At 61.4% G+C, this 57,671-nt stretch carries 43 protein-coding genes and 1 pseudogene; 25 read left to right on the forward strand and 19 right to left on the reverse strand.

Annotation, left to right across the window (positions count from 1 at the left end; translation table 11 throughout):
- Positions 1-182: 182 nt before the first annotated feature.
- Positions 183-1,826: an acetolactate synthase large subunit gene (locus K9857_RS05040; protein WP_224533759.1), complete on the reverse strand. Its 1,644-nt coding sequence runs from the start codon at positions 1,824-1,826 to the stop codon at positions 183-185.
- Between the two features lie 85 nt (positions 1,827-1,911).
- Between K9857_RS05040 and K9857_RS05045 the strand changes: the two genes are divergently transcribed.
- From K9857_RS05045 to K9857_RS05060, 4 genes are all read left to right on the forward strand, one after another.
- Positions 1,912-2,058: a hypothetical protein gene (locus K9857_RS05045; RefSeq protein ID WP_224533760.1), complete on the forward strand. Its 147-nt coding sequence runs from the start codon at positions 1,912-1,914 to the stop codon at positions 2,056-2,058.
- A 19-nt stretch (positions 2,059-2,077) separates the two neighbouring features.
- Positions 2,078-3,523 carry a mechanosensitive ion channel family protein gene (locus K9857_RS05050; RefSeq protein WP_224533761.1) on the forward strand — a complete coding sequence of 482 codons (1,446 nt, stop codon included), beginning with the start codon at positions 2,078-2,080 and terminating at the stop codon, positions 3,521-3,523.
- Positions 3,524-3,672: 149 nt separating this feature from the next.
- Positions 3,673-4,521: an SDR family NAD(P)-dependent oxidoreductase gene (locus K9857_RS05055; protein WP_224533762.1), complete on the forward strand. Its 849-nt coding sequence runs from the start codon at positions 3,673-3,675 to the stop codon at positions 4,519-4,521.
- A 433-nt stretch (positions 4,522-4,954) separates the two neighbouring features.
- Positions 4,955-7,843 carry an EAL domain-containing protein gene (locus K9857_RS05060; RefSeq protein ID WP_224533763.1) on the forward strand — a complete coding sequence of 963 codons (2,889 nt, stop codon included), beginning with the start codon at positions 4,955-4,957 and terminating at the stop codon, positions 7,841-7,843.
- 160 nt (positions 7,844-8,003) lie between these two features.
- On the opposite strand, the gene K9857_RS05065 is transcribed toward K9857_RS05060, so the two are convergent.
- The 9 genes from K9857_RS05065 to arcD (K9857_RS05105) form a co-directional block, all read right to left on the reverse strand.
- Complete coding sequence (locus tag K9857_RS05065) at positions 8,004-8,897, reverse strand: DUF2950 domain-containing protein (RefSeq protein ID WP_224533819.1); 894 nt, start codon at positions 8,895-8,897, stop codon at positions 8,004-8,006.
- A gap of 26 nt (positions 8,898-8,923) precedes the next feature.
- A complete protein-coding gene (locus K9857_RS05070; RefSeq protein WP_224533764.1) occupies positions 8,924-10,534 on the reverse strand; it encodes a DUF3300 domain-containing protein in 1,611 nt (536 codons plus the stop codon).
- A 119-nt stretch (positions 10,535-10,653) separates the two neighbouring features.
- Positions 10,654-11,328, reverse strand: a complete 675-nt coding sequence (locus tag K9857_RS05075) for a MarC family NAAT transporter (protein WP_224533765.1) — start codon at positions 11,326-11,328, stop codon at positions 10,654-10,656.
- Between the two features lie 36 nt (positions 11,329-11,364).
- Positions 11,365-11,943, reverse strand: a complete 579-nt coding sequence (locus K9857_RS05080; RefSeq protein ID WP_224533766.1) for a hypothetical protein — start codon at positions 11,941-11,943, stop codon at positions 11,365-11,367.
- 58 nt (positions 11,944-12,001) lie between these two features.
- Positions 12,002-12,364 (reverse strand): DUF5064 family protein, encoded by a 363-nt coding sequence (locus K9857_RS05085; RefSeq protein ID WP_224533767.1) that lies wholly within the window; start codon positions 12,362-12,364, stop codon positions 12,002-12,004.
- Positions 12,365-12,427: 63 nt separating this feature from the next.
- Complete coding sequence (gene arcC / locus K9857_RS05090) at positions 12,428-13,357, reverse strand: carbamate kinase (protein ID WP_224533768.1); 930 nt, start codon at positions 13,355-13,357, stop codon at positions 12,428-12,430.
- A gap of 172 nt (positions 13,358-13,529) precedes the next feature.
- Complete coding sequence (locus tag K9857_RS05095; RefSeq protein ID WP_224533769.1) at positions 13,530-14,540, reverse strand: ornithine carbamoyltransferase; 1,011 nt, start codon at positions 14,538-14,540, stop codon at positions 13,530-13,532.
- Between the two features lie 17 nt (positions 14,541-14,557).
- Positions 14,558-15,814: an arginine deiminase gene (arcA, locus tag K9857_RS05100; protein WP_224533770.1), complete on the reverse strand. Its 1,257-nt coding sequence runs from the start codon at positions 15,812-15,814 to the stop codon at positions 14,558-14,560.
- 31 nt (positions 15,815-15,845) lie between these two features.
- The gene (gene arcD, locus K9857_RS05105) at positions 15,846-17,273 is read right to left on the reverse strand and encodes an arginine-ornithine antiporter (RefSeq protein WP_224533771.1); all 1,428 of its coding nucleotides are present in this window, start codon (positions 17,271-17,273) and stop codon (positions 15,846-15,848) included.
- 416 nt (positions 17,274-17,689) lie between these two features.
- Between arcD (K9857_RS05105) and arcD (K9857_RS05110) the strand changes: the two genes are divergently transcribed.
- Positions 17,690-19,117 (forward strand): arginine-ornithine antiporter, encoded by a 1,428-nt coding sequence (gene arcD / locus K9857_RS05110; RefSeq protein ID WP_224533772.1) that lies wholly within the window; start codon positions 17,690-17,692, stop codon positions 19,115-19,117.
- A 55-nt stretch (positions 19,118-19,172) separates the two neighbouring features.
- Entirely contained in the window at positions 19,173-19,994 is an 822-nt protein-coding gene (ppk2, locus tag K9857_RS05115; protein WP_224533773.1) for a polyphosphate kinase 2, read from the forward strand.
- A 269-nt stretch (positions 19,995-20,263) separates the two neighbouring features.
- Here the strand turns inward: ppk2 and K9857_RS05120 are convergent, their stop codons facing one another.
- Genes K9857_RS05120 through K9857_RS05130 form a run of 3 tightly spaced genes read right to left on the reverse strand, consistent with a single transcriptional unit; the run spans position 20,264 to position 25,984 of the window.
- Positions 20,264-21,691, reverse strand: a complete 1,428-nt coding sequence (locus K9857_RS05120) for an efflux transporter outer membrane subunit (RefSeq protein ID WP_224533774.1) — start codon at positions 21,689-21,691, stop codon at positions 20,264-20,266.
- A 1-nt stretch (position 21,692) separates the two neighbouring features.
- Entirely contained in the window at positions 21,693-24,893 is a 3,201-nt protein-coding gene (locus K9857_RS05125) for an efflux RND transporter permease subunit (RefSeq protein ID WP_224533775.1), read from the reverse strand.
- Positions 24,890-25,984 (reverse strand): efflux RND transporter periplasmic adaptor subunit, encoded by a 1,095-nt coding sequence (locus tag K9857_RS05130; protein ID WP_318011745.1) that lies wholly within the window; start codon positions 25,982-25,984, stop codon positions 24,890-24,892. The genes K9857_RS05125 and K9857_RS05130 overlap by 4 nt, the downstream gene beginning before the upstream one ends.
- 626 nt (positions 25,985-26,610) lie before the next feature.
- On the opposite strand from K9857_RS05130, the gene K9857_RS05135 reads away from it, so the two are divergent.
- From K9857_RS05135 to K9857_RS05165, 7 genes are all read left to right on the forward strand, one after another.
- Positions 26,611-27,591: a quinone oxidoreductase family protein gene (locus tag K9857_RS05135; RefSeq protein WP_224533777.1), complete on the forward strand. Its 981-nt coding sequence runs from the start codon at positions 26,611-26,613 to the stop codon at positions 27,589-27,591.
- 15 nt (positions 27,592-27,606) lie between these two features.
- Positions 27,607-28,455, forward strand: a complete 849-nt coding sequence (locus tag K9857_RS05140) for a TauD/TfdA dioxygenase family protein (protein WP_224533778.1) — start codon at positions 27,607-27,609, stop codon at positions 28,453-28,455.
- Positions 28,456-28,542: 87 nt separating this feature from the next.
- Complete coding sequence (locus tag K9857_RS05145; protein WP_224533779.1) at positions 28,543-29,595, forward strand: 3-keto-5-aminohexanoate cleavage protein; 1,053 nt, start codon at positions 28,543-28,545, stop codon at positions 29,593-29,595.
- Between the two features lie 93 nt (positions 29,596-29,688).
- Positions 29,689-31,008: an MFS transporter gene (locus K9857_RS05150; RefSeq protein WP_224533780.1), complete on the forward strand. Its 1,320-nt coding sequence runs from the start codon at positions 29,689-29,691 to the stop codon at positions 31,006-31,008.
- Positions 31,005-31,667: a DsbA family oxidoreductase gene (locus K9857_RS05155; RefSeq protein ID WP_224533781.1), complete on the forward strand. Its 663-nt coding sequence runs from the start codon at positions 31,005-31,007 to the stop codon at positions 31,665-31,667. The genes K9857_RS05150 and K9857_RS05155 overlap by 4 nt, the downstream gene beginning before the upstream one ends.
- Positions 31,664-31,990 carry a Rieske (2Fe-2S) protein gene (locus K9857_RS05160; RefSeq protein WP_224533782.1) on the forward strand — a complete coding sequence of 109 codons (327 nt, stop codon included), beginning with the start codon at positions 31,664-31,666 and terminating at the stop codon, positions 31,988-31,990. Before K9857_RS05155 ends, K9857_RS05160 begins: the two co-directional genes overlap by 4 nt.
- Positions 31,987-32,997 carry a YeiH family protein gene (locus K9857_RS05165; RefSeq protein WP_224533783.1) on the forward strand — a complete coding sequence of 337 codons (1,011 nt, stop codon included), beginning with the start codon at positions 31,987-31,989 and terminating at the stop codon, positions 32,995-32,997. The genes K9857_RS05160 and K9857_RS05165 overlap by 4 nt, the downstream gene beginning before the upstream one ends.
- A 1,565-nt stretch (positions 32,998-34,562) precedes the next feature.
- Here the strand turns inward: K9857_RS05165 and K9857_RS05170 are convergent.
- On the reverse strand, positions 34,563-35,591 hold the full coding sequence (locus K9857_RS05170) for an AraC family transcriptional regulator (protein WP_224533784.1): 1,029 nt from the start codon (positions 35,589-35,591) through the stop codon (positions 34,563-34,565).
- 354 nt (positions 35,592-35,945) lie between these two features.
- Between K9857_RS05170 and K9857_RS05175 the strand changes: the two genes are divergently transcribed.
- The 8 genes from K9857_RS05175 (at position 35,946) to K9857_RS05210 (ending at position 47,818) form a co-directional block, all read left to right on the forward strand.
- Positions 35,946-36,512 carry an RBBP9/YdeN family alpha/beta hydrolase gene (locus tag K9857_RS05175; RefSeq protein WP_224533785.1) on the forward strand — a complete coding sequence of 189 codons (567 nt, stop codon included), beginning with the start codon at positions 35,946-35,948 and terminating at the stop codon, positions 36,510-36,512.
- 124 nt (positions 36,513-36,636) lie between these two features.
- Positions 36,637-38,655, forward strand: a complete 2,019-nt coding sequence (locus tag K9857_RS05180; RefSeq protein ID WP_224533786.1) for a DUF1302 domain-containing protein — start codon at positions 36,637-36,639, stop codon at positions 38,653-38,655.
- Positions 38,656-38,696: 41 nt separating this feature from the next.
- Positions 38,697-40,055, forward strand: a complete 1,359-nt coding sequence (locus K9857_RS05185; RefSeq protein ID WP_224533787.1) for a DUF1329 domain-containing protein — start codon at positions 38,697-38,699, stop codon at positions 40,053-40,055.
- 134 nt (positions 40,056-40,189) lie between these two features.
- Complete coding sequence (locus K9857_RS05190) at positions 40,190-41,281, forward strand: WD40/YVTN/BNR-like repeat-containing protein (protein ID WP_224533788.1); 1,092 nt, start codon at positions 40,190-40,192, stop codon at positions 41,279-41,281.
- A gap of 16 nt (positions 41,282-41,297) precedes the next feature.
- Positions 41,298-43,817 (forward strand): efflux RND transporter permease subunit, encoded by a 2,520-nt coding sequence (locus K9857_RS05195; protein ID WP_224533789.1) that lies wholly within the window; start codon positions 41,298-41,300, stop codon positions 43,815-43,817.
- A 7-nt stretch (positions 43,818-43,824) separates the two neighbouring features.
- Complete coding sequence (locus K9857_RS05200) at positions 43,825-45,603, forward strand: acyl-CoA dehydrogenase C-terminal domain-containing protein (RefSeq protein ID WP_224533790.1); 1,779 nt, start codon at positions 43,825-43,827, stop codon at positions 45,601-45,603.
- A gap of 18 nt (positions 45,604-45,621) precedes the next feature.
- Positions 45,622-47,265, forward strand: coding sequence for a fatty acid--CoA ligase (locus K9857_RS05205; protein ID WP_224533791.1), 1,644 nt, complete (start codon positions 45,622-45,624; stop codon positions 47,263-47,265).
- 337 nt (positions 47,266-47,602) lie between these two features.
- On the forward strand, positions 47,603-47,818 hold the full coding sequence (locus K9857_RS05210) for a hypothetical protein (protein ID WP_224533792.1): 216 nt from the start codon (positions 47,603-47,605) through the stop codon (positions 47,816-47,818).
- A 6-nt stretch (positions 47,819-47,824) separates the two neighbouring features.
- On the opposite strand, the gene K9857_RS05215 is transcribed toward K9857_RS05210, so the two are convergent.
- Positions 47,825-49,132, reverse strand: coding sequence for an OprD family porin (locus K9857_RS05215; RefSeq protein ID WP_224533793.1), 1,308 nt, complete (start codon positions 49,130-49,132; stop codon positions 47,825-47,827).
- Between the two features lie 254 nt (positions 49,133-49,386).
- Between K9857_RS05215 and K9857_RS05220 the strand changes: the two genes are divergently transcribed.
- The 3 genes from K9857_RS05220 to K9857_RS05230 all read left to right on the forward strand — a co-directional run bounded on the left by K9857_RS05220 (position 49,387) and on the right by K9857_RS05230 (position 53,121).
- Positions 49,387-49,812 (forward strand): DoxX family protein, encoded by a 426-nt coding sequence (locus K9857_RS05220; RefSeq protein WP_224533794.1) that lies wholly within the window; start codon positions 49,387-49,389, stop codon positions 49,810-49,812.
- A gap of 10 nt (positions 49,813-49,822) precedes the next feature.
- A complete protein-coding gene (locus K9857_RS05225) occupies positions 49,823-51,424 on the forward strand; it encodes an MFS transporter (RefSeq protein ID WP_224533795.1) in 1,602 nt (533 codons plus the stop codon).
- Between the two features lie 533 nt (positions 51,425-51,957).
- Positions 51,958-53,121: a carboxylate-amine ligase gene (locus K9857_RS05230; RefSeq protein WP_224533796.1), complete on the forward strand. Its 1,164-nt coding sequence runs from the start codon at positions 51,958-51,960 to the stop codon at positions 53,119-53,121.
- 135 nt (positions 53,122-53,256) lie between these two features.
- Here K9857_RS05230 and K9857_RS05235 read toward each other — a convergent pair whose 3' ends face one another.
- Positions 53,257-54,210 carry a methyltransferase gene (locus tag K9857_RS05235; RefSeq protein WP_411961545.1) on the reverse strand — a complete coding sequence of 318 codons (954 nt, stop codon included), beginning with the start codon at positions 54,208-54,210 and terminating at the stop codon, positions 53,257-53,259.
- A 5-nt stretch (positions 54,211-54,215) separates the two neighbouring features.
- The gene (locus tag K9857_RS05240) at positions 54,216-55,559 is read right to left on the reverse strand and encodes an iron-containing redox enzyme family protein (RefSeq protein ID WP_224533798.1); all 1,344 of its coding nucleotides are present in this window, start codon (positions 55,557-55,559) and stop codon (positions 54,216-54,218) included.
- Positions 55,560-55,815: 256 nt separating this feature from the next.
- Here K9857_RS05240 and K9857_RS05245 point away from each other — a divergent pair, with 256 nt between their 5' ends.
- Complete coding sequence (locus tag K9857_RS05245; RefSeq protein WP_224533799.1) at positions 55,816-56,106, forward strand: hypothetical protein; 291 nt, start codon at positions 55,816-55,818, stop codon at positions 56,104-56,106.
- Between the two features lie 23 nt (positions 56,107-56,129).
- Here K9857_RS05245 and K9857_RS05250 read toward each other — a convergent pair.
- Positions 56,130-56,614, reverse strand: a pseudogene (locus K9857_RS05250) (cupin).
- A gap of 132 nt (positions 56,615-56,746) precedes the next feature.
- Complete coding sequence (locus K9857_RS05255) at positions 56,747-57,223, reverse strand: hemerythrin domain-containing protein (RefSeq protein WP_224533800.1); 477 nt, start codon at positions 57,221-57,223, stop codon at positions 56,747-56,749.
- Positions 57,224-57,671: the final 448 nt, after the last annotated feature.

Here is a 57,671-nt window from a genome sequence, read left to right on the forward strand (position 1 = left end):
TTTGAAAAACAAAATCAAAAGATCGCAGCCTTCGGCAGCTCCTACAGGTTCACAAAACCAACGAACACCGCAAAACCCTGTAGGAGCGAGGCTTGCCCGCGAAAGCGCCAGATCAGCCAACATCAATGTTGAATGTACCGGCCCTTTCGCGGGCAAGCCTCGCTCCTACGGGTTTTGTGTGATCAGACCAACGCACTCCTGCGCTTGAGTTCGCTGTTGAGAATGAAGTCATTCTCCGAATAGTCCACCGGACAATCGATCACATGCACCCCAGGCTCGCCGATGCAGCGTTCCAGCAGCGGCAGGAAGCCTTCGGCGCTGTCGACCCGATGGCCTTTGGCGCCGTAGGCTTCGGCGTATTTGACGAAGTCGGGGTTGCCGTAGTCCAGGCCGTAATCGGTGAACCCCATGTTGGCCTGTTTCCAGCGGATCATGCCGTAGCCGTCGTCGCGCAGGATGATGACCGTGAGGTTCATCTTCAGGCGCACGGCGGTTTCCAGTTCCTGGCTGTTCATCATGAAACCGCCGTCACCGCACACCGCGACCACCGGGCGGTCGGGGTAGACCAAATGGGAAGCCATCGCTGACGGCAGGCCGGCGCCCATGGTTGCCAGGGCGTTGTCCAGCAGCACGGTGTTCGGCCGGTGGGCCTTGTAGTTACGGGCGAACCAGATTTTGTAGATGCCGTTGTCCAGCGCGACGATGCCTTCGGAGGGCAGGGCGCGACGTACATCGGCGACGAAACGCTGCGGGTAGATCGGGAAGCGGTTGTCGTCGGCGCCTTCGATGATCTGCGCTTCGTTGGCTTCACGGATCGCCATCAGGCGGCTGAAATCCCAGTGCGGCTGGACTTGCAGCGCCTCGCCGATCTGCCACACGGCGTTGGCGATATCGCCCACCACTTCGATCTGCGGGAAATACACCGGGTCGACTTCCGCCGAGCGGAAGTTGATGTGGATCACCTCGGTACCGCCACGGACCATGAAGAACGGCGGTTTCTCGATCACGTCGTGGCCGATGTTGACGATCAGGTCGGCGGCCTCGACGGCGCGATGCACAAAGTCACCGGCGGAGAGGGCAGCGTTACCGAGAAAGCGCGGGTTACGCTCGTCCACCACACCTTTGCCCATCTGCGTGGTGACGAATGGAATGCCGGTGTTATCGATCAGTTGCTTGAGTACCTTGCAGGTCATCTTGCGGTTGGCCCCGGCGCCGATCACCAGGATCGGGCTGCGAGCGGCCTTGAGCTTTTCCACGGCGCCTTCGATGGACTTGGTTTCGGCCAGCGGACGACGCACCAGACTTGGCGGAATCGGCATGCTTTCAGTCTGTTCAGCGGCGATGTCTTCAGGCAGCTCCAGGTGCACGGCACCGGGCTTTTCTTCTTCGGACAGGCGGAACGCCTCGCGCACCCGGGAGGGGATGTTGTCGGCGGACGCCAGCTGGTGGGTGTATTTGGTCAGCGGCTGCATCATGCCGACCACATCGAGGATCTGGAAGCGGCCCTGCTTGGACTTCTTGATCGGCTTTTGGCCGGTGATCATCAGCATCGGCATGCCGCCCAAATAGGCATAAGCGCCGGCGGTCACCAGGTTGGTCGCGCCAGGGCCGAGGGTCGAGAGGCTGACGCCAGTCTTGCCGGTGAGGCGGCCGTAAGTCGCGGCCATGAAGCCTGCCGATTGCTCGTGGCGGGTCAATATGAGCTTGATCGGCGACTTGCGCAGGGACTCCAGCAGGTCAAGGTTCTCTTCGCCGGGAATTCCGAACACGAACTCCACGCCCTCGTTTTCCAGACATTGCACTACGACATCGGCAGCCTTGGCCATTTTGTTCAGTACCTCGGGTTGGGGAGTCGGGGAGTGATGAGGACACCGTCTTCAATACTGCATCGCGCAGTATCGCCTCATTGCCATGGCGCGGATTACCGTTGGTCTGGCCGAGGCGTTTGCCGATGCGCTTGAATCGGGCTCCAAGGAGGCGCTGACTATCCTAGAAAGGCAGAACCTGCGAGAAATTCACTGGCCTGATTTTGGCCGTCATCTGGCGGCTGGTTATTGAGCGGCGCTGGAGGTGCTCGATGCTGTCCATGTTCACTGAAAGCCCGTTGCTCGGCGCCTTGGCTCTGATCCTGATCGACACGGTGATGTGGCGAATGATCGGCTCCCGGCGGCACAACTGGAAAGTGCTGATAAGGCTGGTCATTTTCCTGCTGTACAGCCTGCTGCTGTTCAATGAAGGCCTGAGCCCTCTGGAACCGGCGCCCGCTGGCGACAGCGTACCGTTGCAGATGGCGGCCACGGCGCTGCAGATCGGCTGGTGGCTGTTCGGTGCTCGGACCCTGACGGTGATGATCGGTGCGGTGATGATGCAGCGGGTCGGGCATACCGGCCGGCTGATCCAGGACCTGCTCGGCGCGGTGATCTTTCTGGTGGCGGTGATTGCCGCGCTGGCCTACGTGCTCAATCTGCCGGTCAAGGGTGTGCTGGCGACCTCCGGCGCCCTGGCGATCATCGTCGGCCTGGCGTTGCAAAGTACCCTCAGCGACGTGTTTTCCGGGATCGTCCTTAACACCACCAAGCCGTATCAGATCGATGACTGGATCGCCATCGACGGCACCGAAGGCCGGGTCACTGACATTGATTGGCGCGCCACTTTCCTGCAAACCTCCCAGGGCAGCATGATCGTGATTCCCAACTCGATGGCGGCCAAGGCCAAGATCACCAACTTCAGTCGGCCCAGCGACATGTTCGGGGTTTCGATCAGTCTGCTGATCAGCCCCCATGTGCGGCCGAACCGGGTGTTCGACGCGCTGGAACGGGCAGCACAAGGATGCCGCGCGCTGCTGACCAAACCCGCACCCAAGGTCACGATCAAAAGCACCGGCAGCGGTGGCGTGGAATATGAGGTCAGCGGTTTCGTGATTTCCATGGATCAGAAGCGGCTGGTGCGCAATCAGCTGTTCGACCTGGCGTATCGGCATTTGCTGGCGGCGGGGATCAATTGGTTGTCGACGGTGGAAACCAACGAACCGGTAAGGCATACCCGGGCGCGGGCGTTACTGGATCACTCGGCCATTTTCGCCAACACCTTGAGTGATGAAGAGAAGGACAGCGTCAGCAAGAACATGACCCGCCAGGCGTTCCAGCCGGGGGACATGATTCTGCCGGGCGGGGAGATCAGCGAGCACCTGTACATCATCGAATCAGGCGTGGTGACGGTGGCCCTGGCCCGCGCGGGCGTGAAGTTCGAAGCCGGACGCATGGGGCCGGGGGAGGTGATCGGCGAGGCCGGGATCGTCTCGGGCAAGGCCTTGCCTGCGGATTTCGCCGCGCTGACGTTCTGCTATCTGTACCGGATCGACAAGGAATACTTCCGGCCCTGCGTGGAAGCGCGGCATGACATCAGCGAAGCGATGCGGGCGCTGGTGGATTTTCGTTTGCAGATTTCCCAGACATTGTTGCAGGAAGAGCCCAAGGCCATCGAGAAGAAGGGGTTCCTGCAGTGGCTGCGTAGCCGGGTCTGAATCCATTCCCCTGTAGGAGCGAGCATGCTCGCGATGGACTCAAATACACCGCGGGGCATCAGGTTGCCCGCGTTAACGTTGACCACCATCGCGAGCATGCTCGCTCCTACAGGGGGTGTGTTTTTCCTTAAAAATCGAGGAGTCCCACCATGTCCCATCCCGTTCTCAAACCCGGCGCCGTGGCCGTGATCACCGGAGGCGCCGCCGGCATCGGGCTGGCCGCCGCCAAGCGTTTCGCCGCCCTGGGCATGCGCGTGTGCATCGCCGATCTGGGGGCGCAGAAGTTGCTCGACGCCGCCGAGGAGCTTGCTGGTCACGCCTTGGCGGGGGCCGAAGATGTGCTGGCGCTCGAAGCCGATGTGAGTCGCGAAGGCGACCTGACTAACCTGCGCGACCGGGTGCTGGAGCGTTTCGGCGCGGTCGATGTGCTGATGAGCAACGCCGGGATTCAGCCGGCGACCACAGCGCTCGACAGTGCCAATTGGCAGCAGATGATCGAGGTCAATCTGTGGGGCGTCATCCGCAGTACGCAGGCATTCGTGCCGGGCATGATCGAGCGCGGGCAACCGGGCCTGGTGATCGTCTCCGGCTCCAAGCAGGGCATCACCACGCCGCCGGGCAATCCGGCCTACAACGTGTCGAAGGCTGGGGTGAAGGTGTTCAGCGAGTCGCTGCAACATCAATTGCGCAACACCCCCGGTTGCGCCATCAACGCCCATTTGCTGATCCCGGGTTTCGTCTTCACCGAACTCGCCGCCCAAGGCCGCAAGGACAAACCCGCCGGCGCCTGGACCGCAGAGCAGACGGTCGACTTCATGCTGGAGCGCCTGGAAGCCGGCGATTTCTACATCCTCTGCCCGGACAACGACGTCCCCCGTGCCCTCGACGAACGCCGAATCCTCTGGGCCGCCGGCGACATCGCCGAAAACCGCCCACCGCTGTCCCGCTGGCACCCCGATTACGGCAGCGCCTTCGAAACCTTCGCAAAAACCAAATAACAACCCATCCCCCTGTAGGAGCCGAGCTTGCTCGCGATGGTCGCCAACGATAACGGGGGAAACCTGACACCCCGCGGCGTTCTTGCCTCCATCGCGAGCAAGCTCGGCTCCTACAGTTGGTCGTCAACGATAACGCTGGCAGCCTGACACCCCACGGCGTCCTGTCGTCCATCGCGGGCAAGCCTCGCTCCCACAGGTCTATTCCTGTAGGAGCCGAGCTTGCTCGCGATGGTCGTCAACGATTACGCGGGAAACCAGACACCCCGCGGCGTCCCAGCCTCCATCGCGAGCAAGCTCGGCTCCTACAGTGAACGGATGTCGCGGAAACAAAATGATTGAAAAAAACTGTCATAAGCTATAAAGGAAAAGGACACCGGCATATCGCTAACAATCAGTAAAAGAGTATCGCCAGTTTCTGGCTCATGGAGCGCTGATGAGTTTTCGTCAATTGACCGGCTCGCCACGGCAATCGAGCGGCGACGACCTGGTCGCCTCTCAACTGATAGGGAATTCGGAGACTGCCGCGGTGGCGTACGCCGGCAACGACGACAAGATCGAAAAACTGCTCGACTCAGCGCGAAACTGGCCCCATACCACGGCTTGGGCCGTTTACCGTGCCGGTGAGCAAATGTATCTGGTCGGGCAGGGCGATCCACGGGGACAGTGGCCCGCGAGTATTTCCAATGAAGAATTCGACGCTTTTTGCCGAACCCGGCGCCTGCAGCGCTGGCCGACCGGCAAGGGCGAAAGCGTGCTCGGCTGGCTGCTCGCACCCGTCGATGACGCCGCGGAGCCCGCGCTCGCCGAATTTGCCCAGCGCCTGGGCATTCAGGTGCAGACCAACACCCTGGCCCGCGCGCAGATCACTCAGCGCGTGCTCTATGAAATCACCTATCTGGCCAGCTCGACCCGGGACCGTTCGGTATTTCTGGTCGGCGTGCACCAGCTGCTGGCCAGCCTGATCGATGCCGAGAACTTCTACCTGGCGCTCTACGATCCGCACACCCACAAAATCGACTATCCGTACTACGTCGACAAAATCGACGTCGATGCCCTGGAATCCTCGAACTACGAATACCTGGACCCGAATCGCCTGTCGTTGACCGGCCAGGTGCTGACGTCCGGCCAGCCGTTGCTGATTGACTCCGCCGGGATCCTCCAGGCCCAGGCCGAAGGCCGTTTCTACTGCGTGGGCGACCGTCCCGAGTTCTGGATGGGCGCACCGCTGAAAAACGCCTCGGATGAAGTGTTCGGCATGCTCGCCATGCAGGTGTACGAGGTGTCGCGCACCTACAGCGCCGAAGACCGTGCGCTGTTTTTGGTGGTCTCGCGCCACGTGGCCATGGCCCTGGATCGGATTCTGCACCGCGAGGACCTGGAACAGACCGTAATGCGCCGTACCCTTGAACTGTCGGCAGTCAACGACGCGCTGCGCCAGGAAGTGGCCGAGCGCGAACGCGCCGAACATCTGCAAAACGCACTGTTCCAGATTGCCGAGCTGTCGAGCCAGCCGGGTGACATGGCTGAGTTCTTCCAGACCCTGCACGGCATCGTCGGCGATCTGCTGTTCGCGCAGAACTTCTACATTGCGATGTTCGACGACGCGACCACCGAAGTGACCTTTCCCTATTACGTCGACGAGCGCCAGACCGTGCGCCCGGCGGCGCGGCGTGGGCGCCGGGGTCTGACCGAGTACGTGATCCGCCAGCGTCGGCCGTGCCTGATCGACTTCGACGAGGCGGGTCGCCTGTCCGACCAGGGGGAAATCGAAATCGACGAGGCATTCCGCTCCCACTCCTGGCTTGGCATCCCCTTGTTCGATGGCGACATGGTGCGCGGCGTGCTGGCGGTGCAGAGCTATACCGCGCAGGTCAGCTACAGCCAGCGCGACCAGGAACTGCTCACGTTCGTGTCGCGGCACATCGATACGGCGTTGTCGCGCCGCACCGCCGCCGAAGCGATCCATGCCGCCAATCTCAAGCTCGAGGCCCGGGTGCAGAACCGAACCCGTGAGCTGGACCACGCCAACGCCAAGTTGCAGCACGAAAACTCCCACGATGCCCTGACCGGGCTGGCCAACCGCACTTACCTGCAACAGCGCCTCAATCTGGCCTGGTCGCGGTTCGAAAGCGAAGGCGGGCAACTGGCGGTGATGTTCATCGACCTGGACCGTTTCAAGATGGTCAACGACAGCTTCGGCCACCATTTTGGCGACCTGTTGCTGATGCATGTCGCTCACCGTCTGCGCAGTTGCCTGCGGGAAACCGACATGCTGGCGCGACTGGGGGGCGATGAGTTCTCGGTGCTGGCGCCGGAGGCCTCGCTTGAGACGCTGATCGAAATCGGCGAGCGGATCCTCGCGGCGTTCGACCTGCCGTTTTTCATCAATGGCCATCAGGTCTTTTCTTCCTGCAGCATCGGCATCGTCAGTGCCGACAGTCAGTTCCATAACGAGCCCGCCGACCTGCTGCGCGATGCCGATGCGGCGATGTACCGGGTCAAGAGTGCCGGGCGTGACAGTTATGCGGTGTTCAACCAGGAAGTGCGGCGTGAGGTGTCCGATCAGGTCGAGCGGGAAGGGGCGTTGCGTAACGCGCTCAAGCGCACCGATGAATTGCTGCCGTACTTCCAGCCGATCGTCAGTCTGGAAACCGGTGAACTGGTGGCGCTTGAAGCCCTGATTCGCTGGCACCAGCCGGGCGGGCGGGTGATCGCGCCGGGCGAGTTCCTGCCGGACGTCGAGGGCCTGCGCCTGATCGGTCGACTGGACCTGTACATGCTCACCCGCATCGCGGTGATCCTCGCCCAGCCCGAGCACGCCAACTGGCCGGCGGTGCACGTCAATTGCTCCAGCTACAGCATGGCCCGCCCGGAATTCGCCGGCGAAGTGCTGGCACTGCTGGCGCGTCACGGCGTCGAGCCTTCACGCATTTGCCTGGAGTTGACCGAAGGCGCACTGGTGGCCGAACCGGCCATCGCCCGCCTGACCATGCAGCAACTGGCCGATAACGGCATGTCGGTGGTGCTCGACGACTTCGGCGCCGGGTTCTCGTCCCTGAGTTACGTGCACCAGTACCGGTTCAGCGGCTTGAAGATCGACAAGTCCTTCATCCTCGAACTCACCAGCAGCCCGCGCAGCCGCGCCATCGTGCGAGCCATCGTGCGCATGGCCGAGTCGTTGGATTTGAGCGTGGTGGCCGAAGGCGTAGAGGACGAACTGACCCTGGACCTGCTGCGGGAAATGGGCGCAGGGCAGGCCCAGGGCTACTACTTCGCCAAGCCGATGAGCCTGGAAGATCTGTTGGCCAGCCCGTTGCTATAAGCGACACTACAAAACCTGCGGACCGCACCAATTACCGTGGGAGCGGGCTTGCCCGCGATGAGGCCCTTTCAGCCAGCATTCATGTTGCTGACCCACCGCCATCGCGGGCAAGCCCGCTCCCACAGGGTCAATGAACAATCATAAAATCCTGTGGCATCCATCAATTCTGGTTTTGATCGGTAGGCACTTCCGTCCAGCTGTCATCCGGATCGAACAATTTCATCGCCAGCGCCAGTTTTTCACTGTTGGGCCCCAGGTCTTTTTCGAACACCTGCCCGTCATGGCTGATCATGAAGCTCATGACCCCGGTGTCGTCGTACTTCGCCGGCCAGGCGATCAGGGCAAAGCCGCGGCTCATTTTGTCGCCGATCAGGTAGCTGTAGGCGCCGCCCGGGGCTGACGGGCCCTGGCCCTTGAGGATGCGGAAGTGATAACCGTGCCAGTCCTCCAGGGTCGAGGCGTTGCCGAACAGCGGGCCCAGGGGGCTGATCTGGCCGCTGTCGTCGTCCGCCCAATACAGCCCGTCGTGTTCACCAGGGGTGCTGAAAATCTTCTGCGCGTATTCCAACGCACCGTCACCATCACGATCCTGCGAGGCATAGTCCATCTGCGCATCGTGATAAGTCAGCACCGACTGCACCGTGGACAGCTCGTTGCGGCCAATCCGGCGAGCACGGATTTCAACGGCCCCGGCCTTCATGTCGAAGCGCCAGCCGTTCTTGTCCTTGACCATGGGGATGGGCATGGTCCAGTGATCGGGGCCGACCGCCAGAATGGCCTTGCGATCATTGGGCTTCTGGATCTGATGCTGCTCGTGATACTGCTTGAGAAATGCATCGACATCCTCGCGCTGCACACCTTCACGGGGAATCACGCTGCGCCAGTCCTCGCCCAGAAGCTCGGTCAGCCGCGCCTGATCGGCATGCTCGGTCCCCAGCGCCTTGACGAATTCCTCGGCAGCCTTTTCCGGCGTGGAAAACGCCTCCTGTGCCGCTACAACCCCCGACCACAAAAGACTCGCGGTGATCGCCAGGACAGGTGCCAGGAGGCCCATGAACACTTTGACTCGACTTGGATTGTTCACCGGCGGCCCCCCCTCGAACGCATCGGGCTGGACGGTCTGCTGATCTGGTGACCGGAAGACCGCATCGAGCTTGGGCGCTGGGCGGATGCCTGGCTGGCCCGACCCCGCAGGGCCTGCGCATTGGATTGAGAAGGTGAGCGCGCACCGGCGAATGCGTTGTTGCGAGCACTGCCGGGACTGGCGGCCGGGCGCTTTTGCGCGTTCTGCCGAGAAAAGGTCGAATCCTGCCGGCGCTGGTTCACCTGAGCGTCCTGCCTTCTGGGTTGCTGGTTTTCGCGAGTGTTTCGTTCACCCTGGTTACGATTTGCGATCTGATTTCGGTCCACGCCCTGGCCCCTGTCCGCGGCGCGAGGCCTGTCCGCACCGCTTTGCATGCGATTGCCGGCCGCCATGCCCGACTGCGCCTGACGCGCCTGATCACGGGCCTGCCGGTTACTGGTGGCCGGTCTCTCGATGCCGCTTCGGTCCATGGCGCTACGGGCGTTCTCACGGGCCTGGGCGCGCTGGGCGTTGTCGCCGCGAAAGGCATCGCGCTGAGTCGCTCCGTTGAGTTGCCGACCGTATTGCTCGCGGCTGCGCTGGTCGCGATAGGGCACGCCTTGGCGATTGACGGCGTTGTGCTGCCACTTGTTCTGGTTATTGGTGATCTGGTTGTTGCGGTTGATGTTGTTGTAGCGGTTCACGTCCACGTCGATGTCGTTATTGCCCCAGTCACAATCGCCCCAGAGCGAAGCGACGATCGCCACACCGGTACCGAACGCCAATCCGGCCACCAATGCCTGGCCCGGGTAATAGGCGGGCGGCGGCGGGTAATAGACAGGTGGTGAAGCCGGATAAGCCCAGGTGCCGTAAGTGGTGGTCGGGTTATAGGTCGGCACGTACACCACCTGCGGATCGGCGGGCTGGATGATGATTGTGGACGAACTGGCCGGAGCAGGGGCCGGCGCTGAAGACGACGAGGACGACTCCGGCGCGGGAGCGGGCGCCGCTGCCGGCGTGATGTTCTGCACCGTGACGTTCTGATACTGGTTGCTCTGCAGGTTGCCGGCGGCCTGGGCCTGATGCCGCAAGCGCTGCACCGCGCCCATTACATCATCAGGTTGCGCGAGAAACGCATCCCCCAACCGCTGCACCCAGACCGGATCCTGCCCCAGGGTCGCCAGCACCTGCGGGAAGGCGACCAGCGCCTGCACGCTCGGGTCCCAGGGCTGGTTGGCCACCTGTTTGACCGCATCGTCACCCTTGGCTTTCGGATTGGCCTTGGACCAGGTCACGGCCTCCGCGATTTGCCCGGGGTAGGTGCTGGCCATCAGCACCTGGGCCAGCAACGGGTCCGGATACAGCGCGATCGGCGCGACCATCTGATCCAGTTGTTCCTGATTGAAAACCGGGTCCTTTGCCACGTCTGCGGCTGGCGTTGCATCGGCGGTGGTGGCCGTGGCACTGGCATCACCCGCCGTGGCTGTGGCGGTCCCATTGCCGGCGGTCGCTGTCGCCGTGCTGTTGCCCGTGCCGGCAGTCGCCGTGGCCTGCACCGTCTGCGCCAGGCAAGCGGAGCCATTGATCAACAGTACGACCGACACCGCGTAAAACAATGGAATGCGCATCATGCTCTCCATGTGGCTGCTACAGGTACGTCTTCCTGTTCGGGAATTTCAGTACAGCTGATTTTCGATGTCTTTGCCGGGCAAACACCGGCCATTCATCCCGCCGCAGAGCAGCGGATTCACTGCGCTCGCAACAGATGAGCGTTGTGGTCGATCAGGGTTTGCAGGACCTCCACCGAGCCGTTGATCGCGAACTGAGCGCCCATGCACACCAGCAGAAAACCCATCAGCCGCGAGATGGCTTCAATGCCCGATTGGCCCATGATCCGCATGATGAATCCCGAGCAGCGCAGGCAGATCCAGAGGATCAGCGCGGTCAGGATGAAGATCAGCGGCGGGGCGACCAGCAGCACCCACGGCGGGAACAGGGTGTTGTTCTTGATGGTGGCGGCGGCGCTGATGATCATCGCGATGGTGCCGGGTCCGGCGGTACTGGGCATGGCCAGCGGGATGAAGGCGAAGGTCGGCTGCTCCGCGGTGCTGGCCCCGGCAACGATAGGCTGGGGTGGCGGCGGAAACAGCATCTTCAAACCCATGATCACCAGAATCCCGCCGCCGGCGATGCGCAGGCCCGGGATGGAAATGTTGAACGCGTCCATGACGAAGGCACCGATGTAGTAGGTGACCGCCATGATCAAAAATACATAGAACGACGTCAGAAAAGCCTGGGTGTCCTTTTCCTTCTGGCTCAGTCCCTTGCTCAGGGCAAGGAACAGCGCCACGGTCGTCGGCGGGTTGGTCAACGGCAGGAGTGCCAGCAACCCGAGCCCGATAGCGTTGAACAAGTCTGTCATATCGAGCCCGGGGTCCTTTCGTTCAGTGCCGCGCGATTAGCGCGAGGTCTGGACCTTCAGCACTTCGGTATAAACGGCGTCGACCGTCTGACCTTCCTTGAGGTTCTTCATGCGCGCTTGCAGGTCGGGATCCTCGACCTTCACCACCCGCAGTTTCCCTTCCGGAGGCATCAGGGTCACCTCGTGGGTTTTCAGGTCGATCTTGGTGATTTTCGAGGTGACCTTGACCTGGCGCACGGCTTCACCGCCGGGGTTGGGATTATCCTTGGTCGCACGGACGGTCATCGCCTCGTTGCTCATGCTGGGGGCGCCACCGACGGTGGTGTCCAGCACATAAGCGACCGAGCGGATCACCTGGATATCGACGGTATCGCCGACCTTCAGATTGTTCAGGTTTTTCGCCTGGTCAGTGAGCTGCAGGGGCACCGGTTGCTGGTCCGGACCTTCGATGGTGACCTGGTAGTTCGCCGGATCGACGGCCAGGACCTTCGACACAATGTGGCCTTCAATGGCGCGGCTGCCCAGCGGAATATCGGCGGCATGAGCCGTCAGGCTGGCGGTTGAAAAGAGGGAGGCGAGGGCGACGGCAGAAGCAAGAGAGCGGATAGATTTCATAAGCCTGTTTTTCCATTCAATGGTGTGACAGAACGAATCCGTTTGAAGCGCCTGCAGGTCACTCGAAGTGTTCGGGATTGACCGTATCTCCGGACTTCATATTCAGCTGCACCCGTACATCTTCGAACATGAGGTCATAGTGCTTGTGCATTGAGCCGATGCTGCTCATGGACTTGGGAATGCCGTATTTCTCGGCGATTTGCGTCACGTTTCGGGCGAAGTTGTAGGCCTCCTCCTTGGGCAGAAAGAACGTCTCCTTGATTTCCTTGCCCTGGATGCTGCCGTGCATGGTGAACAGCATGCCCTTGCCTAGCTTGGGATCGCTGCTGACTTCGTAATCGAGGTGAATGTTGTAGCTGACATCGTTGTCGTTCAGCGCATGGCGCTCGATGTGCAGATGACCTGGCTCGAACATGGCCATTTTCTTATCCCCTTTTGGAAACCTTTGTCCGGGGCAGGGGATCAGCCTGCCCGGAACTTGGTGTTAGCGATAGCTGATCCCCGGTGCGGCGGTGCTCACACGGGTCCCGGCCTTGCCTTGAACGATCGCCTCGATATCCGAGAGCGAACCGATCACGGCGACCTTTCCAGTATGGCGGGCGAATTCGCAGGCTGCCTGAACTTTGGGCCCCATGGAGCCGGCGGCGAACCCCAGGCGCTCCAGTTCGTCCGGATGGGCCTGGCCAATGGCTTTCTGGGTTGGCTTGCCGAAGTCGATGAAAGCGGCGTTGACGTCGGTGGCGATCACCAGCAGATCGGCCTCCAGTTGCTCGGCCAGCAGCGACGAACACAGATCCTTGTCGATCACCGCCTCGATGCCTTGCAGCTTGCGGTTTTCGTCATACATGGTCGGAATGCCGCCGCCGCCCGCGCAGATCACGATGCTGCCCTTGTCCAGCAACCACTTGATCGGGCGTATCTCGAAAATGCGCTTGGGTTTGGGGCTGGCGACCACGCGGCGGAACTTGTCGCCGTCGGGGGCGATGGCCCAGCCTTTTTCGGCGGCCAGTTTCTCGGCTTCGTCCTTGGTGTAGACCGGGCCGATGGGTTTGGTCGGGTTCTTGAAGGCCGGGTCGTTGGCGTCGACTTCGACCTGGGTCAAGAGGGTGGCGAAAGGCACCTCGAAGGCCAGCAGGTTGCCCAGTTCCTGTTCGATGATATAGCCGATCATGCCTTCGGTTTCGGCACCGAGCACGTCCAGCGGGTAGGGGGTCACAGAGGTGTAGGCCGCTGCCTGCAGCGACAGCAGGCCCACTTGAGGGCCATTGCCGTGGGCGATGACCAGTTGGTTGCCGGGATGGATCTTGGCGATCTGTTCGGTGGCGATCCGGATGTTGGCGCGCTGGTTGTCAGCGGTCATCGGTTCACCCCGGCGAAGCAGGGCGTTACCGCCCAGAGCAACGACGATACGCATGGTGCAGTCCTTCCAGAAAGAGAAGTAAGCGGTCTGCTCGGTCCCTTGTGGGAGCGGGCTTGCTCGCGAAAGCGTTGGGTCAGCTGAACATGAATCGACTGACATGCCGCCTTCGCGAGCAAGCCCGCTCCCACATTGGGTTGTGTTTCTTCAGTGGGAGCGGGTCCGTTTGTTAGAGGTCAGCCAAAGTCGACACCAGAATCGCCTTGATGGTGTGCATGCGATTTTCCGCTTGCTCGAAGGCGATGCAGGCTGGCGACTCGAACACGTCATCGGTCACTTCGATGCCGTTTTTGAGGTGTGGATATTGCTCGGCAATCTGCTTGCCGACCTTGGTGTCGCTGTTGTGGAAGGCCGGCAGGCAGTGCATGAACTTGGTGCGCGGGTTGCCGGTGGCTTTCATCAGGTCGGCGTTGACCTGGTAAGGCAGCAGTTGCTGGATACGCTCGGCCCAGGCTTCCACTGGTTCGCCCATCGACACCCAGACGTCGGTGTGAATGAAGTCCACGCCCTTGACCGCGGCCTTCGGATCTTCGGTGAGGGTAATGCGGGCACCACTTTCTTCAGCGTACTTATTGCAACGTTCCACCAGATCGTCGGTCGGCCACAGCGCTTTCGGCGCGCAGATGCGCACGTCCATGCCCAGCTTGGCGCCGATCAGCAGCAGCGAGTTACCCATGTTGTTGCGTGCATCGCCAAGGTAGGCATAGCTGATGTCGTGCAGCGGCTTGTCCGAGTGTTCGCGCATGGTCAGCACGTCGGCGATCATTTGCGTCGGGTGATATTCGTCGGTCAGTCCGTTGAACACCGGCACGCCGGCGAATTTCGCCAGTTCTTCGACGATTTCCTGCTTGAAGCCGCGATACTCGATCGCGTCGTACATGCGCCCGAGCACCCGGGCGGTGTCCTTCATGCTTTCCTTGTGACCGATCTGCGAGGAGTTGGGGTCGATGTAGGTAACGTTGGCGCCCTGGTCATAGGCAGCGACTTCGAAGGCGCAACGGGTGCGGGTCGAGGTCTTTTCGAAGATCAGCGCGATGTTGTTGCCTTTCAAATGCTGCTGCTCGGTACCGGTGTATTTCGCGCGTTTGAGGTCGCGGGACAGGTCGAGCAGATAGCGCAATTCGCGAGTGGTGTGATGTTCCAGGCTCAGCAGATTGCGGTTATGAATATTGAAAGCCATGGTGGGTCTCCCTGAAATTAATAATCGATCGGATCGCGGACGATCGGGCAGGTCATGCAGTGGCCGCCGCCACGTCCGCGTCCCAGTTCGCCGGCGCTGATGGTGATGACTTCCACGCCGGCCTTGCGCAGCAGGGTGTTGGTGTAGGTGTTGCGGTCGTAGCCGATGACCACGCCGGGTTCCACCGCCACCACGTTGTTGCCGTCGTCCCACTGTTCGCGTTCGGCGGCGAAGGAATTGCCGCCGGTTTGCACCACGCGCAGGGTCTTGAGCTTGAGGGCCGCGGCCACGGTATCGAGGAAGTTGGTTTTTTCCCGACGGATGTCGATGCCACCCGGTTTGCTTTCGTCGGGAGTCAGGGTGAAGGCGACGATCTGGTTCACCACTTCGGGGAAGATCGTCACCAGGTCGCGGTCGCAGAAACTGAATACGGTGTCCAGGTGCATTGCCGCGCGGGACTTGGGCAGCCCGGCAACGACGACTTTTTCCACGGCCTTGTTCTTGAACAGGTTGATCGCCAACTGGCCGATGGCCTGGCGGGATGAGCGTTCGCCCATGCCGATCAGGACGACGCCATTACCGATCGGCATCACGTCGCCGCCTTCGAGGGTGGAAGCGCCGTGATCCTTGTCCGGATCGCCGTACCAGATCTGGAAGTCGGCATTGGTGAATTGCGGGTGGAATTTGTAGATGGCAGTGGTCAGCAGGGTTTCCTGGCGGCGCGCCGGCCAGTACATCGGGTTGAGGGTCACACCGCCGTAGATCCAGCAGGTGGTGTCGCGGGTGAACTGGGTGTTCGGCAACGGTGGCAACAGGAAGCTGGAGTTGCCGAGGAAGTCGCGGAACATCTGGATCGCCTTGCCGCCGAACGAGTCCGGCAGGTCATCGCCCGAGACGCCGCCGATCAGGAACTCGGCGATGTGGCGCGGCTCCAGGCTACGCAGCCAGGAATCTACTTCGTTGATCAAGCCGACACCGACGGTATCGGGGGTGATTTTGCGCGACAGGATCCAGTCCAGTGCTTCAGGGATGGCGACGATGTCGGTCAGCAGGTTGTGCATTTCCAGCACATCGATCCCGCGTTCGCGCATTTTGGTGACGAAATCGAAGTGGTCGCGTTTGGCCTGGGCCACCCACAGCACATCGTCGAACAGCAGTTCGTCACAGTTGTTCGGGGTCAGCCGCTGATGGGCCAAGCCTGGGGAGCAAACCATGACTTTGCGCAGTTTTCCGGCTTCGGAATGAACGCCGTACTTGACTTTTTCCGTGGTCATTTCTGTGATCCTCCAGATAAAAAAGCAGTCGTTACAAGGTCAGGAAGCCGTCGTAGAGACCGTAGGCCGCCACCAGGGCGCCTATGACCACTGCGGCGAAAATCAGCTTCTCGACGTGGGTGAATACCGGTTGTTTGAGTTCGAGCTTGGCCTTGGCGAACAGGATCGCGCCGGGGGCATAGAGGAGGGCGGACAGCAGCAGGTATTTCATGCCGCCTGCATAGATCAGCCAGATCGCGTACAGCAGCGCGATGGCGCCGATGAACAGGTCCTTGCTGCGCTCCGATGCTGCGTTTTCATAGCTTTCGCCGCGTACCGCCAGAAGAAATGCGTAGGCCGCCGACCACAGGTAAGGCACCAGGATCATCGAGGTGGCGAGGTAGATCAGCGACAGGTAGGTACTGGCGGAAAACAGCGTGATGATCAGAAACAACTGCACCATCGCGTTGGTCAGCCACAGGGCGTTGACCGGCACATTGTTGGCGTTTTCCTTGCGCAGGAACGCCGGCATGGTGTGGTCCTTGGCGGCGGCGAACATGATCTCCGCGCAGAGCAGGACCCATGACAGCAGGGCACCGAGCAAGGAGATGATCAGGCCGACGCTGATCAGGATCGCACCCCAGTCGCCCACCACGTGCTTAAGCACCGCAGCCATCGACGGGTTCTGCAGTTTTGCCAGTTCCGGCTGGGTCATGATGCCCAGCGACAGCACGTTCACCAGTACCAGGAACAGCAGCACAGTGATGAAACCGATCACGGTGGCGCGACCGACGTCACTGCGCTTCTCCGCCCGCGCCGAGAAAATGCTCGCGCCCTCGATGCCGATGAACACCCACACGGTGACCAGCATCATGTTGCGCACCTGGTTCATCACGCTGCCCAGATCCGGGTTTTTCACGCCCCAGATGTCGGCAGTGAAGATCTCCAGTTTGAAGGCGAACAAGGCGATCAGCACGAACAGCACCAGCGGCACGATCTTGGCAACCGTGGTGACCACGTTGATGAACGCCGCTTCCTTGATCCCTCGCAAAACCAGCAGATGCACGGCCCACAGCAGTACGGACGCGCCGATGATCGCCGCAACCGTATTGCCCTCGCCAAAGATCGGAAAGAAGTAACCCAGGGTGCTGAACAGCAGCACGAAGTAGCCGACGTTGCCCAGCCAGGCACTGATCCAGTAGCCCCACGCCGAAGAGAAGCCCATGTAGTCGCCAAAACCGGCCTTGGCGTAGGCGTAGACCCCGCCGTCGAGGTCAGGCTTGCGGTTGGCCAGGGTCTGGAACACGAAGGCCAGGGTCAGCATGCCGACCGCGGTGATGGCCCAACCGATCAGCACGGCGCCTACGTCGGCACTGGCGGCCATGTTCTGTGGCAAGGAGAAAATCCCGCCGCCGATCATGGAGCCCACAACAAGGGCTACCAATGCACCCAATCGCAACTTTCCGGGAGATTCAGACATGTTGACTCCATTGTGCGAGAAGAGAGAATGCAGACTATTTCCATACGCTGTTCAATCAACTGACCTGGATCAATGGCATACAACTGCGGCGTTAGTGAGTGACCTAATAATATGCAGATCAATTAACTAATGGCCGCAAAAGCCTTTTCCAGAGGCTTTGCTGTTAAGTGGCGGATACAGCTGAATTAAGACATTAGTTCACTTTTTTTTATTGTAAAGAATAGTTCTCGTTTTTGGATCCTGTACCTTTTAGTTACCTGGGCGAAATTTAAAATGGATTTTTAATTTCGATTGGCTATAACTCCTATCCACTTGGCATTAGCGCAAATTTATTAATGCGCTATCGTCCAAACAGGTTGATTTCAAGCATTCGATGGCCTTGCAACTCAAGTCTTACCGTGGAGGGAGACACAGGTATGTCGCAGCCGACACAGAAGCTTCGCTTGAGTGCGCTGATAGCGCTGGTGGTCGGTTCAATGATTGGCGGCGGGATCTTTTCACTGCCGCAGAACATGGCGGAGCGTGCCGACGCTGGGGCCATTCTGATCGGTTGGGGAATCACGGCGGTGGGCATGCTGACCCTGGCCTTCGTATTCCAGACCCTGGCCAATCGCAAGCCGGAACTCAACTCCGGTGTCTATGCCTACGCCAAGGCCGGTTTCGGCGATTACATGGGTTTTTCGTCTGCCTGGGGTTACTGGATCAGTGCCTGGCTGGGCAACGTCGGCTACTTCGTTCTGCTGTTCAGCACCCTCGGTTATTTCTTTCCGGTCTTTGGCCAGGGCAATACGCCGATTGCCATCGGCTGCGCCTCGGTGCTGCTGTGGGCCGTGCACTTTCTGGTGATGCGCGGGATCAAGGAAGCGGCGTTCATCAACCAGGTGACCACCGTGGCCAAGGTCGTGCCGCTGATCATGTTCATCGTGATTGCCGCCGTCGCGTTCAAGGCCGATATCTTCACCCGTGATATCTGGGGTAGTGCCAATCCGAGTTTTGGCAGCGTGATGGACCAGGTGCGCAACATGATGCTGGTGACCGTGTTCGTGTTCATCGGCATCGAAGGGGCCAGCGTCTATTCGGCCCGGGCGGAAAAACGCTCCGACGTCGGCCGGGCGACGGTGATCGGTTTTCTCGGGGTGCTGGCGCTGCTGGTGCTGGTGAACCTGTTGTCGCTGGGGATCATGAGCCAGCCGGAACTGGCGACCTTGCAGAACCCGTCGCTGGCGGCTGTGCTGGAGCACATCGTTGGGCCGTGGGGTGCCTTGCTGATCAGTATCGGCTTGGCTGTATCCCTGATTGGCGCCTTGTTGTCCTGGGCGTTGCTGTGCGCTGAAATCCTCTTCGCCACGGCCAAGGACCGCACCATGCCGGCCTTCCTGACCCGTGAAAATGCCAACCACGTACCGGTCAATGCGTTGTGGCTGACTAATGGCATGATTCAGCTGTTCCTGCTGATCACCCTGTTTTCCGCCGGCACTTACACCAGCCTGATCTACCTCGCATCCTCGATGATTCTGGTGCCGTACCTGTGGTCGGCGGCCTATGCGGTGCTGCTCAGCGGACGTGGCGAAACCTACGAGCAAGGCTCGGCGCAACGCACCAAGGACCTGCTGATCGGCGCCATCGCCCTGGGTTATGCGGTGTGGCTGTTGTATGCCGGCGGGGTCAAATACCTGCTGCTCTCGGCGTTGCTTTATGCACCTGGGGTGATTCTGTTCGCCAAGGCCAAGCGCGAGCAGGGCCAACCGCTGTTCACGAACATAGAGAAAGGCATTTTCGCCTGTGTTCTGGTCGGCGCGGGGGTGGCGGCCTATGGGTTGTACAGCGGTGTGCTGTCGCTGTAGCCGCATCCACCTCCTTTCATTGTTGTCATTGGTCCGTATTCGCGAGGGATTGAACATGGCAAAAGGCAAGAAAGACGCGAAGAAGAAACAGCCCGCAGAAGAAACGAAATTGAGCAACAAAGACTACCTGGCTCAGTTGCGCCTGTTGCACGTCGAACTGGTCAAGTTGCAGGAGTGGGTGAAGCAGGAGGGCGTGAAGATCTGCGTGATCTTCGAGGGTCGCGACGGTGCGGGGAAGGGCGGGACGATCAAGGCGCTGACCGAGCGGGTGAGCCCGCGGGTGTTCAGGGTGCTGGCACTGCCTGCGCCGACTGATCGGGAAAAGAGCCAGATGTATCTGCAACGCTACCTGCCGCATCTGCCGGCGGCTGGCGAGATCGTGATCTTCGATCGCAGCTGGTACAACCGCGCGGGCGTCGAGCGGGTGATGGGGTTTTGTACCGAGGAACAGGCGCAGAAATTCCTCAAGACGGTGCCGGCGGTTGAGCGGGCGATCGTTGATTCGGGGGTAATCCTGCTCAAGTACTGGCTGGAGGTCAGCGAGGAAGAACAGACCCGCCGGCTGGAGGCGCGGATCGAGGACGGGCGCAAGATCTGGAAACTGTCACCGATGGACCTGAAGTCCTACAGCCGCTGGTACGACTACTCCCGCGCCCGCGACGACATGTTCAAGGCCACCGATACCGAGTACGGGCCATGGCTGGTGGCCAACTCCAACGACAAGCGCAGGGCGCGGTTGAACATCATCACCGATCTGTTGAGCCGCATTCCCTACAAGGAGGTCAAGCGCGAAAAGATCGTCCTGCCGAAACGCCAGAAACCGGGAGGCTACCGCGAAGCGGATCACCCGCTGCGGCATGTGTCCGAGAAGTTCTGAAGCATCAACTGCCGAATGTGTAGGAGCGAGGCTTGCCCGCGAAGGCGTCAGTTGGTCCGACATCAATGTTGGATGTGCCGGCCTCTTCGCGGGCAAGCCTCGCTCCTACAGGTCCCGAGACCGACCGCAAAATCTGCGAAATATGCAAAACCCTGTGGGAGCGGGCTTGCTCGCGAAGGTGTCAGATGGGCCGGCATCAATGTTGGATGTGCCGACCTTTTCGCGGGCAAGCCCGCTCCCACAGGTATTGTGGGAGACACAGGCCTGTTTCAGGACCCGGACGCTGTCAGCTCATCCGCCTTGGACACCCAGCCCCCACCCGTGGCCTTGTACAGATCGACCATCGAGGTAAACACCTGCCCACGTGTGCGGGTGTAGTTGATTTCGGCGTCGAACAGGCTGCGTTCGGCGTCGAGCACTTCGATGTAGCTGGTGTAGCCGTTGTCGTAGCGCAGCCGGGCGAAGTGCGCGTAGGTGCGCAGGGCGTCGACCTGGCCGGCCTGGAAGGCCATTTGTTCGCGGGATTTGCTCGAGGCGACCAGGGCGTTTTCCACATCGCCGAAGGCCGATTGAATGGCTTTCTGATAGGTCAGCAGCGCTTGCTTTTGAAAGGCTTCGGCCTGTTTGACTTGCCCGGAAATCGCGCCGCCGGTGAAGATCGGCATGCTCGCCGCCACCCCATAGGACCAGGTGGCAGCCGGCCCGGTGAACAGGTCCGAGAGCTGGTTACTGACCGAACCGAGCATCCCGGTCAGGGAGATGGTCGGAAAATACTGGGCCTTGGCCGCGCCGATCTGGGCGTTGGCCGAAATCAGATCCAGTTCGGCCTGACGCAGATCCGGCCGGCGCTCCAGCAAATCCGACGGCAACCCGGCTGGCACCGCCGGCAGCGTCAGTTGCGCCAGACTGCGTCCGCGCAGAATCGGCCCGGGGTTGCGACCCAGCAGAATCGCCAACAGGTTTTCCTGCTGCGCCACCAGCGGCTCGAATTGCGCCACCGAAGCCTGGGTGCGCTGGTACTCGGAGAGGTTCTGCGCCAACTCCATTTCCGAAATGACCCCGGCCTCGAAGCGCTGTTTGAAGATGCCGTAGGAATCACCCCGAACCTTGGCCGTGGTACGGGCGATTTCCAGCTCGCGGTCCAGATCCCGCAGGGTGATGTAACTGGTCGCCACCGACGACACCAGGCTCAGGATCACACTGCGCCGTCCTTCCTCGGACGCCAGCAGATCGGCGCGGGCCGACTCGTTCAGGCGCCGCAGACGACCCCAGATATCCAGCTCCCAATTGACGCTGAGCAGTGCCTGATAATTGTTGAACACCGGATCGACCGACGAATCCAGCGGCACCGGGCCGTTGTCCCGCGGCGAGCGGGTACGCTGACCCTGGCTATCAAGCCCGACCTGAGGAAAGAACAGGGAGCGGGTTTCAACATAGCGCCCCTGGAACTGCTCGACCCGGGCTGCGGCGATCTTGATGTCCTTGTTTTCGAGCAGGGCGCTGCGAATCAACTCATTGAGCACCGGGTCCTGGAACTGTTCCCACCACAGGGTATTGGACAGGTCCTTGGCTTCCTTGTCCGCGTAACGGTAGGCCGCCGGGGTGTCGATGTTCGGCGCCTGATAGTCGGGGCCGACCATGCAGCCGGTCAGGCTCAAGCCCAGGCATAGACAAAGCGGGAAAGAGTTCTTGCGCATCTCAATCCCCCTCATGCTTGTTTTGCGCCGCCCCGTCAGGGATCTGCGCAGAAGGTGTCTGGGCTACCAGTTTTTGCTTGTCGTCCTTCTTGCCGGTCATGCGCTCGATCAGGAAGTAGAAGACCGGAATGAAGAACACCGCGATCACCGTCGCCGCCAGCATCCCGCCGATCACTCCGGTACCGATGGAGTGCCGGCTGTTTTCGGATGCACCGACCGCAATCGCCAACGGCACGCAACCCAGAATGAACGCCAGCGACGTCATCACGATTGGCCGCAGGCGCTCTTTCGCGGCGGTCATGGCCGCATCGTACGCCGACATCCCGGCTTCCCGGTTCAATACCGCGAACTCGAAAATCAGAATCGCGTTCTTCGCCGCCAGGGCCACCAGCATGGTCAGCCCGATCTGGAAATACACGTCATTGCTCAAGCCCCGGATCAACACGGCGAGCATGGCACCGAAGATGGCGAACGGCACCGCCATCAGCACACCCACCGGCAGCGACCACTTTTCGTACTGCGCCGCGAGGATCAGGAACACCATCACCAGGCCGAAGATGAACACCTGGGAGGACGCGCCACCGCTCTTTTTCTCTTCGAACGCTTCGCCGCTGAGGGCCAGGGCATAGTCGTCGGTCATGATCTCGGCGCTGATCTCTTCCAGCGCCGCCAATGCCTGACCGGTGCTGTAGCCGGGGGCGGCGTTGGCGGTGAGCTTGACCGCCGGGAAGTTGTTGAAACGGGTCAGAAGGTCGGGCCCGGTGACGTAGCGGGTGGTCAGCACGGCTTTGAGCGGCACCATGTCGAGGTTCTTGCTGCGCACGTAAATCTGTTGAAGATCTTCGGCTTTGAGACGGTAGGCCGGCTCGGCCTGCAGGATCACCTGCCACAAGCGGCTGAACTTGTTGAATTGCGAAACGTACAGCGAGCCGAACATGGTCTGCATCGCGCTGTAGACGTCTTCCACCGGTACACCCAGGGACTCGGCCTTTTCCCGGTCGACATCCACCATCAACTGCCGTGAATGCACGTTGAAGGTCGAGGTGACGGCGCCCAGTTCCGGACGTTCCTTGGCCTTGGCCACCAGAGTGCCGACCATCTCGGCCAACTGGTCAACGTTGCCGTCGCCCTTGCTCTGCACCCAGACCTCCATGCCGCCGGTGGTGCCCAGGCCCGGAATCGACGGCGGGTTGACCGGCAGAATGATGCCTTCCTGCACGGTAGAGAAGGCATGGGCGGCTTTCTGGATCACCGCCGGCGCGCTTTGTTCGGCGATGGTGTCGGAGTCCTTGTAGCGGCCTTCGAAATCCTTGAAACCGACGAAAAAAGCACCGGCGTTGTTCTTGTTCTGGCCGTCCAGCAGGCTGTAACCATTGACGATGGCCACGCCTTCCACCGACGGGTCGTTCTGGAAGAAATCACTGGCCACCTGGCCCACCGCGCCGGTGCGATCGAGGCTCGCGGCATCGGGCATGATGATCGCGCCCAGCAGGTAACCCTGGTCCTCCGGCGGCAGGAAGGCGCTGGGGATGCGATTGCCCATCAGCACGATCAGCACGATCATCCCGGCAAACACCAGCAAGGCGAGGGCGAAACGCTTGATCATGAACGCCACCGAGCGCGAATAACCGTCGGTCATGCGCTCGAAGCTGCGTTCGAACCAGCGGAAGAATCTGTTCTTTTCACCGTGCTGCGGCTTGAGCAGCAGGGCGGCGAGGGCGGGGGACAGGGTCAGGGCCACGAGGCCTGAAATCACCACGGAAATGGCGATGGTGATGGCGAACTGTTTATAGAGTTGGCCGGTGATCCCACCCATGAACGCCACCGGAATGAACACCGCACAGAGCACCAGCACGATGGCAACCACGGGGCCTGCCACTTCGTCCATCGCCCGTTTCGCGGCGTCCTTGGGGTTCATCTTGTGCACGTGCATGTTGCGCTCGACGTTCTCGATCACCACGATCGCGTCGTCCACCACGATACCGATGGCCAGCACCATGCCGAACAGCGTCAGCATGTTCACCGAGAAGCCCAGGGCGGTCATGCCGATGAAGGTGCCGACAATCGACACCGGCACCGCAATCACCGGAATCAGCGTGGCGCGCAGGCTCTGCAGGAATAGGAACACCACGATCACCACCAGCACCAGGGCTTCGAAGAAGGTGTGGATCACCTCGGAAATCGACGCGCGGGTGAAGGCGGTGGTGTCCATCACGATCTTGTATTCGATGCCCTCGGGGAAGGTGGCCTTCATGTCCGAGAGGGTCTTGGTCACCGCCGCCGAAACGTCCAGGGCGTTGGCCCCAGGTTGCTGGTACACCGCAATCAGCGTCGCCGGTTTGCCCTGGTAGGTGCTGCGCAGCGAGTAGTCCTTCTGCCCAAGTTCCGCCCGGCCGACGTCCTTGAGCCGCACGATGGCCGCGCCTTCGTTGCTGGCGCGCAGGATGATGTTTTCGAACTCCGAAGGCTCGGTCAGGCGACCCTTGGTGGTCACCGCGAACGACTGCTCCACGGGCGAGCCGGTCGGTGACTGGCCAACCCGGCCCACGGCGAATTGCTGGTTCTGGTTGGCCACGGCTTTCTGCACATCGGCCGCGGTGATGCCCAGTTGCGCCATGCGGTCGGGCTTGAGCCAGATCCGCATCGCGTAGTCAGGTGTGCCGAAAATACTGGCCTGGTTGGCGCCGGGAATACGCTTGAGCGCGTCCAGCACGTAGAGGTTGGCGTAGTTGGCGACGTAGGTGCTGTCATAACGGTCGCCATTGGAGTAAACCGCCAGCACCATCATGAACGCCGAGGATTTCTTCTGCACCTGGATGCCTTGGCTCTGCACCGCGTCGGGCAGTTGCGGCAGGGCCAGGTTTACGCGGTTCTGCACGTCAACCTGGGCCAGGGCCGGGTCGGTGCCGATCTCGAAGAACACGTTGAGGGTCATGTTGCCCGTCGCCGAGCTCGACGAGTTCATGTAGATCATGTTGTCGGCGCCGTTGACCTGCTGCTCGATCGGCGCAGCGACGTTGTTGGCCACCACCTGCGCATCGGCGCCGGGGTAGGTGGCCGCCACGGTGATTTGCGGCGGCGTGATGTCCGGGTACTGGGCCACCGGCAGCGACAGCATGGCTACCGCGCCGGCCAAGGTGATGACGATGGAGATAACGGAAGCGAAGATTGGCCGGTCGATGCAATAGTGGGAAATGCTCATGGCGCTTTCCCACCGGCTGGCGGAGTAGTGGGGCCGGCCTTGATGGTTTGTCCGGATTCGGCGGGGACCGGCGCCTTGACGGCCGCCTCGTTGATTTTCAGCGGTGCTCCGGGCGCTACCCGCAGCGCGCCATCGACCACGATGCGCTCGCCGGCTTTCAGGCCTTTGTTGATGAACCAGTTATCACCTTGCCATTCGCCCACCTCGACCACCCGTTGCTCGGGTTTGCCTTCGCCGTTGATCACCCAGACGAACTGGCTTTTCGCGCCTTCGAGCACGGCTTTTTGTGGTACCAGGATCGCATTCGGCCGGGTCGCGCCCTTGGCCAGGGCGCGCACGAACTGGCCGGGACGCAGCAGCCCGTTGGGGTTGGCCAGCACCGCGCGGACCAGGAAGGTGCCGGTGTCCTGGCTGTAGGACGGCGCGGTGAAGTTGACCTTGCCGCGTTCCGGAACGGTGGTGCCGTCCGCCAGGACGATTTCGACGATAAAGTCGCTGCGTGGAGGGAAGACCAGGTGTCCGGCGGCGATTTCGTCGCGGTATTTGAGGGTTTCGTTTTCCGAAAGGCTGAAGTTGACGTACATCGGGTCCATTTGCGACACGGAAGTCAGCAAGCCTGATTCGCCCGGTGTGACGTAGCTGCCTTCCTGTTTTTTCGCGTCGCTGGACAGGCCGTTGAGCGGCGAGGTGATGGTGGTATAGCTCAGGTTCAGTTGCGCGGTGCGCACCTGGCCCTCGGCGGCGAGCACCGCGGCCTTGGTTTCGCGCTCGGAGCCGACGGCATTGTCCAGGTCCATCTTGCTGACCGCGTTCTGCGCCGCCAGCGGACGGACGCGGGCGAGGGTGGCCTTGGCCACTTCCCAGCGCGCCTGTTGCTGGGCCATCTGGCCCTGGGCCGAGGCAAGGGCGGCCTCGAACGGCTTGCGGTCCATCTGGAACAGGACTTGTCCGGTTTTCACCAGATCGCCTTCGGTGTACTGGCGCTTGTCCAGGAAGCCGGCAACCCGGGCGCGGATTTCCACCTCCCGTGAGCTCTGGGTCTGGGCAACGAATTCGAAAGTGACCGGCGTATCGCGCGAGACGACCGTCATCACGGTCACCTCCGGTGGCTGGCGGGCCGGTGCAACCGGCTCTTTGCCGCACCCGGCCAGAAGAGACGAAAGCCCGATAAGGGCAACGACAGGCAGGCTCAAGCGCTGCCCGACAACGAATGATTTCACACCCATCCCCACGCTCCTGACTGTCTCCCCGAACAGAAGCGTAGACACAAAGCTTGCGCAGCGCTAACCGCGTTGGAAGCCGATGAAAATCAGCAGATTCGACATTGATGTAGGCCGAACCGACGCCTTCGCGGGCAAGCCACGCTCCCACAGGTTTTTATGTCGCTCACAGGCCTTGCGATCGACACGGAACCCTGTGGGAGCGGGCTTGCTCGCGAAGAGGCCGGCACATTCGACATCAATGCTGGCTGGCCTGACGCCTTCGCGAGCAAGCCCGCTCCCACAGGTTTTTGCGGTGTTCGCGAAACCTGTGATCGACCCATACCCCTGTAGGAGCGAGGCTTGCCCGCGAAGAGGCCAGCCCATGAAAACGCCTGCTGTCATGAAATGAAAAGCCATTGTCGTCTGATGAGAAGCGACCCAAGGGGCGGAGTCCTACATTCCAATCAGCGCAATTCGACGCACCCGACAATAATGCTGACTGGGGAAACAACAAAATGGCCAAAGCCGTACGCTTTTACGAAACCGGTGGTCCCGAAGTACTTCGTTATGAAGATGTCGAAGTCGGCGAACCCGGTCCGGGCCAGGTTCGTCTTCGTCATGTAGCCGTTGGCCTGAACTATGCCGACACCTACTTTCGTAACGGCACCTACCCGATCCCGATGCCCAACGGCATGGGTGTCGAAGCGTCCGGCGTGGTCCAGGCCATCGGCGAGGGCGTGACCAATGTTCAGGTCGGCGACCGTGTCACCTACACCGGTTTCCTCAACACCCTGGGCGCCTACAGCACCGAGCGCCTGATCCCGGCCGCGCCGCTGATCAAGCTGCCGGAAACCATCAGCTTCGAGACCGCCGCGGCCATGACCATGCGCGGCCTGACGTCCTCGTACCTGATGCGCCGCATCTACGACTTCAAGGCCGGCGACAGCATCTTGCTGCACGCCGCGGCCGGCGGTGTCGGCCTGATCGTTTCGCAATGGGCCAAATTGCTCGGCCTGAACGTCATCGGCACCGTTTCCAGCGACGCCAAGGGCGAAATCGCCAAGGCCCACGGCTGCGACCACTTCATCAACTACAGCCACGAAGACGTCGCCCAGCGCGTACGCGAACTGACTGACGGCGTCGGCGTGAACGTGGTGTTCGACAGCGTCGGCAAGAACACCTTCATGGGCTCGCTGGATTCGCTCAAGCGCCGCGGCCTGCTGGTCTGCGTCGGCACTGCGTCCGGTCCGATCCCGGCCTTCGACCCGGTGATGCTGGCGATGAAAGGCTCGCTGTACATGACCCGTCCGGCACTGGCCGACTACATCGCCGACCCTGCGGAAAAAGCCGCCCTGGCCGGCGAGCTGTTCGATCACGTCGGCAGCGGCCGGATCAAGATCGAGATCAACCAGCACTACGCTTTGCAGGACGCCGTCCAGGCTCACCGTGACCTGGAATCGCGCAAGACCACCGGCTCCTCGATTTTCGTCATTTAAGGGAGTTTGCCTGCCATGAAAGTCGAACAATTGACCTGCAACATCGGCGCGGAACTGATCGGCGTGAACCTCGCCGACGCGGTCCACGACGATGGTCTTTTCGCCGAGATTCGTGCCCAGTTGCTCAAGCACCGGGTGTTGTTCCTGCGCGATCAGGACATCAGCCGCGCCGAGCACGTGGCCTTCGCCCGCCGGTTCGGCGAGCTGGAAGACCATCCGGTGGCCGGCAGCGATCCGGATCACCCGGGCCTGGTGCGCATCTACAAGAACCCCGACCAGCCGATGGACCGCTACGAAAACGCCTGGCACACCGACGCCACCTGGCGCGAGGCGCCGCCCATGGGCTGCGTGCTGCGTTGCGTGGAATGCCCGCCGGTGGGCGGCGACACCATGTGGACCAACATGGTCCAGGCGTACGCCAATCTGCCGGACGACGTGAAGCTGAAGATCGCCGACCTGCGCGCCCGTCACAGCATCGAAGCCAGCTTTGGCGCGGCCATGCCGATCGAGAAGCGCCTGGCACTCAAGGCCATGTACCCGGACGCCGAGCACCCGGTGGTGCGCACGCACCCGGAAACCGGTGAAAAAGTGCTGTTCGTCAACGCCTTCACCACCCATTTCAGCAACTACCACACCCCTGACCGGGTGCGCTTCGGCCAGGACGCCAACCCGGGTGCCAGCGACTTGTTGCGTTACCTGATCAGCCAGGCCTACATCCCGGAGTACCAAGTGCGCTGGCGCTGGAAACCCAACAGCATCGCCATCTGGGACAACCGCAGCACCCAGCATTACGCCGTCATGGACTACCCGCCGTGCCATCGCAAGATGGAGCGCGCCGGGATCATCGGTGACAAGACCTACTGATCCGACCTTTCTGCATCCGCACTCATAAATACGTCTGCCCGGCACGACCCCGGGCGGACGGGACAATCATAAGAACTGGAGTACACCATGCAATTTTTTGACGATTCCCTGCACCCGGAAAACATGGAAAAGGTGGTCATCACCGTGGCCCCGTACGGCCCCGAGTGGATGCCGGAAGACTTCCCGGAAGACATCCCGCTGACCATGGACGAGCAGGTGCAGAAAGCGGTCGACTGCTACGAAGCCGGCGCCACCGTGCTGCACCTGCACGTGCGTGAACTGGACGGCAAGGGTTCCAAGCGCCTGTCCAAGTTCAACGAACTGATCGCCGGTGTGCGTGAAGCCGTGCCGGACATGATCATCCAGGTCGGCGGTTCGATCTCCTTCGCTCCGGAAAGCGAAGGCGAAGCGGCCAAGTGGCTGTCGGACGACACTCGCCACATGCTGGCCGAGCTGACGCCAAAACCGGATCAGGTCACCGTGGCGATCAACACCACCCAGATGAACATCATGGAGCTGCTGTATCCGGAGTACCTCAAGGGCACTTCCCTGGATAACCCGATGGTGCATGCCGCCTACAGCGAAATGACCGTACCGGCGGGTCCGGCCTGGGTGGCCGAGCACCTCAAGCGCCTGATGGACAACAACATCCAGCCGCACTTCCAGTTGACCGGCATGCACGCCCTGGAAACCCTCGAGCGCCTGGTGCGCCGTGGCGTGTACATGGGCCCGCTGAACCTGACCTGGATCGGCATCGGCGGCGGTTTCGACGGCCCGAACCCGTTCAACTTCTTCAATTTCATCCACCGCGCGCCGGACGGTTGCACCCTGACCAGCGAATCGCTGCTCAAGAACGTCATGCCGTTCAACACCATGTCCATGGCCATGGGGCTGCACCCGCGAGTGGGCAACGAGGACACTATCATTGATCACAAGGGCGACCGTTTCGGTTCGGTCGACCAGATCAAGCAGACCGTGCGCATCGCCCACGAACTGGGTCGCGAAATCGCCACCGGCAAAGAAGCCCGCGAGATCTACCGCATCGGTGTGAAGTACAACAGCATCGAAGAAACCCTGCTGGCCAACGGCATGGCCCCCAACCGCAAGGCGGGGCAGAAGGGCGTGCCGCAGCGCGGCTGATCGAAAGATTGGAAGCGAGAAGCCGTGACTTCTCGCCCCAATCGCCAAAACAAGCTCGATAACAACAATAAAACTAGGTTTCGAGGAGGCTGAATGGCCTTTCACCCAATCGCTGGTGGCGATGACGACGGTGCCGTCGCTGTTACGCGTCCGTATGCCTGGATCGTCTTCGCTCTGACGTTCGGTCTGTTGATTTCCGATTACATGTCGCGTCAGGTGCTGAACGCGGTATTCCCGCTGCTCAAGGGCGAATGGGCCCTGAGCGACGGTCAGCTGGGCCTGCTCAGCGGCATCGTCGCGCTGATGGTCGGGCTGCTGACGTTCCCGCTGTCGTTGCTGGCTGATCGTTTCGGCCGGGTCAAGAGCCTGGCGCTGATGGCCATGCTCTGGAGCGTGGCGACCCTGGGTTGCGCGTTGGCCCAGGACTACCAGCAGATGTTCATCGCCCGCTTCATGGTCGGCGTCGGCGAGGCCGCCTACGGCAGTGTCGGCATCGCCGTGGTGATTTCGGTGTTCCCCAAACACATGCGCGCGACCCTGGCCAGCGCGTTCATGGCCGGCGGCATGTTCGGTTCGGTGCTTGGCATGGCCCTGGGCGGCGCGATTGCCGCCAAGCTGGGCTGGCGCTGGTCGTTTGCCGGGATGTCGTTGTTCGGCCTGGTGCTGGCGGCGCTGTACCCGATCATCGTCAAGGAAGCCAGGATTGCGCCCAAGCGCGTGGTGGACACGGCGACTGCCGCGGTCAAGCGTCCTTTGCGCACCCTGTGGTCGAGCAAGTCGGTGATTGCCACCTATATCGGCAGCGGTCTGCAACTGTTCGTCGGCGGTACGGTGATCGTGTGGATGCCCAGCTACCTCAATCGCTATTACGAGATGACCACGGACAAGGCGGGCGGCGTCGCGGCAATCATCGTGCTGTGTAGCGGTGCGGGGATGATCCTGTGCGGCATGCTCAGCGACCGTCTGTGCCGCAACTCGCCGGAGCGCAAGGTGGCGCTGGCAATCGCCTACTGCCTGGGCAGTTGCCTGCTGTTGTCGGCCGCGTTCGCCTTGCCGGCGGGGCCTGTGCAACTGCTGCTGATCTGCCTGGGCATGCTGATTGCCGCCGGCACTACCGGACCTGCGGGCGCGATGGTTGCCAACCTGACCCATTACTCGGTCCACGGCACGGCGTTCGCCACGCTGACCCTGGCCAACAACATGCTGGGCCTGGCGCCCGGACCGTTCCTGACCGGCAAGTTGTCCGACCTGATCGGTCTGCATGCGGCCTTCCAGCTGGTGCCGCTGGTCAGCCTCGCTGCCGCGGCGGTGTTCTTCTACGCCAAGTGTCATTACCACAAAGATATTGCCCGGATTCAGGGTCAGAGCGTGTCTGACCCTGTTGGTGAAGCCGGGCTCGAGGTGAAGTTGTGAGTCGTCGTTTACGTATTGATGTGTTTTTCGATTTCATTTGCCCCTGGTGCCTGATCGGCAAGCGTCAACTGGAGCATGCCCAGGTGCAGTTTCGCAGCCGTCACCCGGATGTGCAGATCACCACGATGTGGCATGGCGTGCAGTTGCTGCCGCAGATTCCGGTGCAGGGCGAACCCTTCGCCGAGTTCTACCGCAAGCGTCTGGGCAATGCCGACGCGGTGACGATGCGTCAGGCCCAGGTTCAGCAGGCGGCCGCGTCGGTGGGGTTGAAGATCGACCTTACTAACATTGCGACGATGCCTAACACGGCCGATGCCCATCGGTTGATGGAGCGGATCAGCACCCAGGGCAATGGCGTGCAGCGTGACGTTTTGCTGGAGCGTCTTTTCGCTGCCTATTTCCAGAAGGGCGAAGACCTGGGCGACCGTGAAACCTTGCTCGACATCGCACGTTCCTGCGGTATCGATCCGCAGGTCGTGACCGACTGCCTGAAGGGCGATGCCACACCCTTCGACGGTTTCCCCGGCGGGACCAGTGGCGTGCCGAGCTTTCAGTTCGATTGCCGCCTGACCGTGGTGGGCGCGCAACCGGCCCAGGCGTTGCTCGGGGCAATGAACGAAGCGCTCAAGGAAGGCGAGCGCGAGCGGCAGACAGCATGACCCGGCGCATTCCCGTACCGGCGGGCAAATTCCCGCCGGCCGGTGGCCGGGCGCTGTTCGAATTCGATGACAAGAGCCTGGCGTTGTTCAACGTCGACGGTGAGCTGTACGTCATCGACGACAGCTGCCCGCATCAGGGCGCCTCGCTGTGTGGCGGGCGCCTTGAGGGCAGGGTGATTCAGTGTTGCGCCCACGGTCTGCGGTTCGATCTGCGCAGCGGTTATCTGCTCAATTCCAATCTGGTGAAGGTCAACAACTACCCGGTCGAGATCATCGACGACCAGGCGTTTATCGTCATCGCTTCAGAGGAGTCCGCGCCATGAGCGCCATTGCCCTGACCCGTATCCACAGTCGCACGCGCGAACTGGCACCGGGGTTTATCGTCAGCCTGATCGTGGCCGCCGCCGCCTCGTTTCTGTCCGAGCACTACGGTGCGCCGGTCATGCTGTTTGCCTTGCTGCTGGGCATGGCCTTGAATTTTCTAGCCGATGACGGTGCGTGCAAGGCCGGCGTCGAATTCACCGCGCGCACGGTGCTGCGCATTGGCGTGGCGTTGCTGGGCATGCGCATCACCCTGGAACAGATGGCGGCGCTGGGCTGGAAGCCGATTGCGCTGGTGGTGATTCTGGTGGTGGTGACCATCGGCGTGTCGGTGATCGCGGCCAAGGCCCTGGGCTTCCAGCGCCTGTTCGGCATGCTCACCGGCGGCGCGACGGCCATCTGCGGCGCTTCCGCGGCCCTGGCGCTGGCGGCGGCACTGCCCAATCATCCGCAGAAAGAGCGCGCGACGTTGTTTACTGTGATCGGCGTCTCTGCGCTGTCGACGATGGCGATGATCGTCTACCCGATGATCGCCAACTGGCTGCACCTGTCGCCGCAACTGGCGGGGGTGTTCCTCGGCGCGACCATTCACGATGTGGCCCAGGTGGTGGGTGCGGGTTACAGCATGTCCACCGAGACCGGCGACACGGCCACGGTGGTCAAGCTGATGCGTGTTGCCATGTTGCTGCCGGTGATCGTCACCGCCGCCATGATTACCCGTATGCAGGGCGCTGACCCGACCGGCAAGCGGCCGCCGTTGCTGCCTTGGTTCGCCGTGGGCTTTCTGATATTGGCCTGCATCAACAGCACCGGTTGGGTGGTCCCGGCGGTTCAGAGTGCAGTGAATGAATTGTCGCGTTGGTGCCTGGTGATTTCCATCAGTGCTCTGGGGATGAAGACCCGGCTGAAAGAGCTGGCGTCGGTGGGGATCAAGCCGATTTTGTTGATGGTGGGGGAGACTGTGTTCTTGGTTGTTCTGGTGTTGCTGTTGCTGCATTGGGGGGCCTGACGATAGTGGCAGGGCTGCAGCACGTTGACTCCTGACGTGTTGCGGTCGACGGCCGGTGCCTGAAAACACCGGCTTTTCGCGGCGACTGTACCAGCAGTTGCCGTTTTTTTTTGCCTGGATATCGGACCCGTAGGAGTGAGGCTTGCCCGCGAAGGCGTCGGGTCGCCAACTACTTTATTCCTGATGTACACCGAACCACTGTGGGAGCGGGCTTGCTCGCGAAGACGGCCTCACAGACAGCCCAATTCTTCCTGATGTACACCGAACCATTGTGGGAGCGAGCCTGCTCGCGAGCTTTTTTGGTCGTGTACATATCCATTGCTGCGGTAACGGCCACTTATGGTTCCGCTCTTACAGCGGGTCACTTTCGAAAAGCGCGAAAGTAACCAAAGCGCTCATGCCCCTGACGTTCGGTGCCTCGCTGTGGCTCGGCATGCCCTCCTTCCGGTCCTGCTCCGTGGGCCCGCCGCCATCGGCCATCCATGGCCGGGGGCGGCTACCGCGGCATCCTTGCCGCGGTGCCCACTGCGCAGAACCTCCACTCGGCCTCTCGAGGGGGCGTACACCGCCAAGCCGAGGCGGCCTGAAAGCCGACCTGGTCCTTGAAGCGCACGCGTTCCCCCTGTGGGAGCGTGGCTTGCCCGCGATGGTCGTTAACGATAACGCTGGCTACCTGATGCCCCGTGGTGTTCTCTCGTGCATCGCGAGCAAGCTCGGCTCCTACAGTGATCGCGTCGTTCACCAATTTTGTGACCGACACATAACACCTGTGGGAGCGGGCTTGCTCGCGAAGAGGCCGTGTCAGGCGACATCACTGTTGAATGACACACCGTATTCGCGAGCAAGCCCGCTCCCACATTTGGTTTGGGGTACACCCGGGAAACCAGGTCGGCTACTAGGCCGCCATCGCTGGCAAGCCAGCTCCCACAGGTTTTGTGGTGAACACAAGATCTGTGATCCACACCAAATCACTGTAGGAGCTAGCTTGCTCGCGATGGTGTTCAACGATAACGCTGGCTACCTGATGCCCCGCGGCATCCCGACCTTCATCGCGAGCAAGCTCGGCTGCTACACGAAACCACAGCCAGGCCGGCCGGTAGGCCGCCTCGCTTTTGCTTTGCTTTGGCTTTTGATTTTGAGGTGCCCCGTCGGAAGGCCGAGCGCAGGTTCTGCGCAGTGGGCAACCCGGCATGGATGCCGGGTTAGCCGCCCCCGGCCATGGATGGCCGATGGCGGCGGGCCCACGGAGCAGGACCGGAGCGAGGGAATGCCGAGCCTAGGCGAGGCACCGGACGTCAGGGGATAAAAGCGCTTGGTTACTTGGCGCTTTTCCAAGTGACCCGCTGTAAGAGCGGAACCATTAGCGGCCGTTACCGCAGCAATGGATATGTACACAACCAAAAAGCTCGCGAGCAGGCTCGCTCCCACAATGGGTCAGGGGTACACCCGCAAAAATCAGGTTGGCTGCGAGGCCGCCTTCGCGAGCAAGCCCGCTCCCACAGTTCGGGGTACATCCGCAAAAAAAGGGTTGGTCGCGAGGACGCCTTCGCGAGCAAGCCTCGCTCCTACAGGTCCGGTGGGGTAGAGGGCTTGCCCTGCTTATGCGATGCCCGCCAAGCCGCCGGAGGCATGCCGAACTGGCTGATGAACCAGCGGGTAAACGAACTGGCCATGGAATACCCGAGCATATCGGCGATCCGGCTGAGCGAGTAGTTCGGATTATCCAGATACCGCAACACCAGATCCCGCCGCACATCATTGATCACATCGTTAAACGCACAACCATCATCCTTCAACCGCCGCTGCAAAGTCCGCACATTCATCCCCTGACTCTGCGCCACCTGCTCAATCGTGGCACGCCCCATCGGCAGCAGCAGATAAATAGCCTTACGCACCTCGAACAACATCGAAGCGCCTTCATTACTCTGCAGCGAATCAAGATAACTCTGCGCATACCGCGCCATGGCCGGATCCGCATTGGGATTGGTCATGTCCAGACTCGCATCCGAACACACGATGCCATTGAACTCGCTGCCAAACTCCAGCGTGCAACCAAACAACCGCCGATGCAGCTGCAGATTCTCCGGCGCCTGATGGGTGAAATTGACACTGTAAGGATGCCAGTGCGAGCCGAGCAGGGCAGAGCACAGGCGGAACATCACCCCCAGCGCCAGCTCCGTGGCCTGGCGGCTGGGCATTGGTGATTCGGTGACCACCTCTTCGCGAATGATCACCATCTTGCCGGCTTCTTCGATGAAGATCGCCAATGAGTCGTTCATCAGGTGCCGATAGTTGACCACCACCTGCAATGCCTCGCGCAAGGTGCGCTGGTGACTGAGCAACAGACTGACCACGCCGAAATCCGACAATTGCCGCGACTCGGCCATGCTCAGGCCGAAGTTCTGGCAGCCACTGGCGGCGGCCGAATCTTCCAGCAGACGCACGGCGGCATCGATGGAAATGCGGTGTTCGGGCGCTTGCAGCTGGGCCTTGCTCAGGCCGACGCCCGCCAATACATCACGCGGGTTGAACGACAGGTACTGAGTGACCTCCAGGTAGTTGGTCAACACAGCGGCGCGTACAAGCTTGGTCATGCGATGGTCTTTCCCGGGCCAATTGCGGTGGAAACAAGCGTGGCGACTATAGCCAGCACATCATCGATTGAACAGTTGCGAATTCGCCGCCGACGGTCGTTGCGAACGGCCGAAAATCACCCGTCCCAGACGCCTCGATCGAGCTGCACCCATTGATTACAGCGGCCTGCACGGCAACCGTGGGATTTCTTGATCAACGGTAGCACAGCGATGGCCAATGCCCATTTGTCATGAAAAGAAAAGTGCCTGACGTCCAATGAAAAGCGCCCGGGGTGGGGGGTCTTTAATGTCGGTACTACAAGAAAGCGCTGACCACCGAGTCAGCCGATTCACCGTGATAGCGAAGGTGTAGACGTGGACAAACTGCAAACTGCCGCAACCGTTCTGATCGTACCGGGCCTGCGCGAGCACGTTGCCGAACATTGGCAAACGTTGCTTGAGGCGAAGCTCGAAAAAGTACGCAGTGTGCCGCCGCTGGAAACCGACAAGCTCGACTGTGGCGCGCGCGTTCGTGCGATCCAGCATGAGCTCGAGCAGATCGACGGCCCGGTGATTCTGGTCGCCCACAGCGCCGGCGTATTGATGGTCGCCCACTGGGCCGCGCAGTACAGCCGTCCGATCAAGGGCGCCTTGCTGGCCGCGCCGCCGGACCTCGATGCGGTCTGGCCGTCCAACTATCCGTCTTCCGACACCCTGAAAAGCCAGGGCTGGAATCCACTTCCCCAAGGTCCGCTGCCGTTCCCGAGCATCGTGGCCGCCAGCACCAACGATCACCTGGCCAGTTTCACCGCCGCCACGCGCATGGCGGAAAACTGGGGCGCCGATTTGCTCGATCTGGGCGACGTCGGCCATCTCAATCCGGCCGCAGGATTTGGCCCATGGCAGCAAGCCGAGGCGCTCATCCTGGAGCTGGATCGCTAATACAGGAGCCGGTCCGGCAACACGCAACCGGCCATTGCCCTCATTCCTGAAAACGCAGGCTCACAAGAGGCTTGCGAGAGGGCGGCTGCGCTTAAAACAAATAGAAAAAGGCGGAGACAACGCAATGCACAACAACAAGAGTCACGGCTTCACCGCTCCACGCTACAGCCTGCTGGCGTCGGCCATCCTGGCCGCCATCATGCCCGCTGCCTTTACTCCGGTAGTGCAGGCAGTCGAGATCGATACGGGGAATCCGGACTGGACGATGCGTGTCGACAACACCATCAAGTACAACTACGGCGTGCGCACCGAAAGCGCGGACAAACGCATGTTGGGAACGCCGAACAACAACGACGGCGACTACAACTTCCGTAAGGCCGGTACCAACATCACCAACCGTATCGACCTGTTGACCGAAATGGACGTTGTCTACCAGAACGCCATGGGCTTTCGCGTCAGCGCCGCCAGCTGGTACGACAAGGCCTACGAGAACACCGGCTCCAACTCCAACCCGTTCGTCAACGGCAATGGCTCGACCTCAGGTCTTGTAGCCAACGACCCGCGCCTGGCGCCGGTCACCAATGACAACGTCGGCAACGGCAGCCCGCACCTGAGCAACTATGCCCAGCGCTACTACACCGGCCCGTCTGGCGAAATCCTCGATGCCTTCGTGTTCTACAGCACCGAAGTGGGCGAGGAGTCGATGCTCAGCGTCAAGGCTGGCCAGCACAACGTGTTCTGGGGCGAAACCATCCTCAACCCTGTGCATTCGATGAGCTACGGCCAGTCGGGTCTGGACCTGGCCAAACTGGCCGCGTCGCCGGGCACCGAAGCCAAGGAACTGTTCGTTCCACGTAACCAGCTGTCGATGTCTTTCACCGTCAACCCCGAGTTGACCATCGGTGCGCAGTACTTTCTCGACTGGGACGCCGCTCGCTTACCAGAAGCCGGCACCTACTACGGCGGTTCCGACCTGGTCGGTTTCGGCGCGCAGTCGTTCCTGCTGGGTAACACTAATGCTGTCGTGCCTGGCAGTCCTCTGGGCTGCGGCCTGGCGCCGTGCAATGCGCTGACCAACGTACGTCGCGGCCACGACCTGACGCCGGACAAGCGTGGCGACTGGGGCATCATGGCCAAGTGGTCGCCGGCGTGGCTGGACGGCACCCTTGGCGTTTACTACCGCGAAACCTCGGAGATTCTCCCGCAAGCCTGGCTGGACGCCCGTGGCATCAGCTCGGCCAATGCCAACGGCACGCGCCCGGCAGGCCAGGTCCCGGCAGTGGTCAACACGCTGAACTCCCTGAGCACCGCCACCTATCAACTGGCCTATGCCGACAACATCAAGATCGTCGGCCTGAGCCTGTCCAAAGACGTGGGCGGAGTGAGCGTGGGTTCGGACCTGAACGTGCGCCACAACATGCCGCTGGCCAGTATTCCGGCGATCGTCAGCACCAACAGCCCATTGGGATTGGGCCAGGGTCTGGGCCTGCTGCCGGCCCGTACCGCCGCCACCGGCATCGTGTATGACACCCCGCAGAAGGGTGATGCCATGGCCGCCACCGGTGACACCCTGCACTGGACCATCAACGGCCTGATGACCCTGCCGAAGACCCCGGTTTTCGATCAGGCGACCGTGCTCGCCGAGCTCTACTACAGCAACCTTCTCAAACTCGATAGCAAAAACGAGGCGCTCTACAAAGGCAAGGACAGCTATCGCGGCATTGACCAGCCGACTCGCGACAACTGGGGACTGGCAATCAACTTCACCCCGACCTGGTACCAGGTGTTCCCGGGCGTGGATCTCAACGCACCCATGTCCATCAACGTCGGTCTGGACGGCGTGTCACCGGTTTCCGGTGGCGGTGCCAAGGACACCGGCAACTACGCAGTGGGCCTGGGGGCCGTTGTGTACAACAAATATTTCGTCGATCTGAAATACGTGGATTCCTTCGGCAAGACCGACAAGTGCAACGTCAGCGGTGTCAGCACCGGCCCGACTGGCGGTGACGGTTCGACCCCGAACGCTTTCAGCGGCAACGAAAACTATGCCTGCTACGCCGGCGGCTACTCGTCCTTCTCCGGTGGCGGTGCCACCACCGAGGACCGCGGCGCCCTGTACCTGACGATGAAAACCACTTTTTGATTCACCACTGATTTGCTCGACGCAAGCAGGAGAATATCAAGATGAAATTTGCTCAAACCGTATTGCCCACATCGCTCGCCCTGATTTTTGCCGGCCAGGCACTGGCCGCCGTGTCCCCCCAGGATGCTGCCAAACTGGGTAGCAGCCTGACCCTGGTCGGCGCCGAAAAAGCCGGCAACGCCGATGGTTCGATCCCGGCCTACAACGGTGGCCTGACCACCCCGCCGGCCAGCTACAAGTCCGGCGACAGCATGCGTCCGGATCCGTTCGCCAGTGAAAAGCCGCTGGTGTCGATCGACGGCAAGAACGTCGATCAGTACAAGAGCCTGCTGACCGCGACCACCGTGGAACTGGCCAAGCGTTTCCCGACGTTCCGCGTCGACGTGTACCCGACTCACCGTACCGTTTCGCTGCCTCAGGCGATTCTCGATAACGGCGTGAAGAACGCCAGCGGCGCCAAGTCTCTGGAAAACGGTCTGGCCATCGACAACGTGCTGCCGGGCGTGCCGTTCCCGATTCCGCAAACGGGCAACGAAGCGATGTGGAACTTCCTGCTGCGTTATCAGGGCGTCAGCATCAGCTCCAAGTACGACTCCTGGAACGTTGACTCTGCCGGCGTGCCGAGCCTGGCGATCACCGGGCAGGCTTTCATTTCCTATCCGATCTACGAAAACCTGACGCAGCCGATCAGCAGCGCCGACGTCTACTACCAGATGAAGCTGGCCTACACCGGCCCTGCGCGCCGCGCCGGTGAAGCGGTGATGCTCAAGGACGCCGCCAACCCGCTGCAGCAACCGCGCCGCGCCTGGCAATACCTGCCCGGTCAGCGTCGGGTGAAACTGGCACCGAGCCTGGCCTACGACACGCCTAACCCGGGCACCGCAGGCGCCGGCACCTACGACGACGTGTTCGTGTTCAACGGTGCGCTGGACCGCTACGACTGGAAGCTGGTGGGCAAGCAGGAAATGATCGTGCCCTACAACACCTACAAGCTGACCTACGCCCAGGATCCGAAGTTGCTGACCACCGCCAACCACCTGGCTCCGGACTTCGTGCGCTGGGAAAAACACCGCGTGTGGGTCGTCGAAGGCACCCTCAAGGCCGGCGCCCGTCACATCTACGCCAAGCGTCGCTTCTACCTCGACGAAGACAGCTGGACCGCTCTGGCCTCCGACCAGTATGACGCCCGTGGTCAGCTCTACCGTGGTTCGTTCGCCTTCCTGAGCCAGAGCTACGACAAGCAGGTGCCGGACTCCACCCCGTTCATGATCTATGACCTGGTCGGTGGCTCCTACAACATCAACGGTGTGGTCGGCCCGTACGGCGGCATCAAGTACACCGATCCGCTCTCCAAGGCCCAGTGGTCTTCCGAATCCCTGGCTGGCGCCGGTATTCGCTAAAACACCCGCTACACAGTGCGCTCACAGGGTCCTCCGTCCACAAGACGGCGGGCCTTGCGGCAAAGCGCGCGCGCCGTTTGAACGTCGGGTACACGCACCTGTGTCCCGACGCGGTTTTCCGAAGAGGACGCGGTATGTGTTCATATAAAAATAATTACTTGCAGCTGGCCTGTGGCGTCGTATTGAGCGTATTGCAGAGCGTCAGCTTTGCCGCCGATTACGTCGACGTACTGGACCTGCCGGCCAAAACCAGCGCCCTCGCGATCAACAGCCCGTTGTCCGGCATGACCCGCGCAGGTTCGCGGGTGATCGGCGTCGGCCAGCGTGGCCACATTCTGTTTTCCGATGATTCCGGCCAGCACTGGCAGCAGGCCTCCGTGCCGGTCAGTGCCGACCTCACCGCCGTGACGTTCCCGACCGCCAGCCAAGGCTGGGCGGTGGGCAACGACGGCGTGGTGCTGCACAGCAGCGACGCCGGCGCGACCTGGACCCGGCAACTGGACGGTCGCCAGATCGGCGCGTTGCTGGTCAAGCATTACTCGGACCTGGCCAAGGCCGAGCCGAACAACGAGCAATGGCCCCAGTTGGCCACGGAAGGCCAACGACTTGTCGATCAGGGCGCGGACAAACCGCTGCTGGATGTCTGGTTCGCCAACGACAAAGTCGGCTACGTCGTGGGCGTTTTCAATCTGATCCTGCGCACCGAAGACGGCGGCCAGAGCTGGACGCCGTTCCAGGATCGCACCGACAACCCCCAGGGTTTCCACCTCAACGCCATCGCCTCCACGGGCGATGCGCTGTACATCGCCGGCGAGCAGGGCCTGTTGCTCAAATGGGACGAAAGCGCCCAGCGCTTCGTCGCCGTGCCGACGCCTTATCAGGGCAGTTTCTTCGGCGTGCTCGGCAAGCCTGGCGAAGTGCTGGTCTACGGCCTGCGCGGCAACGTATTGCGCAGCACCGACGGCGGCCAGAACTGGACCGCGCTCGACACCGGCCTGCACATCAGCATCACCGCCGGCCTGGTCGATGCCGCCGGCAACTACCGCCTGTTCACCCAGGGCGGGCAGATGCTGGTCAGCCAGGGCACGGGCGAGCAATTGCGACTGGTGCAGCAACCGGCACCGTCTCCGGTGGCCGGTGCCACTCAGTCCGCCGACGGCCAGTTGGTGCTGGCGGGAAGCCGTGGCGCCCGCACTCTGGCCGTCCCGCCAGCCCTCGAACCCTAAGAGCGAGAACCCAGACATGGGCAATATCAAACAAGACGCCATGCCGGTGATCCGCGATCTGCGGGATTTCGACCAGCGCTCCGGCAACATCCTCGAACGCCTGGTATTCAACTTCCGCCCGCTGTTCATGCTGCTGATGGCGCTGACCACGGTGCTGCTGGGCTACATGGCGGCCACGCGCCTGGAGCTGCGTCCCAGCTTCGAAAAAATGATTCCCCAGAGCCAGCCCTACATCCAGAACTTCCTGGAAAACCGCGCCTCCCTGCGCGGCCTGGGCAATTCGGTGCGGGTGGTGGTGGAAAACACCCAGGGCGATATTTTCGACCCCGGTTACCTGGACGTGCTCAAGCAGGTCAACGACCAGCTGTTCCTGAGCGAAGGTGTCGACCGCGCCTGGATGAAATCGCTGTGGAGCCCGGGCGTACGCTGGACCGAAGTCACCGAGGACGGCTTCCAGGGCGGCCCGGTGATGCCCGACACCTATGCGGGCAAGCCTGAACAAATCGAACAACTGCGGCAGAACATCGCCCGCGCGGGCCTGGTGGGCAGTCTTGTCGCCAGCGACTTCAAGTCGAGCATGCTGGTGGTGCCGCTGCTGGACAAGGCCGCCGCCGGTGGCAAACCGATCAACTATCACGCCTTTTCGCAGATGCTCGAGGAGCAGTTGCGCGACAAGATCGAGTTTGGCGGTGACGCTTCGGCGCGCAAGGCCGGGGAGGAGGGCAAGGGTCAGTACAAGGTGCGGGTGATCGGTTTCGCCAAGCTGATGGGCGACCTGATCGACGGCCTGATCCAGGTGATGATGTTCTTCGGCCTGGCCGTGGTGACCTCGCTGGTGATCATCTACGCCTACACCCATTGCGTACGCAGCACCCTGCTGGTGGTCGGCTGCTCGCTGATCGCGGTGGTCTGGCAACTGGGCATCGTCGCATGGCTGGGTTATGCCATCGATCCGTACTCGGTGCTGGTGCCATTCCTGATCTTCGCCATCGGCGTGTCCCATGCCGCGCAGAAGATGAACGGCATCATGCAGGACATCGCCCGTGGCACCCACAAGCTGATCGCCGCGCGCTACACCTTCCGCCGTCTGTTCATCGCCGGCGTAACCGCGCTGCTGGCCGACGCCGTGGGTTTTGCGGTGCTGATGCTGATCGACATCCCGGTGATCCAGGACCTGGCGATCACCGCCAGTATCGGTGTCGCGGTACTGATCTTCACTTCGCTGCTGCTGATGCCGGTGGCGCTGTCCTATATCGGCGTCGGCGCCAAGGCCGCCGAGCGCGCACTGAAAATCGATACCCGTGCCGAGAAGAGCAAAGGCTTCGGCAAACTCTGGGACCTGCTCGACCGCTTTACCGGCGCCAAGTGGGCCACAGGCGCCGTGCTGGTGGCGACGCTGATGGGCGTTGGCGGCTTCATGGTCAGCCAGAACCTGAAGATCGGCGACCTGGAAAGCGGGGCGCCGGAGCTGCGTGCCGACTCGCGCTACAACCGCGACAACGCCTACATCACCAGCCACTACGCGCTGTCCAGCGACCTGTTCGCGGTGATGATCAAGACCGCGCCCGAAGGCTGCCTGAACTACAAAACCCTGATCCTCGCCGATCGCCTGGCCTGGGAGCTGCAACAGTATCCGGGCGTGCAGGCGACGGCTTCGCTGGTCAACGCGGTACGGCAGATCACCGCCGGCACTTACGAGGGCAACCCCAAGCTCAACAGCATCCAGCGCAACCAGGACGTGCTGAACTACGCCGCCCAGCAGGCTTCGGTGAACTCGCCGGAACTGTTCAACACCGATTGCTCGGTGATGCCGGTCATCACCTTCCTCAAGGACCACAAGGCCGAGACCCTCGACGCCGTGGTGGCGATTGCCGACAAGTTCGCCCGTGAAAACAGCACCCCTGACCGGCAGTTCCTGTTGGCGGCCGGCAGTGCCGGGATCGAGGCGGCGACCAACATCGTGGTGCGCGAAGCCAATCACACCATGCTGCTGTACGTGTACGCCGCAGTGACGCTGTTCTGCCTGATCACCTTCCGCAGCTGGCGCGCAACCCTGGTGGCGCTGCTGCCGCTGGTGCTGACCTCGATCCTCTGCGAAGCGCTGATGGTCGCCATGGGCATCGGCGTGAAAGTCGCGACCCTGCCGGTGATCGCCCTCGGCGTGGGGATCGGCGTCGACTACGCCTTGTACCTGCTCAGCGTGCAATTGCACTTCCAGCGCCAGGGTCTGCCGCTGTCCCAGGCCTATCGCAATGCAGTCTCCTTCACCGGCCGGGTGGTCGGGCTGGTGGGCATCACCCTGGCGGCGGGCGTGGTGTGCTGGGTCTGGTCGCCGATCAAGTTCCAGGCCGACATGGGCATCCTGCTGACCTTCATGTTCCTGTGGAACATGCTCGGCGCACTGATCCTGATCCCGGCCCTGTCGTACTTCCTGCTGCGCGAGCGGGTGCCTGCGACCGATGCCGTTGCAACACCACAAAACATTGAAACCACTGAACGTCCGGGCGTACCGCATGCCCTGACCACTTCCGAGTAAGCCAACAATGTCTGACTACAAAGCTCCCCTGCGCGACATGCGCTTCGTACTCAACGAGGTTTTCCAGGTCTCCCGGCTGTGGGCGCAAATGCCCCGCCTGGCCGAGGTGATCGACGAAGACACCGCGGCCGCGATCCTCGAAGAGGCCGGTAAGATCGCAGGCGAGGTCATCGCACCGTTGAACCGCCCGAGCGACGAACAGGGCTGCACCTGGAGCCCGGACACCGTCAACGCGCCGCAAGGTTTTGCCCAGGCGTATCAGGCTTTCGCCGAAGGTGGCTGGGTCGGTGTCGGCGGTGATCCGCACTACGGCGGCATGGGCATGCCCAAGGCGATCTCGGCGCAGGTCGAGGAAATGGTCAACGCGGCCAGCCTGTCGTTCGGCCTGTACCCGATGCTGACGGCGGGCGCCTGCCTGTCGATCAACGCCCACGCCAGCGAAGAGCTCAAGGCCGCTTACCTGCCGAACATGTACGCCGGCACCTGGACCGGTTCCATGTGCCTGACCGAAGCCCACGCCGGCACCGACCTGGGCATGATCCGCACCCGCGCCGAGCCCCAGGCCGACGGCAGCTACAAACTCAGCGGCAGCAAGATCTTCATCACCGGCGGCGAGCAGGACTTGACCGAGAACATCATCCACCTGGTGCTGGCGCGCCTGCCGGATGCACCGGCGGGACCCAAGGGTATATCGCTGTTTCTGGTGCCGAAGGTGCTGGTCAATGCCGACGGTTCCCTGGGCGAGCGCAATGCACTGTCCTGCGGTTCTATTGAACACAAGATGGGTATCAAGGCCTCGGCCACCTGCGTGATGAACTTCGACGGCGCCACCGGCTGGATCGTCGACGCACCGAACAAGGGCCTGGCGGCGATGTTCACCATGATGAATTACGAGCGCCTGGGCGTCGGCATTCAGGGCCTGGCCCAGGGTGAGCGTTCCTATCAGAACGCTCTGGCCTATGCCCAGGATCGCATCCAGAGCCGTGCGCCCACCGGCGCGCAGAACAAGGACAAGGCGGCCGACCCGATCATCGTCCACCCGGACGTGCGCCGCATGCTGCTGACCATGAAGGCCCTGAACGAAGGTGGTCGCGCGTTCTCCAGCTACGTCGCGCTGCAACTGGACACCGCCAAGTACAGCGAAGATGTCACAGCCCGCAACCGCGCCCAGGAACTGGTGGCGCTGCTGACCCCGGTGGCCAAGGCGTTCCTCACCGACATGGGCCTGGAAACCACTCTGCACGGGCAGATGGTCTTCGGCGGCCACGGCTACATACGCGAGTGGGGCCAGGAGCAACTGGTGCGCGACGTGCGCATCACCCAGATCTACGAAGGCACCAACGGCATCCAGTCCCTGGACCTGGCCGGGCGCAAGATCGTCGGCAGCGGCGGGGCGCTTTACCGTCTGTTCGCTTCGGAAATCCGCAATTTCACTGCTAACGCCGATGCCGAGCTTGCCGAGTTCACCAAGCCGCTGAACGCTGCCGTGGACGTTCTCGACGAACTGACCGGCTGGCTGCTCGACCGCGCCCAGCACAACCCAAATGAAATCGGCGCGGCGTCGGTGGAGTACCTGCACGTGTTCGGCTACACCGCCTACGCCTACATGTGGGCGCAGATGGTGGGGGCAGCCTTGGTTGCCGATTCTTCGGACGATTTCTACACCAGCAAGCTGGCCACCGCGCGCTTCTACTTCGCACGACTGCTGCCGCGTATCCATTCGCTGAGCGCATCGGCTAAGGCCGGTAGCGACTGCCTCTTCGCGCTGCAAGCCGACCAGTTCTAAAGAACAAGGAAACTATTGATGATGGCGACAAAAATAATTCCGCCCGCCGAAGGCGCCTACGCCTATCCCTTGCTGATCAAGCAATTGCTGCTGTCCGGCGTGCGTTATGAGCCGGGCCGGGAAATCGTCTACGCCGACAAGCTGCGCTACAGCTACCAGACGCTCAACCAGCGCATCCGCCGCCTGGCCAACGCGCTGACGGCGGCCGGGGTCAAGGCCGGCGACACCGTGGCCTTGCTCGACTGGGACAGCCATCGCTACCTGGAATGCTTCTTTGCTGTGCCGATGATTGGCGCGGTGCTGCATACGGTGAACATTCGTTTGTCGCCGGAGCAGGTGCTGTTCACCATGAACCACGCCGAGGACGACCTGGTGCTGGTGCATGACGACTTCCTGCCATTGGTGGAGCAGATCCAGGATCGGCTGACCACGGTGAAGGGCTTCGTCCAGCTGAGCGACAACGTCGCAGCCGATGCCTCGCTGCCGGTGATCGGCGAGTACGAGGCGCTGCTGGCCGAGGCGTCGGACCAGTACGAGTTCCCGGATTTCGACGAAAACTCGGTGGCGACGCTGTTCTACACCACCGGCACCACCGGAGATCCGAAGGGCGTGTACTTCACCCACCGGCAACTGGTGCTGCACACCCTGAACGCCGTCGGCACTCTGGGCGTGTATCAGGGCCAGCCGCTGCTGCGCTCGGATGACGTGTACATGCCGATCACGCCGATGTTCCACGTGCATGCCTGGGGTGTACCGTATGTCGCGACCCTGCTGGGGCTCAAGCAGGTTTATCCGGGGCGTTACGAACCCAACAGCCTGGTGCGCCTGTATCGCGAGGAGAAGGTCAGTTTCTCCCACTGCGTGCCGACCATTTTGCAGATGATCCTCAACTGCGAAGAGGGCAAGAAGGGGCGTTTCGACGGCTGGAAGATTCTCATCGGCGGCAGCGCGTTGCCTTTGGGCATTGCCAGCGAAGCCAGCGGCCGGGGCATGGTGATGCATGCCGGTTATGGCATGTCGGAGACCTGTCCGCTGCTGTGCCTGACCTATTTGCGTGATGAGGACTTGGAAAAGCCGATGGCGGAGCAACTGCCGACGCGGATCAAGACCGGCACGCCGATCCCGATGGTCGACCTGAAAATCATCGACGCCAATGGCCAGGATGTCGCCCACGACGGCGAGTCCCTGGGCGAAATCGTGGTGCGCTCACCGTGGCTGACCCAGGGTTACCTGAAGGAGCAGGGCAAGGGCGCGGAGCTTTGGGACGGCGGCTGGCTGCACACTGGCGACATGGCCTCGATCGACCCGCAGGGCTGCGTGGAAATCAAGGACCGGATCAAGGACGTGATCAAGACCGGCGGCGAGTGGATCAGCTCCCTGGAACTGGAAAGCCTGATCAGCGAACACCCGGCGGTGATGTCGGTGGCGGTGGTCGGCATCGCCGACGAACAATGGGGCGAACGCCCGATGGCCATGGTGGTGTGCGAAGCCGGCCAATACCTGGACCGCAAACTGCTCGAAGCCCACCTGCAAGCCTTCGTCGACGGCGGCCGCATCAATAAATGGGCCATCCCCAAGCAGTTCAAATTCGTCAGCGAAATCCCGAAGACCAGCGTTGGCAAGATCAACAAAAAGCTGATTCGCGAGAGCGTGGCGGGCTGACAGGCTTACACCTACCCCTGTAGGGGCCGAGCTTGCTCGCGAAGAGGCCGGCACATTCAACATCGATGCCGGCAGGCCTGACGCCTTCGCGGGCAAGCCTCGCTCCTACAGGGGGGTGGGGTGTTCGCAGGATTTGTGGACGACAAAGAAACCTGTGGGAGCGGGCTTGCCCGCGAAGAGGCCGGCACATTCAACATCTATGCTGGCAGGCCTGACGCCTTCGCGGGCAAGCCTCGCTCCTACAGGGTTTTAGGGTGTTTGCGGGGTTGGTGGTTTGAAACATAGACGCAACAAAGCCCCCGTATCATCCGCTCCACCAAATCAGAAGGGATCCACGATGAATCGGCCATCGAGAAGCATGCGCAAACTGCTCGACTCCGTCGCCAGCAACAATGAAACCGCGGCGCTGGATGTGATGCGTGCAACTGAACAGCTCAAGGACGAGGTGTTGCGGCAACGGCTGTTCAATTTGATTCACCAGCTCAACCAGGACGCCACCGACCTGCGCATGGCGCGGGACGAGATTCAGGGTGGGGTTATCAAACTCGCCTGACCCGGTTCAAAAGTGCCCCCAACTGAGGGGGTACTCGAGGACGATGTAGATCCGGTCAATGTCATCCCCGGCCTGGGCGCTGTTGGCGCGATGAGTCACGTGGGACAGCTTCATCGACAGATTCTTCGCCGGACCCGACTGCACGACATAGTGCAGATCGATATCTCGCTCCCAATGGCGTCCGCCATCCCCTTGCTGCGGCACGAACTGGCCGGTATCCGGATCGAACGGGTTGTACGCGCCACCCTGAGGCGCATGAGTACCATTGATGCCGCGACCGGTGACATAGCGCGTCATGAACGTCAGGCCGGGAACGCCGAACACACTCATATCCAGATCGTAACGCGCCTGCCACGAACGCTCGCCAGGGCCGTTGAAGTCGGCGTACTTGATCGAGTTGGCCAGATAGATCGAGTCGCCCCCGACAAAATCGAACGGCGTATCACCGTGGATCTTCTGATAGGCCAGGGTGAAGCCATGGGCGCCGAACTTGTATTTCCCCGACAGGCTATAAGCCGTGTTATCGATTGCACCGGCCGCCGCCTCGCCGTAATCCCGGGTGTGGTAGACGTTGCCATCAATAAAGAACCCGGACTGATTCAGGTGCAGATTGGCGTAGTACTGCCGCCAGGTCTCGCTCAGCTGCGAGGCATACAACGCACCACCCAACGGCTGATCTTCGAACAACTGCGCACCTAGGAAGCTGATCCCGCCGGTATCGGTACTCGCCCCGTAACCCGTGAAATCTCCTTTGCTCGTCGAGGCATCCTGATTCTTGAACGCCGTGAAACGCCCGGCCTGCACATGCACATCGTCCAGCTCGCGGCTGTCGAGCAGAAAACCCGTGGCGTATTCCGGTTGCAGGCGCTTGTCGGCGGTGTCGAACACCGGGGTTTCCACCATCATCTCGCCGTAGGCCAGGGTGGTTTTCGAGGTGCGCAGCTTCACCGCGCCACCGGCGCTGGAATAGTTGCTGTCACTGCGCCCGTCCGAATCCAGCGGCAGCAACCCCGTCCCGGCATGTCCCTGGCCACCGTCGAGCTTCACCCCGAAAAAACCATGGGCATCGACCCCGAAACCGATAGTGCCCGGGGTAAAACCGGAGGCGAACGAAGCGATGAAACCCTGGGCCCACTCCTGCTTGTAGCTCTGGTTGGCCGGGGTAGGGGATCGGTAGTCGCTTTGCAGGAAGAAGTTGCGGTTCAGCAGGTTGAGTGACGATCCATCCAAAAAGCCTGACGCCATGGGTTCGTCGGCCAGAGCTGCCGCACTGGTGACGGGAAGTAGCCAAAGCAGCCAGTAAGTGACGCGCATTCATCCGGATCCTGATCGAGTGCCCATTGTCTGGGGACGCTTGAGAGAGCGGACATTTTCACGGTGCGGTCGCACGCAGTGATTGTATGAATGTGCGTATCTGCAGGTTTTCCTCGCACAGGTTTTCCAACTACGCACATTCATACAATCGCACCGCTGCGCAGCGCAGGACACTGATGTGATGTCTACCTCGTTCCCTGGTGGGGACAAGGCGCAATAACGGTTGATCGGCACGCAACAAAAGGAGTCTGTCCATGACTGACGATGCAAGCAGGATGAATACCAGCGATCTCGCGCTGTTTTGGTTGCGCATCAGCGGTTGCCTGTTGCTGCTGTCAGTCCATGGGCTGCCCAAGCTCATGCATTTCCAGCATGAACTGGGGGTGATCGAGGACCCGTTCGGCATGGGCGCTACCTTGACCCTTTCACTGGCGGTGTTCGCCGAAGTACTGTGCCCGGTGTTGATCATGGCGGGTGTGCTGACCCGTCTTGCGACCGTGCCGATTCTGTTTCTGCTGGCGGTCTCGGTGATGCTGGTTCACCCGGAATGGAGCCTGGCCGAGGGGCAGTTCGCCTGGATGCTGCTGATCATCTTCTCGACGATTTTTATCGCCGGCCCCGGACGGCTGGCCCTTGGCTGGAAAGTGTCACAGCGCTGGCCACTTCTGCGTCAACTTTGATGGAAGCTCAATGAATACGATCAATCGCGATCAAGCGATCGCAGCCGCGCCTTCGGCCTGGCAACCCCTTCGCCAGAGACTTTTTCTCAGCCTGTGGCTGGCCAGCATCGCCTCCAGCATCGGAACCTGGATGCATGAAGTGGGCGCCGGCTGGTTGATGACCTCGTTGTCGGCGAGCCCGTTGATGGTCGCTCTGGTCCAGGTGGCAGGCGCCGCTCCGATGTTTTTGCTGGCGCTCCCGGCGGGTGCGCTGGCCGATATCATCGACAAGCGCAAATACCTGCTGATGACCCAGGCCGGCATGGCGGTGGTCGCGCTCGTGCTGGCGATCTTGACCTTTGCCGGGATGATGAGCGCGCCGCTGCTTCTGCTGTTCACCCTGGCCATGGGAGTGGGCACGGCACTGACCATGCCGGCCTGGTCGGCGCTGACGCCCGAGGTGGTGCCGGCAGCGGATCTGCCCGCGGCGATATCGCTCAGCAGCGTCGGGGTCAACGTCGCCCGGGCGCTGGGCCCGGCCATCGCCGGGATCATCATCAGTCTGGTGGGGCCGTGGGCCACTTTTGCGGTCAATGCGCTGTCTTTTTTTGCGGTGATCACGGTGCTGGCGATGTGGCGTCGTACACCGCAGCAGCCGGTGCTGCCGGCGGAACGGCTGTTCGGCGCGATTCGTGTGGGTTGGCGCTATGCCCGAAGCTCGAACCATCTGCAAAGGGTGTTGGTGCGTACTCTGTTGTTCTTCCTCGGGGCCAGTGCGGGGATGTCGCTGTTGCCACTGATCGTGCGCGGCGAGCTCAAGGGCAGCGCCGAGCAGTTCGGCATCCTGCTGGGTTGCGTCGGTGTCGGGGCGGTCGCCGGGGCGATGTTCCTGCCGTGGTTGCGTCGGCAGATTGCCGTGAACCAACTGGTGGCCCTGGCGAGCCTGACCTATGCGGCTGTCCTGCTGGCCTTGGCATGGGTGCCGAATTTCTATGGGCTGATCCCGGTCATGCTCATCAGCGGCGCGGCGTGGATTGCCGTGCTGTCCAGCCTTCAGGTGTCTGCGCAAACATCGGTCCCGGCCTGGGTCAAGGCCCGGGCGCTGGCGGTGTACATCCTGGTGTTCTTCGGCACCATGGCGGTCGGCGGGTTGGTGTGGGGGCTGTTGGCCAGTTGGGTTTCCATCTCCGTTTCATTGAGTGTCGCGGGCGGGGTGATGATTGCCGGCGTCGCGGTGGGCTGGTGGGTAAAACTCCCGGTGCTCGTCGCCGATGACCTGGCCCCGTCACTGCACTGGCCGCAGCCGTTGCTCAGCGCCGATGTCGACGGCGAGCGTGGCCCGGTGATGATCACCGTGGAATACGAAATCGCCCCGGCCGACGCCGAGGCGTTCAAACAGGCCATGGAGCAGGTGCGCAGAATGAGGAACCGCAATGGATCCTTCTCCTGGCAGCTGATGCAGGACACCGAAAACCCGAATCTGTGGATCGAGCTGTTCTTCGACGAATCCTGGCTCGACCACCTTCGCCACCACGGCCGCGTCACCCGGTCCGAGCTGAAAATCGAATCAAGCGCCCGGCGTTTTCTGATGCCGGGAACGCAGGTGCGGATTCGGCATTTGCTCAAGGGGTGATGGGGGCGGTGGGGTACCTGATCCAGGCAGCCCGCGTCATCGTTGACGATCATCGCGAGCAGGCTCGCTCCCACATGGGATTTGTGTTGTTTACAAGGATTTGTGGACGACAAAGCAACCTGTAGGAGCCGGGCTTGCCCGCGAAGAGGCCGGCATATTCAACATTGATGTCGGCCGGCCTGACGCCTTCGCGAGCAAGCCCGCTCCCACATGGGATTTGTGTTGTTTACAAGGATTTGTGGACGACAAAGCAACCTGTAGGAGCCGGGCTTGCCCGCGAAGAGGCCGGCACATTCGACATTGATGTTGGCTGGCCTGACGCCTTCGCGGGCTTGCCCGCGAAGAGGCCACCAGCAACACCCTCCCATCACCAGACACGCCACCCCCATCAAAACCCACCAACCTTCGGTCGGTCCACAGGAACGTCCGGCTCGAGCCGTTCCTCCATTTAGAAGAACCCGATCTCACCATCCGTGCGCACACTGACGCCTGCGCCGAAGGACCTGATCCTTATTTGGCTCACTGGAGGAGCAATGAACGAACAGCTGAAGTTCGGAATGGAAGAAGAATATTTCGTGACGGACCTGTTTACCCGACAGATGCCCGGCAAGCTGACCGGAGAGGTTGTCGGCCACTGTAAAGCGGCAGTCGGCGGGAGCTTCGCTTACGAGATGTTCCAGGCGCAGATCGAAGTCGCTTCACCGGTGTTCACCAGCCTGCCGCAAGCCGCCGAATACCTCACCGACGCCCGCGAGGCCTTGCGCGATGCACTCCAGCCCTTTGACCTGGGCCTGATGTGCGCCGGCTCCCACCCCATGGGCGATTGGCGTACGCAATACGCCACCGACCAGTCTCATTTCCAGCAGCTGTTCAAGGACTACCAACGGGTGGCGCGGCGCAGCCTGCTCTCGGGGTTGCACGTGCATGTGGAAGTGCCGCACAGACTGGACCGCATCCTGGTGATGAACGAAGTGCTGCCCTGGACACCGCTGCTTCTGGCTTTGAGCAGTTCGTCACCGTTCTGGGAAGGCAGCGACAGCGGCTTTGACAGCTATCGCCAGACAGCCTGCGACGAGTGGCCGCGCATGGGCGTGCCGGAGTACTTCGCCGATCACTTCGACTACAACGCCTACCTGGCGTTCATGATGTCATCGGGCTCGATCAAGTCCGCGAGCGAATGCTGGTGGGGGATCAGGCCTTCAGCCAAGTACCCGACTCTGGAACTGCGCATGACCGATGCCTGTCCGCGCCTGGATGACGCGCTGTGCATCGCTTCGTTCTTTCGCCTGATGATCGCCTATGCCATCGAACAACCGTGCCCGGGGTCGAGTTACACGCAGAAATCGCGCTGGATGCTGATGGAAAATCGCTGGCGGGCCAAGCGCTCGGGGCTGAATGCGGCGTTTCTTGTGGAAGGGTTCGATCGGCCGTTTACGCTTGAGCAGTGGTTGTTTTTGACCGAGCAGGTTCTGAAGAAAACCGCGAAAGCGATGGGGGTGGAGAGTGTTTTTGCGCAGATTCGCAGGATCATCAGCGACGGCAGCAGTGCGCAGCGACAGCGGCAGGTTTATCAGGAAGTGCTGACCCGCGGGAAGGGTGATCAGGAGGCGCTGTCCCATGTCGTGGATCATCTGCTGATGGAGACTTGCCGGGGCGAACATGCCTGCGAAAAGCGGCCGGACAATAGCCTAATCTGAATCTGCTGTGCACGCGGACCCTGTAGGAGCGAGCATGCTCGCGATGGACTCGAGAACGCCGCGGGGTGTCAGGTTGCCAGCGTCATCGTTGACGACCATCGCGAGCATGCTCGCTCCTACAGGGGATCGTGTTTGTTATGAGATTCGGGTGACGGTCAGCACGACTGCTGCGATACGTTCAGCCATCGCATAGGTCGGGCTTTCCAGCTCCTCACCAAACACGTCCGGGTCCATTTCCCTGTAGGTCCAGCTCAAGTCAGGCCTGTCGAACAGCGGCCACGCATGCTTGAAGAAAATATCGACCCCATCCACCGAGGGCGCCCCCGTGTACAGCAACAGCGTGCCGCCGGGCGCCAGTCGCTCAATCGCCTGCCCAACGATCTTCACCGAAAGATCCGACCCAAGATTCTCCCCACCATGCCGATACGCCCGCTGCTGGATGTCCTGCATATACGGCGGATTGGCGACGATCAAATCGAATTGGCCAAAGACATTGCTTAGCAGATCGCTCGGCTGCGTGGCCACGTTCTCCACTTCCGCCAGCGCGGCATTCACCGCCGTGTATCGCAGCGCTGTAGGGTTGATGTCCACCGCCAGCACCTGTGCATCGCGCCGGGCCTGGGCAATCAGGATCGCCCCCGCGCCACTGCCGCAACCTATGTCGACGGCATTCTGGATCCTGTGGCTGGACGTGCGCAGATGCTCCTGTATCGCCTGGGCGAAGCGGTAAGTGTCGGGCCCGAAGAACACCGAATCATGACTGGTCGTGGGAAAGCTCGAATGCACGAACAGCAAATCATCGATGCTCGACCACCGCACCTCGCTCAGCCACATCCCGCCGTAGGCTCGCAGCAGACCGCACTCCATCAGCGTCCTTAGCTCCGACTCAGGCAACAGCTCGGACTCGAACGGCCGACTCCAGCCAAAAATATCTCGCAGATGGCGCGCCCGATGATTTTCCGGACGTGCGTTGACCCGCTGATGGGTCAAGGGCGTCACTGTGATGAAGCGGTATTGATCGGCCTGCAATCGTCTGCCCAATTGCAGCAGCGGAAGGTCATGCTCGGTGTCCTGTGCGACGACGTTCAGTGTGTTCATGGATTGCCCCCCGTGAGGCCGAATTGCCGGGCATACAGGCGCGTGGCTTGCAGGCCTTCGGGGCTGGGATGCAGCGCTGGCGACAGTTTGTCGATCAGTTCGTCCAGAGTCAGGTTCTCGCCAGGCGGTTCGACCTCTATCGCCTGCACCGGCTGCGTACGCCGGAACTGTGCCCTGAACGGATTCGCACTCTGCGAATCTCCGGCAATCCAGTCCCGCAGCAGCTGTTTCTCATACCCGTTGAACACCCCGAACATCGCGGCCCCCGGGCCATCGACGAGCTGCCAGAAACGACTCAGTTCGGGGTCTTCATAACGCTTGATCCAGCCCCGTTCCTCCAGCGCCGCCAGAAACCCGCGAATCTGCCCCGGCGCGGCCAGCCATTCGTTGACCGTCTTGCCTTCCAGCCGGCAGTAATCGGAATGCATGTGCTGGCCGAACGCGCGCTTGCGTTCAAACATGTCGACCAGCTCCTGCTCCAGATCAAACGACTGGATCACCGACGTCGAACCCTTGCCCAGCTCGTTGAGCATGTAGCCTCGACGCAATCGGGCGAGAAACTCCTCGGGATCGTCAGCCCCGGCCAGAAACGCCGTAACCGCTTCCACCGCCTTGCGCGCATGCCCGGTGCTGGCGTTGTCGATGGTCACATGCAGGGTGAAGTAATACGGGTCGATCCCCAGCTCATTGAACTCGAAAGCGGTGATCAGCAGGTGCAGCGGCAGTTGTTCATAGCCAAGGTTGTAGCCGATGACCTCCGGCAGAAAATCATCCCCCAGATGCCCCAGGGTCAGCTGCAATGCGCCCTGCAGGTAAAGCTCGTCATCCAGTTGATGGGAGGCCACGCAGTCATGGCTGGCCAGCAGATTGCGGTACAGCACCACATGGTTCAGCGCAGGATCGCCGTCGCCCAGTTCTTCCAGATAGGTGCGGATCAGGCCGTGATAACGCCAATCCGTCGGGTGCTTGACTGCGCTGTAGAGCCAGGCGCCGTCCACCAGTTTGGCCGGCGCGACCCGCTGCAGGAAATACAATGCATGGGCCTTGTTGCCGAAGAAACGACGGGGCTCTCCGGCATGGCGGCCTTGCAGGTACAGGGCATATTCATCGGCCACCTTCCGTGCGTTTTCTTCCATCCACTCGGACCACTGCCCAATATCATCCGGAAGAGGACAGGGCAGCTCGCGCACGGCATCCAGTTGTATGTTCAGGAAGTCTTTGAGCATGTCAGTGTGAGCGCCGACGTCGCAATTGAGCGCCACGTGATAGATGGAAGGGACGTCACGGGAGCACGTGGGCGCCGCAGTCGAGTGTTCGTTGATCCTTTCTAACGCTGTCATAGGGCTGCTCCGCTGACTTTTCCTGGTGGTTAACGTCAGAGAAGCGGCCTGGACCATAAATTCATTCGGTTTTACCAGTGGTCGCGCCTGCGCGAATTTCCCGCCCGGCGGCATCCAAATACTTTGATCTTTCTTTCGATCCCCGGGGTCACAAACTCATCGACAGCTAAAAATGCGTCGATTTTGGGGCATCAGGTTCGGCTCTCCTGCGCCATCTCCGTCACGTCCGTGAGCCGCTTATAAGAGGAATCGTTACATGCATTCCCGTTATTCAGCCGCTCAGCTCCTGGCCTGCCGACGTTTCGCGATGGAGCAGAACAAAAAATTGTTTGAAGAAGCCAATGCCCTCAATCGGTGTGCGTCAGAAATGCTCGAGCAACCGGACTTCGACAGTGAGAAGTTCCTTGAGTATCTGCAGCAACGTGGCAAGGCCGATGCCATGTTTCGCCAGGCGCTGGACCACATTTCGCTGCTCAACGAGCAGTTTCCGCCACTGCCGGTTTCGTCCAGGGAGAGGGCGGTTGATGGTGAGCCTGCCAGCCCTTGAGACGGATTTGCGCTGAATGAGCTTTATGGACCTTGTACGGGATCGCTGTCGGGGAAGGGCAGATCTTCGATGCGCTGGATTTGCACGTCATCGGGCGCCTTCCGGCAGATATCCGCCCGCTGACCCGGCGGATAGGCACCGACCACCAGAAAATCGTCGCTGGAGCCCAGGTTGCAATGACCGGTGCCCGCCGGCAGCAACAGCGCATCGCCTGCGCTGACATGAAGTTCGTAGCCGTCCGGCCCACCAATCATCAACCGCGCCTGACCCCTGGCAATGCCGAGTACTTCATGGCCTTCGGTGTGGTAATGGTGATAGTCGTAAATCCCGTCGCGCCATTGCGGTGGCCAGCCGTTGGCGGTGAACACTTGTTCGATGCTGGCTGCCGGGTCGTTGCCCTGCACGGGGAACACCTGCGGGTGATCAATACCGGCAGGCGCGGGTTGTTGGGGACCCAGTCATTGGGTTCGAGCAAAATGGCCTGTGTGTCGGCTCCCGGATTTTTCATTGCAGATCTCCCGTGCCCCCTTCGTGGGAGCGAGCCTGCTCGCGATGAACGCACGGTCAACGCAGGCATTCAGACAGCCCGCATTATCGTTGACGACCATCGCGAGCAGGCTCGCTCCCACAGGGGGGGAAATTAGGCAGCCATATGACTAGCCGCCCATTCCTTCTTGAAGCTGCTCTTCATCATCTCCATCTGCTCCCCAAGCTCATCAAGCTTGGCCTTGCCGAGCAGCTTCTTCGCCTTGGGAAACATCTCCGTCTCTTCCTCTTCAATGTGGTGCTCCAACAACTCCTTGACCACCTTCACCCGCCCGGCGAACTCAGGCGTCCCAGGGTCGGTTTCCTTGAGGTCCGGCAGCACCAGCGAATCCACCGTGCGGTGCTCTTCCTTGGCCTCGAAGTACATGACGTCCTCTTCCTTGGTCCCGGCTTGTTTGAAGGCGGGGTAGAGGATTTCCTCCTCTAGCTTGGTATGGATGGAAATCTCCATTTCAAGCTTCTCCAGCAGTTCAACGCGTTTTTTGGTCGCTCTCTCAGTCGATTCACTCAACTGGCCCAGGATGGTTTTGACTTTTTCGTGGTCGGCTTTCAGAAGGTCGATTGCGTTCATTTTTGGCTGCCTCAGGCTTCACGGAATTTGCCCTGACCGTGGGTCAGGCGTTGAGGTGTCCCAAGAGCTGTCGCATTTCCTGTGCCAAATTCGCTGCTCGTTCCAGTCCCAAGAAAATCAGGCACTTGCACAAGCCCTGTACGAAATACAGGCGTGCAGTCTGCAAGACTGACCCTCGGGAGCCATTGCAGATAGCCAAGGCGCTCGGTCACATTAGATGATTTCAAAGTGGATCTGTGGGAGCCCGGACTTGCTCGTGAAGGGGAGAGCACATTCAACATCAATGGTGGCTGGCCCGGCGCCTTCGCGAGCAAGCCCGCTCCCACAGTGGATTTGTGTCGTACGCAAGGTTTGCGATCAACACAGAACCCTGTGGGAGCCGGGCTTGCCCGCGAAGAGGCCGGCACATTCAACATTGATGTTGGCTGGCTTGACGCCTTCGCGGGCA

The organism is Pseudomonas sp. REP124 (assembly GCF_020164475.1).
In the GTDB taxonomy this organism is placed as follows: domain Bacteria; phylum Pseudomonadota; class Gammaproteobacteria; order Pseudomonadales; family Pseudomonadaceae; genus Aquipseudomonas.

Bases quoted from the DNA above. Each gene is read 5' to 3' on its own strand.
- K9857_RS05040 (WP_224533759.1), bottom strand. From the start codon at position 1,826: ATGGCCAAGGCTGCCGATGTCGTAGTGCAATGTCTGGAAAACGAGGGC.
- K9857_RS05045 (WP_224533760.1), top strand. From the start codon at position 1,912: ATGGCGCGGATTACCGTTGGTCTGGCCGAGGCGTTTGCCGATGCGCTT.
- K9857_RS05050 (WP_224533761.1), top strand. From the start codon at position 2,078: ATGCTGTCCATGTTCACTGAAAGCCCGTTGCTCGGCGCCTTGGCTCTG.
- K9857_RS05055 (WP_224533762.1), top strand. From the start codon at position 3,673: ATGTCCCATCCCGTTCTCAAACCCGGCGCCGTGGCCGTGATCACCGGA.
- K9857_RS05060 (WP_224533763.1), top strand. From the start codon at position 4,955: ATGAGTTTTCGTCAATTGACCGGCTCGCCACGGCAATCGAGCGGCGAC.
- K9857_RS05065 (WP_224533819.1), bottom strand. From the start codon at position 8,897: ATGGGCCTCCTGGCACCTGTCCTGGCGATCACCGCGAGTCTTTTGTGG.
- K9857_RS05070 (WP_224533764.1), bottom strand. From the start codon at position 10,534: ATGCGCATTCCATTGTTTTACGCGGTGTCGGTCGTACTGTTGATCAAT.
- K9857_RS05075 (WP_224533765.1), bottom strand. From the start codon at position 11,328: ATGACAGACTTGTTCAACGCTATCGGGCTCGGGTTGCTGGCACTCCTG.
- K9857_RS05080 (WP_224533766.1), bottom strand. From the start codon at position 11,943: ATGAAATCTATCCGCTCTCTTGCTTCTGCCGTCGCCCTCGCCTCCCTC.
- K9857_RS05085 (WP_224533767.1), bottom strand. From the start codon at position 12,364: ATGGCCATGTTCGAGCCAGGTCATCTGCACATCGAGCGCCATGCGCTG.
- arcC (WP_224533768.1), bottom strand. From the start codon at position 13,357: ATGCGTATCGTCGTTGCTCTGGGCGGTAACGCCCTGCTTCGCCGGGGT.
- K9857_RS05095 (WP_224533769.1), bottom strand. From the start codon at position 14,540: ATGGCTTTCAATATTCATAACCGCAATCTGCTGAGCCTGGAACATCAC.
- arcA (WP_224533770.1), bottom strand. From the start codon at position 15,814: ATGACCACGGAAAAAGTCAAGTACGGCGTTCATTCCGAAGCCGGAAAA.
- arcD (WP_224533771.1), bottom strand. From the start codon at position 17,273: ATGTCTGAATCTCCCGGAAAGTTGCGATTGGGTGCATTGGTAGCCCTT.
- arcD (WP_224533772.1), top strand. From the start codon at position 17,690: ATGTCGCAGCCGACACAGAAGCTTCGCTTGAGTGCGCTGATAGCGCTG.
- ppk2 (WP_224533773.1), top strand. From the start codon at position 19,173: ATGGCAAAAGGCAAGAAAGACGCGAAGAAGAAACAGCCCGCAGAAGAA.
- K9857_RS05120 (WP_224533774.1), bottom strand. From the start codon at position 21,691: ATGCGCAAGAACTCTTTCCCGCTTTGTCTATGCCTGGGCTTGAGCCTG.
- K9857_RS05125 (WP_224533775.1), bottom strand. From the start codon at position 24,893: ATGAGCATTTCCCACTATTGCATCGACCGGCCAATCTTCGCTTCCGTT.
- K9857_RS05130 (WP_318011745.1), bottom strand. From the start codon at position 25,984: ATGACGGTCGTCTCGCGCGATACGCCGGTCACTTTCGAATTCGTTGCC.
- K9857_RS05135 (WP_224533777.1), top strand. From the start codon at position 26,611: ATGGCCAAAGCCGTACGCTTTTACGAAACCGGTGGTCCCGAAGTACTT.
- K9857_RS05140 (WP_224533778.1), top strand. From the start codon at position 27,607: ATGAAAGTCGAACAATTGACCTGCAACATCGGCGCGGAACTGATCGGC.
- K9857_RS05145 (WP_224533779.1), top strand. From the start codon at position 28,543: ATGCAATTTTTTGACGATTCCCTGCACCCGGAAAACATGGAAAAGGTG.
- K9857_RS05150 (WP_224533780.1), top strand. From the start codon at position 29,689: ATGGCCTTTCACCCAATCGCTGGTGGCGATGACGACGGTGCCGTCGCT.
- K9857_RS05160 (WP_224533782.1), top strand. From the start codon at position 31,664: ATGACCCGGCGCATTCCCGTACCGGCGGGCAAATTCCCGCCGGCCGGT.
- K9857_RS05165 (WP_224533783.1), top strand. From the start codon at position 31,987: ATGAGCGCCATTGCCCTGACCCGTATCCACAGTCGCACGCGCGAACTG.
- K9857_RS05170 (WP_224533784.1), bottom strand. From the start codon at position 35,591: ATGACCAAGCTTGTACGCGCCGCTGTGTTGACCAACTACCTGGAGGTC.
- K9857_RS05180 (WP_224533786.1), top strand. From the start codon at position 36,637: ATGCACAACAACAAGAGTCACGGCTTCACCGCTCCACGCTACAGCCTG.
- K9857_RS05185 (WP_224533787.1), top strand. From the start codon at position 38,697: ATGAAATTTGCTCAAACCGTATTGCCCACATCGCTCGCCCTGATTTTT.
- K9857_RS05190 (WP_224533788.1), top strand. From the start codon at position 40,190: ATGTGTTCATATAAAAATAATTACTTGCAGCTGGCCTGTGGCGTCGTA.
- K9857_RS05195 (WP_224533789.1), top strand. From the start codon at position 41,298: ATGGGCAATATCAAACAAGACGCCATGCCGGTGATCCGCGATCTGCGG.
- K9857_RS05200 (WP_224533790.1), top strand. From the start codon at position 43,825: ATGTCTGACTACAAAGCTCCCCTGCGCGACATGCGCTTCGTACTCAAC.
- K9857_RS05205 (WP_224533791.1), top strand. From the start codon at position 45,622: ATGATGGCGACAAAAATAATTCCGCCCGCCGAAGGCGCCTACGCCTAT.
- K9857_RS05210 (WP_224533792.1), top strand. From the start codon at position 47,603: ATGAATCGGCCATCGAGAAGCATGCGCAAACTGCTCGACTCCGTCGCC.
- K9857_RS05215 (WP_224533793.1), bottom strand. From the start codon at position 49,132: ATGCGCGTCACTTACTGGCTGCTTTGGCTACTTCCCGTCACCAGTGCG.
- K9857_RS05220 (WP_224533794.1), top strand. From the start codon at position 49,387: ATGACTGACGATGCAAGCAGGATGAATACCAGCGATCTCGCGCTGTTT.
- K9857_RS05225 (WP_224533795.1), top strand. From the start codon at position 49,823: ATGAATACGATCAATCGCGATCAAGCGATCGCAGCCGCGCCTTCGGCC.
- K9857_RS05230 (WP_224533796.1), top strand. From the start codon at position 51,958: ATGAACGAACAGCTGAAGTTCGGAATGGAAGAAGAATATTTCGTGACG.
- K9857_RS05240 (WP_224533798.1), bottom strand. From the start codon at position 55,559: ATGACAGCGTTAGAAAGGATCAACGAACACTCGACTGCGGCGCCCACG.
- K9857_RS05245 (WP_224533799.1), top strand. From the start codon at position 55,816: ATGCATTCCCGTTATTCAGCCGCTCAGCTCCTGGCCTGCCGACGTTTC.
- K9857_RS05255 (WP_224533800.1), bottom strand. From the start codon at position 57,223: ATGAACGCAATCGACCTTCTGAAAGCCGACCACGAAAAAGTCAAAACC.